This window comes from Spirillospora sp. NPDC052269 (assembly GCF_040679435.1).
GTDB lineage: Bacteria > Actinomycetota > Actinomycetes > Streptosporangiales > Streptosporangiaceae > Spirillospora.
Map to the genome: position 1 here is coordinate 1 of NZ_JBFAUU010000006.1, position 56,146 is coordinate 56,146.

General features: G+C 72.2%; 53 protein-coding genes and 1 pseudogene (1 of these 54 cut by a window edge). 17 read left to right on the forward strand and 37 right to left on the reverse strand.

What is annotated here, in order from left to right; genetic code table 11:
- The 3 genes and pseudogenes from AB0L06_RS13830 to AB0L06_RS13840 form a co-directional block, all read left to right on the forward strand.
- Window positions 1–198 (forward strand): annotated as a pseudogene (locus AB0L06_RS13830) (3-deoxy-7-phosphoheptulonate synthase); the annotation flags it as partial.
- Between the two features lie 304 nt (window positions 199–502).
- Window positions 503–1,450: a DMT family transporter gene (locus AB0L06_RS13835; RefSeq protein WP_500231327.1), complete on the forward strand. Its 948-nt coding sequence runs from the start codon at window positions 503–505 to the stop codon at window positions 1,448–1,450.
- 114 nt (window positions 1,451–1,564) lie between these two features.
- Window positions 1,565–2,467 carry a DUF5954 family protein gene (locus tag AB0L06_RS13840; RefSeq protein ID WP_500231328.1) on the forward strand — a complete coding sequence of 301 codons (903 nt, stop codon included), beginning with the start codon at window positions 1,565–1,567 and terminating at the stop codon, window positions 2,465–2,467.
- Between the two features lie 70 nt (window positions 2,468–2,537).
- On the opposite strand, the gene thiI is transcribed toward AB0L06_RS13840, so the two are convergent.
- The 4 genes from thiI to AB0L06_RS13860 form a co-directional block, all read right to left on the reverse strand.
- Window positions 2,538–3,764, reverse strand: a complete 1,227-nt coding sequence (gene thiI, locus AB0L06_RS13845) for a tRNA uracil 4-sulfurtransferase ThiI (RefSeq protein WP_500231329.1) — start codon at window positions 3,762–3,764, stop codon at window positions 2,538–2,540.
- A gap of 189 nt (window positions 3,765–3,953) precedes the next feature.
- Window positions 3,954–4,979, reverse strand: a complete 1,026-nt coding sequence (locus tag AB0L06_RS13850) for a 6-phosphofructokinase (protein ID WP_500231330.1) — start codon at window positions 4,977–4,979, stop codon at window positions 3,954–3,956.
- 204 nt (window positions 4,980–5,183) lie between these two features.
- On the reverse strand, window positions 5,184–5,828 hold the full coding sequence (locus AB0L06_RS13855; protein WP_500231761.1) for a response regulator: 645 nt from the start codon (window positions 5,826–5,828) through the stop codon (window positions 5,184–5,186).
- Between the two features lie 43 nt (window positions 5,829–5,871).
- On the reverse strand, window positions 5,872–6,162 hold the full coding sequence (locus AB0L06_RS13860) for a class I SAM-dependent methyltransferase (RefSeq protein WP_500231762.1): 291 nt from the start codon (window positions 6,160–6,162) through the stop codon (window positions 5,872–5,874).
- Between AB0L06_RS13860 and AB0L06_RS13865 the strand changes: the two genes are divergently transcribed.
- The gene (locus AB0L06_RS13865) at window positions 6,110–6,598 is read left to right on the forward strand and encodes a hypothetical protein (protein ID WP_500231331.1); all 489 of its coding nucleotides are present in this window, start codon (window positions 6,110–6,112) and stop codon (window positions 6,596–6,598) included. The two genes, AB0L06_RS13860 and AB0L06_RS13865, sit on opposite strands and share 53 nt — an antisense overlap.
- Before the next feature lie 33 nt (window positions 6,599–6,631).
- Here AB0L06_RS13865 and AB0L06_RS13870 read toward each other — a convergent pair whose 3' ends face one another.
- The 3 genes from AB0L06_RS13870 to AB0L06_RS13880 are packed head-to-tail and all read right to left on the reverse strand — an operon-like array spanning window position 6,632 to window position 8,190.
- Window positions 6,632–7,363 (reverse strand): tRNA-dependent cyclodipeptide synthase, encoded by a 732-nt coding sequence (locus tag AB0L06_RS13870; protein ID WP_500231332.1) that lies wholly within the window; start codon window positions 7,361–7,363, stop codon window positions 6,632–6,634.
- The gene (locus tag AB0L06_RS13875) at window positions 7,329–7,655 is read right to left on the reverse strand and encodes a DUF6092 family protein (RefSeq protein WP_500231333.1); all 327 of its coding nucleotides are present in this window, start codon (window positions 7,653–7,655) and stop codon (window positions 7,329–7,331) included. The genes AB0L06_RS13870 and AB0L06_RS13875 overlap by 35 nt, the downstream gene beginning before the upstream one ends.
- Window positions 7,618–8,190: a nitroreductase family protein gene (locus tag AB0L06_RS13880; protein ID WP_500231334.1), complete on the reverse strand. Its 573-nt coding sequence runs from the start codon at window positions 8,188–8,190 to the stop codon at window positions 7,618–7,620. The genes AB0L06_RS13875 and AB0L06_RS13880 overlap by 38 nt, the downstream gene beginning before the upstream one ends.
- 124 nt (window positions 8,191–8,314) lie before the next feature.
- Here AB0L06_RS13880 and AB0L06_RS13885 point away from each other — a divergent pair, with 124 nt between their 5' ends.
- From AB0L06_RS13885 to AB0L06_RS13900, 4 genes are read left to right on the forward strand one after another with little or no spacing between them, the layout of a single operon-like run.
- On the forward strand, window positions 8,315–9,796 hold the full coding sequence (locus AB0L06_RS13885) for an aromatic ring-hydroxylating oxygenase subunit alpha (protein ID WP_500231335.1): 1,482 nt from the start codon (window positions 8,315–8,317) through the stop codon (window positions 9,794–9,796).
- Window positions 9,793–10,329, forward strand: coding sequence for an aromatic-ring-hydroxylating dioxygenase subunit beta (locus AB0L06_RS13890; protein ID WP_500231336.1), 537 nt, complete (start codon window positions 9,793–9,795; stop codon window positions 10,327–10,329). Before AB0L06_RS13885 ends, AB0L06_RS13890 begins: the two co-directional genes overlap by 4 nt.
- Window positions 10,326–11,165 carry a 3-(cis-5,6-dihydroxycyclohexa-1,3-dien-1-yl)propanoate dehydrogenase gene (hcaB, locus tag AB0L06_RS13895; protein ID WP_500231337.1) on the forward strand — a complete coding sequence of 280 codons (840 nt, stop codon included), beginning with the start codon at window positions 10,326–10,328 and terminating at the stop codon, window positions 11,163–11,165. Before AB0L06_RS13890 ends, hcaB begins: the two co-directional genes overlap by 4 nt.
- A 43-nt stretch (window positions 11,166–11,208) precedes the next feature.
- Complete coding sequence (locus tag AB0L06_RS13900) at window positions 11,209–11,874, forward strand: sulfotransferase family protein (protein ID WP_500231338.1); 666 nt, start codon at window positions 11,209–11,211, stop codon at window positions 11,872–11,874.
- Window positions 11,875–12,018: 144 nt separating this feature from the next.
- Here AB0L06_RS13900 and AB0L06_RS13905 read toward each other — a convergent pair whose 3' ends face one another.
- Together AB0L06_RS13905 and AB0L06_RS13910 are read right to left on the reverse strand one after the other, a co-directional pair.
- The gene (locus AB0L06_RS13905; RefSeq protein ID WP_500231339.1) at window positions 12,019–12,573 is read right to left on the reverse strand and encodes a cysteine hydrolase family protein; all 555 of its coding nucleotides are present in this window, start codon (window positions 12,571–12,573) and stop codon (window positions 12,019–12,021) included.
- Window positions 12,574–12,806: 233 nt separating this feature from the next.
- The gene (locus AB0L06_RS13910; RefSeq protein WP_500231340.1) at window positions 12,807–13,736 is read right to left on the reverse strand and encodes a LysR family transcriptional regulator; all 930 of its coding nucleotides are present in this window, start codon (window positions 13,734–13,736) and stop codon (window positions 12,807–12,809) included.
- Between the two features lie 205 nt (window positions 13,737–13,941).
- On the opposite strand from AB0L06_RS13910, the gene AB0L06_RS13915 reads away from it, so the two are divergent.
- Window positions 13,942–14,841, forward strand: a complete 900-nt coding sequence (locus AB0L06_RS13915) for an SDR family oxidoreductase (RefSeq protein WP_500231341.1) — start codon at window positions 13,942–13,944, stop codon at window positions 14,839–14,841.
- On the opposite strand, the gene AB0L06_RS13920 is transcribed toward AB0L06_RS13915, so the two are convergent.
- From AB0L06_RS13920 to AB0L06_RS13930, 3 genes are all read right to left on the reverse strand, one after another.
- Window positions 14,817–15,755 (reverse strand): hypothetical protein, encoded by a 939-nt coding sequence (locus tag AB0L06_RS13920; protein ID WP_500231342.1) that lies wholly within the window; start codon window positions 15,753–15,755, stop codon window positions 14,817–14,819. The genes AB0L06_RS13915 and AB0L06_RS13920 overlap by 25 nt on opposite strands.
- A gap of 87 nt (window positions 15,756–15,842) precedes the next feature.
- Window positions 15,843–16,583, reverse strand: coding sequence for a hypothetical protein (locus AB0L06_RS13925; RefSeq protein WP_500231343.1), 741 nt, complete (start codon window positions 16,581–16,583; stop codon window positions 15,843–15,845).
- A gap of 110 nt (window positions 16,584–16,693) precedes the next feature.
- Entirely contained in the window at window positions 16,694–17,815 is a 1,122-nt protein-coding gene (locus AB0L06_RS13930) for an ABC transporter ATP-binding protein (protein ID WP_500231344.1), read from the reverse strand.
- A 147-nt stretch (window positions 17,816–17,962) separates the two neighbouring features.
- Here AB0L06_RS13930 and AB0L06_RS13935 point away from each other — a divergent pair, with 147 nt between their 5' ends.
- The gene (locus tag AB0L06_RS13935; protein ID WP_500231345.1) at window positions 17,963–19,270 is read left to right on the forward strand and encodes a sensor histidine kinase; all 1,308 of its coding nucleotides are present in this window, start codon (window positions 17,963–17,965) and stop codon (window positions 19,268–19,270) included.
- Entirely contained in the window at window positions 19,267–19,962 is a 696-nt protein-coding gene (locus AB0L06_RS13940; protein WP_500231346.1) for a response regulator, read from the forward strand. The genes AB0L06_RS13935 and AB0L06_RS13940 overlap by 4 nt, the downstream gene beginning before the upstream one ends.
- Before the next feature lie 193 nt (window positions 19,963–20,155).
- Here AB0L06_RS13940 and AB0L06_RS13945 read toward each other — a convergent pair whose 3' ends face one another.
- The 3 genes from AB0L06_RS13945 to AB0L06_RS13955 are packed head-to-tail and all read right to left on the reverse strand — an operon-like array spanning window position 20,156 to window position 22,639.
- Window positions 20,156–20,644 (reverse strand): GNAT family N-acetyltransferase, encoded by a 489-nt coding sequence (locus AB0L06_RS13945; RefSeq protein WP_500231347.1) that lies wholly within the window; start codon window positions 20,642–20,644, stop codon window positions 20,156–20,158.
- Between the two features lie 42 nt (window positions 20,645–20,686).
- A complete protein-coding gene (macS, locus tag AB0L06_RS13950) occupies window positions 20,687–21,916 on the reverse strand; it encodes a MacS family sensor histidine kinase (protein WP_500231348.1) in 1,230 nt (409 codons plus the stop codon).
- A 3-nt stretch (window positions 21,917–21,919) separates the two neighbouring features.
- Window positions 21,920–22,639: a lysophospholipid acyltransferase family protein gene (locus AB0L06_RS13955; protein ID WP_500231349.1), complete on the reverse strand. Its 720-nt coding sequence runs from the start codon at window positions 22,637–22,639 to the stop codon at window positions 21,920–21,922.
- A gap of 343 nt (window positions 22,640–22,982) precedes the next feature.
- On the opposite strand from AB0L06_RS13955, the gene AB0L06_RS13960 reads away from it, so the two are divergent.
- Entirely contained in the window at window positions 22,983–23,870 is an 888-nt protein-coding gene (locus tag AB0L06_RS13960; RefSeq protein WP_500231350.1) for a hypothetical protein, read from the forward strand.
- A gap of 19 nt (window positions 23,871–23,889) precedes the next feature.
- On the opposite strand, the gene AB0L06_RS13965 is transcribed toward AB0L06_RS13960, so the two are convergent.
- The 6 genes from AB0L06_RS13965 to AB0L06_RS13990 all read right to left on the reverse strand — a co-directional run bounded on the left by AB0L06_RS13965 (window position 23,890) and on the right by AB0L06_RS13990 (window position 28,202).
- Window positions 23,890–24,585 carry an endonuclease/exonuclease/phosphatase family protein gene (locus tag AB0L06_RS13965; RefSeq protein ID WP_500231351.1) on the reverse strand — a complete coding sequence of 232 codons (696 nt, stop codon included), beginning with the start codon at window positions 24,583–24,585 and terminating at the stop codon, window positions 23,890–23,892.
- Between the two features lie 85 nt (window positions 24,586–24,670).
- A complete protein-coding gene (locus tag AB0L06_RS13970) occupies window positions 24,671–25,615 on the reverse strand; it encodes an ROK family glucokinase (protein WP_500231352.1) in 945 nt (314 codons plus the stop codon).
- A 31-nt stretch (window positions 25,616–25,646) separates the two neighbouring features.
- A complete protein-coding gene (locus AB0L06_RS13975; protein ID WP_500231353.1) occupies window positions 25,647–26,105 on the reverse strand; it encodes a hypothetical protein in 459 nt (152 codons plus the stop codon).
- A 65-nt stretch (window positions 26,106–26,170) separates the two neighbouring features.
- Complete coding sequence (locus AB0L06_RS13980; RefSeq protein WP_500231354.1) at window positions 26,171–26,605, reverse strand: SRPBCC family protein; 435 nt, start codon at window positions 26,603–26,605, stop codon at window positions 26,171–26,173.
- Window positions 26,606–26,635: 30 nt separating this feature from the next.
- On the reverse strand, window positions 26,636–27,403 hold the full coding sequence (locus AB0L06_RS13985) for a metallophosphoesterase family protein (protein WP_500231355.1): 768 nt from the start codon (window positions 27,401–27,403) through the stop codon (window positions 26,636–26,638).
- 106 nt (window positions 27,404–27,509) lie between these two features.
- On the reverse strand, window positions 27,510–28,202 hold the full coding sequence (locus AB0L06_RS13990) for a copper homeostasis protein CutC (protein WP_500231356.1): 693 nt from the start codon (window positions 28,200–28,202) through the stop codon (window positions 27,510–27,512).
- 379 nt (window positions 28,203–28,581) lie between these two features.
- On the opposite strand from AB0L06_RS13990, the gene AB0L06_RS13995 reads away from it, so the two are divergent.
- Together AB0L06_RS13995 and AB0L06_RS14000 are read left to right on the forward strand one after the other, a co-directional pair.
- Complete coding sequence (locus tag AB0L06_RS13995) at window positions 28,582–30,369, forward strand: AMP-dependent synthetase/ligase (protein ID WP_500231357.1); 1,788 nt, start codon at window positions 28,582–28,584, stop codon at window positions 30,367–30,369.
- Window positions 30,370–30,483: 114 nt separating this feature from the next.
- Entirely contained in the window at window positions 30,484–32,310 is a 1,827-nt protein-coding gene (locus AB0L06_RS14000; RefSeq protein ID WP_500231358.1) for an AMP-dependent synthetase/ligase, read from the forward strand.
- Window positions 32,311–32,506: 196 nt separating this feature from the next.
- On the opposite strand, the gene AB0L06_RS14005 is transcribed toward AB0L06_RS14000, so the two are convergent.
- Both AB0L06_RS14005 and AB0L06_RS14010 read right to left on the reverse strand, forming a co-directional pair.
- Complete coding sequence (locus AB0L06_RS14005) at window positions 32,507–33,163, reverse strand: SDR family oxidoreductase (RefSeq protein WP_500231359.1); 657 nt, start codon at window positions 33,161–33,163, stop codon at window positions 32,507–32,509.
- 71 nt (window positions 33,164–33,234) lie between these two features.
- The gene (locus tag AB0L06_RS14010; protein ID WP_500231360.1) at window positions 33,235–34,857 is read right to left on the reverse strand and encodes a penicillin-binding transpeptidase domain-containing protein; all 1,623 of its coding nucleotides are present in this window, start codon (window positions 34,855–34,857) and stop codon (window positions 33,235–33,237) included.
- Window positions 34,858–34,950: 93 nt separating this feature from the next.
- Between AB0L06_RS14010 and AB0L06_RS14015 the strand changes: the two genes are divergently transcribed.
- Window positions 34,951–35,853, forward strand: a complete 903-nt coding sequence (locus AB0L06_RS14015) for an alpha/beta hydrolase (protein ID WP_500231361.1) — start codon at window positions 34,951–34,953, stop codon at window positions 35,851–35,853.
- Window positions 35,854–35,928: 75 nt separating this feature from the next.
- On the opposite strand, the gene AB0L06_RS14020 is transcribed toward AB0L06_RS14015, so the two are convergent.
- The 6 genes from AB0L06_RS14020 to ctaE form a co-directional block, all read right to left on the reverse strand.
- Window positions 35,929–37,062 (reverse strand): glycosyltransferase family 4 protein, encoded by a 1,134-nt coding sequence (locus AB0L06_RS14020; RefSeq protein WP_500231362.1) that lies wholly within the window; start codon window positions 37,060–37,062, stop codon window positions 35,929–35,931.
- Window positions 37,063–37,152: 90 nt separating this feature from the next.
- On the reverse strand, window positions 37,153–39,306 hold the full coding sequence (locus tag AB0L06_RS14025; RefSeq protein ID WP_500231363.1) for a DUF7927 domain-containing protein: 2,154 nt from the start codon (window positions 39,304–39,306) through the stop codon (window positions 37,153–37,155).
- Window positions 39,307–39,755: 449 nt separating this feature from the next.
- Entirely contained in the window at window positions 39,756–41,414 is a 1,659-nt protein-coding gene (qcrB, locus tag AB0L06_RS14030) for a cytochrome bc1 complex cytochrome b subunit (RefSeq protein WP_500231364.1), read from the reverse strand.
- Complete coding sequence (gene qcrA / locus AB0L06_RS14035; protein WP_500231365.1) at window positions 41,411–42,517, reverse strand: cytochrome bc1 complex Rieske iron-sulfur subunit; 1,107 nt, start codon at window positions 42,515–42,517, stop codon at window positions 41,411–41,413. The genes qcrB and qcrA overlap by 4 nt, the downstream gene beginning before the upstream one ends.
- On the reverse strand, window positions 42,514–43,425 hold the full coding sequence (gene qcrC, locus AB0L06_RS14040) for a cytochrome bc1 complex diheme cytochrome c subunit (RefSeq protein WP_500231366.1): 912 nt from the start codon (window positions 43,423–43,425) through the stop codon (window positions 42,514–42,516). Before qcrC ends, qcrA begins: the two co-directional genes overlap by 4 nt.
- Before the next feature lie 44 nt (window positions 43,426–43,469).
- Window positions 43,470–44,132, reverse strand: a complete 663-nt coding sequence (gene ctaE / locus AB0L06_RS14045) for an aa3-type cytochrome oxidase subunit III (RefSeq protein ID WP_500231367.1) — start codon at window positions 44,130–44,132, stop codon at window positions 43,470–43,472.
- Between the two features lie 190 nt (window positions 44,133–44,322).
- Here ctaE and AB0L06_RS14050 point away from each other — a divergent pair, with 190 nt between their 5' ends.
- Window positions 44,323–44,745 carry a hypothetical protein gene (locus tag AB0L06_RS14050; protein WP_500231368.1) on the forward strand — a complete coding sequence of 141 codons (423 nt, stop codon included), beginning with the start codon at window positions 44,323–44,325 and terminating at the stop codon, window positions 44,743–44,745.
- Between the two features lie 109 nt (window positions 44,746–44,854).
- Window positions 44,855–46,069, forward strand: coding sequence for an anthranilate phosphoribosyltransferase (gene trpD, locus AB0L06_RS14055; RefSeq protein ID WP_500231369.1), 1,215 nt, complete (start codon window positions 44,855–44,857; stop codon window positions 46,067–46,069).
- Window positions 46,070–46,129: 60 nt separating this feature from the next.
- Here trpD and AB0L06_RS14060 read toward each other — a convergent pair whose 3' ends face one another.
- The 8 genes from AB0L06_RS14060 to AB0L06_RS14095 form a co-directional block, all read right to left on the reverse strand.
- Entirely contained in the window at window positions 46,130–46,417 is a 288-nt protein-coding gene (locus AB0L06_RS14060) for an Lrp/AsnC family transcriptional regulator (protein ID WP_500231370.1), read from the reverse strand.
- Window positions 46,418–46,500: 83 nt separating this feature from the next.
- A complete protein-coding gene (locus tag AB0L06_RS14065; protein WP_500231371.1) occupies window positions 46,501–49,395 on the reverse strand; it encodes a DUF5682 family protein in 2,895 nt (964 codons plus the stop codon).
- Entirely contained in the window at window positions 49,392–50,507 is a 1,116-nt protein-coding gene (locus AB0L06_RS14070; protein WP_500231372.1) for an ATP-binding protein, read from the reverse strand. Before AB0L06_RS14070 ends, AB0L06_RS14065 begins: the two co-directional genes overlap by 4 nt.
- 10 nt (window positions 50,508–50,517) lie before the next feature.
- A complete protein-coding gene (locus tag AB0L06_RS14075; protein WP_500231373.1) occupies window positions 50,518–52,080 on the reverse strand; it encodes a VWA domain-containing protein in 1,563 nt (520 codons plus the stop codon).
- The gene (locus tag AB0L06_RS14080) at window positions 52,077–53,459 is read right to left on the reverse strand and encodes a hypothetical protein (RefSeq protein WP_500231374.1); all 1,383 of its coding nucleotides are present in this window, start codon (window positions 53,457–53,459) and stop codon (window positions 52,077–52,079) included. Before AB0L06_RS14080 ends, AB0L06_RS14075 begins: the two co-directional genes overlap by 4 nt.
- On the reverse strand, window positions 53,459–53,962 hold the full coding sequence (locus AB0L06_RS14085; protein ID WP_500231375.1) for a hypothetical protein: 504 nt from the start codon (window positions 53,960–53,962) through the stop codon (window positions 53,459–53,461). Before AB0L06_RS14085 ends, AB0L06_RS14080 begins: the two co-directional genes overlap by 1 nt.
- 96 nt (window positions 53,963–54,058) lie before the next feature.
- A complete protein-coding gene (locus AB0L06_RS14090; RefSeq protein WP_500231376.1) occupies window positions 54,059–54,808 on the reverse strand; it encodes a rhomboid family intramembrane serine protease in 750 nt (249 codons plus the stop codon).
- Window positions 54,809–54,909: 101 nt separating this feature from the next.
- Window positions 54,910–56,146 carry the 3' portion of a DEDD exonuclease domain-containing protein gene (locus tag AB0L06_RS14095; RefSeq protein ID WP_500231377.1) on the reverse strand. 638 nt of this gene lie beyond the right edge of the window, so 1,237 of the gene's 1,875 nt are visible here — the last part of the coding sequence; its start codon lies off the right edge, out of view; it ends in the stop codon at window positions 54,910–54,912.

The following is a 56,146-nucleotide window of genomic DNA, read 5'->3' on the forward strand; positions in this document are numbered from 1 at the left end:
CCCCTCACCCGCGCCGCCATCGCCATCGGCGCCGACGGCGTCATCATCGACGTCCACCCCCACCCGGAGACCGCCCTCTGCGACGGCCCGCAGGCCCTCGTGGACGGCGACCTGCGCGATCTGGCCCGGGTCGTCCGCGAGCTGCCGCCGATGGTCGGCCGCACCCTGACGACCGAGCCCGACGCCGTCCTCGCCTGACCGCCAGCAGCCGACAACCAACAGCCGACCGTCACCTGTCAGCCGCGATCCATCGCTCACCGAGTCGCCCGGCCACGCCCGGGCGCCGTCCGTCCGGCGGATGATCCCGTCCGGGGCGGCGCGCTATCCTGCGGGCGTGGAGTACTGGACCCCCAACTGCGGACCGCCACGCTCCTGACCGGGGCGCGGCACCTCTCCTGAGACCTGTCGACCGGGCCAGGCGCTGATCAGCGCCCGCCCGCGTTCTCTCGCGCCCCGAACACGGATGCCATCCTCCGTTTTCGAGACCGGGAGCGTTCTCTCCATGTCCCTGCGTCCTGTTCTGACGCGCTCTTCCCGCACGTCCTCGACCCGTCCCCGCAGGGGCGGGGCCGCCGACGTGCTGCTGGCCGCCTCCTTCTGGGGCACCACCGGAACCGTCCGCACCTTCGCCCCGGACGGGACGCCCAGCGTGTCGGTCGCCGCGCTGCGGATGGTCCTCGGCGGGCTGATGCTCGCCGGGATCGTCCTCGCCACCGCGCGCGGCGACCTGCTGCGCCTGCTCCGCGCGCCGCGCGCCCTGCCGATGCTGGGCGCCGGCGCGGCGGCGATGATCGTCTACCAGACGGCGTTCTTCGTCGCCGCCGGACGGACCGGCGTGGCCGTCGCGACCGTCGTCACCATCGGCAGCTCCCCCGCGTTCACCGGCGTGATCGGGGTGCTCACCGGGCGGTCCCGTCCGGACGCCCGCTGGCTGCTGGCGACCGCCGGGGCCGTCGCGGGCTGCACCGCCCTGGTCCTGGGCGGACGCGGCTCCGGCGTCGAGCCGGTCGGCATCGGCCTCGCGCTGCTCTCCGGGCTGGCCTACGCGGCCTACGCGACGCTGTCGTCCGTCCTGATCACGCGCGGGGAGCGCGACCGGTGCGTCGTGGCGGTGCTGTTCGGCCTGTCCGGGCTGGCGTCGCTGCCCGTGCTCCTGCTGGACTCGCCCGGCTGGCTGGTCACCGGGACCGGGCCGGCGGTCGCGCTGTACCTGGGCCTGATCGCCACGGGCGGGGCCTACCTGCTGTTCGCCCGCGGGCTGCGCACCACTCCGGCGACGACCGCGACGACGCTCACGCTCGCCGAGCCGGCCGTGGCGTCGGTCCTCGGGGTCGCCGTCCTCGGCGAGCACCTCGGGCCGGTCGCCTTCTCCGGACTTGCCTTCCTGGCGGCGAGCCTGATCGTCCTGGTCGTCCCGTTCGGGTGGATCGACGGGCGAAAGGGGCGCTGACGTGGGGCGACACATGGGACGCGGTATCCCAGAGGCCACTATTCGGGGCATCCCGCAGCATGAAATGGTCTGAACCACTCGCCACGGCCGGTGTCCTCAAGGATGATGACCGGCATGACTACGGGCGAAGGGGACGCCGGGGGTCGGTTGTTCCCCGAGGACCTCGACCGCGTCGATCCGGTGGCCGCGGTGATGCTGGCGGACGCCTGCCGGGCCATCACCGCCTATCCCGAGCTGCGGGTGGTGGGCGCCCTGTTCACCGCCGCCGAGCGGGTGGAGCGCGGCTGGCAGGTGGTGACGCCGTGTGATCCGGTTCCCGAGGGGGCGCGCGAGCTGCTCGCCGACCACCTCGGGGACCGCGCGGCGCTCGCGGACGGCCCCGACGCGCGCGACCTGCTCGCCGCCGCGCGGGAGCTGCGGGTCGGCGCGCGGGACGAGGTCCGGGCCGCCGGACGGACGTTCCGGATCGTCCGGATCGAGCAGCTCGTCCGCTCCGGGCCGGACGGGCCGGAACCGCCGCGGCCGAGCGACCTCGATCCCCGGCCGTCCGCGCGGCGGACCGCCCCGCGCCCCTACGAGCTGCTGGACGACGGCCGGCTGCCGCCCGACATGGCCGCGTCCGAGCTGCTCTGCCAGCTGCTGGACGCGGCGGCGCACGCGGGGGCCGAGCCCGCGTCCGAGGCGTTCCTCACACCGCTGCCGATGTACCCGTCGTTCGCGGTGGCCGAGCGGTCCGCGGGGGCGTGGCGTCCGACCGGGCGGCTGCACGACGGCCCGCGCGCCGCCCGCGACTCGCTCGCCCTGTACTTCCGGCACGTGGTCCCGGCCGTCGAGAACCCCGCCGAGGAGGAGTGCGCGGCCTACGCCGCCGCGGCCGACCTGCTGGACGACGGCACCCGCCGCAACGGCATCGAGGTCGCCGGACGGCGGTTCCGGATCGTCCGGATCGAGCGGATCACCCTCATGGGCCCGGACGGGCCGGAGCCGCCCCGTCCCACCGATCTCGACACCCTCTAGCCCACATGCCACGGCCCGTCCGCCTGCTCGAAGACCGAGCGGGGGGACGGGCCGTGGGACGTTCCCGGGGTCAGGAGTCGCCGTAGACCGGGCGGTGCTCCTGGATGCTCTCGACGAGCTGCTCGGCGAGCTCCTCCACGTCGAGGCGCTTCTCGATCTGGCGGAGATCCTCGATCTTGGCGCGGGTCTCGGCGCGGCGCGGCGCGAGCATCGTGCAGCAGTCCTCGTCCGGGAGCTCGGAGATCGACAGCGTCCTGATCTTCCGGGCCTGGTCCATGATCTCGGTCTTGTCCATGCCGACCAGGGGGCGCAGGATCGGCATCTCGACCGCGTCGTCCAGGGCGGTGATGTTGGCGAGGGTCTGGCTGGAGACCTGGCCCAGCGCGTCCCCGGTGATCAGCGCGGCGCCGCGCATCTTGTGCGCGAGCATCTCGCCGGCGCGCAGCATCAGGCGGCGCTGGGCGATCACGGCGAGGCGGTCCGCGCCGGACGACTTGATCTGCTGCTGGGCCTTGCCGAACGGCACCACGAACAGCCGGGACCCGCCCTGGTACTTGTCCAGCTCGCGGACCAGCGCGTACGCCTTGTAGATCGACTCCGGGCCGGTGAACGGCATGCCGGAGAAGTGCAGGTAGTCGACCCGCAGGCCGCGCCGCATCATCCGGTAGGCGGCGACGGGCGAGTCGATGCCGCCGGACATCAGCACCAGGCCGCGGCCGCTCATCCCGACCGGCAGGCCGCCCGCGCCGGGGACGCCGCCGGAGAACACGAACGCCTCGTCCCGGTCGATCTCGATCGAGACCGTGATGTCGGGGTTCTTCAGCTTGACCGGGTTGCCGTAGACGTCGTTGATCTTGCCGCCGACCTGGCGGTCCAGCTCGGTGGAGGTCAGCGGGAAGCGCTTGTCGCGGCGCTTGGACCGGACCGCGAAGCTGCCCTCGCGCCCGGCCATCAGCTCCAGCGCGGCGCGCTCGACGCTCTCGACGTCCTTGCCGACCCGCCAGGCGCGGTGCACCCAGACGATGCCCATGACGTCGGAGATCCGCTGGACCAGGCGGTCCACCAGCTCGACGTGGGCGTCCTTGGTGCGGACGATGAACACGCCGTGGCGGCGGATCACGTCCACCTTCGCGATCGGGCGGACGGCCGTCCGGACGTTGTCGGCGAGCCGCTTCTCGAACAGCTCCCGGTTCTTGCCCTTGAGGACGACCTCGCCCAGCTTCAGCAGCGCGCACGGTTCACCGTCGACCGGCGACTGCTCCCGGACGGCGACGGACGGCGCCTCGAGCGTGGACATGGGGCTTCCTCCTGGGACGACATGCGAAAAAGGGGTCTGCTTCTAGTGTGGCCCAGGAACGCCAACGCCGCGACCGTTCATTCTCTTCCCGGGCGCCCCTCCGGCGCCCCGGGCGGACGCGGCGGCGCCCCGGGCCGAAGAGGCCCGGGGCGCCGTCAGACGATCTCGGTCGGCCTGATCGGCCGAAGATCAGCCGAAGAAGACCTCGGCCTCGGTGTACCGCTCCAGCGGGACGGTCTTCAGCTCCGCGGTCGCCTCGTCCAGGCCGACCCGGACGATGTCGGTGCCGTGGAGGGCGACCATCTTGCCGAAGTCGCCGTCCCGGACGGCGTCGATGGCCTGGAGGCCGAACCGGGTGGCCAGGACCCGGTCGAACGCGGTCGGGGTGCCGCCGCGCTGGATGTGGCCGAGCACGGTGGCGCGGGCCTCCTTGCCGGTGCGCTTCTCGATCTCGCTGGCGAGGGCCTGGCCGATGCCGCCGAGCCGGACGTGCCCGAAGGCGTCCTTCTCGCCGGTCTGCAGCTCCATCTGGCCCTCCTTGGGGTGGGCCCCCTCGGAGACGACGATGATCGGCGCGTACCGGGTCTTGAACCGGGACTCGACCCAGGAGACGACCTCGTCGATGTCGAACGGCTTCTCCGGGATGAGGATCACGTTCGCGCCCGCGGCCATGCCGGCGTGCAGCGCGATCCAGCCCGCGTGCCGTCCCATGACCTCGCAGATCAGCGCGCGGTGGTGGCTCTCGGCGGTGGTGTGCAGCCGGTCGATGGCCTCCATCGCGATGTTCACCGCGGTGTCGAAGCCGAAGGTGTAGTCGGTGGCGTTCAGGTCGTTGTCGATCGTCTTCGGGACGCCGACGACGTTCACGCCGTGGGTGTACAGCGCGCTCGCGACGCCGAGGGTGTCCTCGCCGCCGATCGCGATCAGCGCGTCCACGCCGAGCCCGGCCAGGTTGTCCTTGATCCGCTCGATCCCGCCCTCGACCTTGAGCGGGTTGGTCCGGGAGGAGCCGAGGATCGTGCCGCCGCGCGGCAGGATGCCGCGGACCGCCTCGACGTCGAGGGCCATGGTGTCGCCTTCGAGCGGGCCGCGCCAGCCGGCACGGAAGCCGACGAACTCGTAGCCGTACTCCTTGACGCCCTTGCGCACCACGGCGCGGATCACGGCGTTCAGGCCGGGGCAGTCCCCGCCCCCGGTCAGCACTCCGACGCGCATTCCCTCACCTTCCGACAGGACTTTCCGCTGGTCTCGACGCCGTCAGCCTAGTGTGCGGGCGGGCCGCGGCCGGGGCTTTCGATTGGTCTAGACCATAGCGTGTCCGGGTATCCCGGAGCCCACAGAGGGACATTCGGGACGAAAGAGGGCGTACCGCCCGCCGCGGGCTCGAGCACGGGTGCCTGGGAACGCCACCGGGAGGGGTCAGGATTCGCGGTCCAGACCCTTCTCTATCGCGTAGCGGACGAGTTCGACCCGGTTGTGCAGCTGGAGCTTCCCGAGGGTGTTCTGGACGTGGTTCTGGACCGTCCGGTGGGACAGGACGAGCCGCTCGGCGATCTGCTTGTAGGTGAGGCCCTTGGCGACCAGGCGCAACACCTCCGTCTCGCGCTCGGTGAGGCGCGGGGTGCTGTCGTCCTCGTCCGGACGGGCCGGGGAGGCGGCCAGCCGCCGGTACTCGCCGAGGACGAGGCCCGCCAGGCCCGGGGTGAACACCGCGTCGCCGTTCCCGGCCGTCCGGACGGCGGAGAGGAACTCCTCGCGGGCGGCGGACTTCAGCAGGTAGCCGGTCGCGCCCGCCTTCACCGCCTCCAGGACGTCCTGCTGCTCACCGCTCGCCGACAGCACCAGCACCCGGACAGGCGGGTCGGCGGCGACCAGGCCGCGCGTCACCTCGACGCCGCTGATGTCGGGCAGCTGGAGGTCGACCACGGCGACCTCCGGACGGGCGGCGGCCGCGACGCGCAGCGCCGTCCGGCCGTCACCGGCCGTGGCGACCACCTCGTGCCCGGCCTCGGCCAGGTCACGGGCCACGGAGTCGCGCCACATCGGGTGGTCGTCGACCACCATCACGCGCAGGGATCGGGTGTCGTCGTCGCTCACGCGCCCCACCTTACGGCCGACCTCGGCTGAAATCGGTGCGATCAGGGCGTGACACAACAGCCGAGGCACAACGGATGCGAGCGGGCCCAACTCGTTCGCGGGGCCGTTTGGTGAAGCCGAATCCGCCGGATTCTCCACCGCCTCGTCCACTTCCACCACGGCGACCGCTCAGTCCGGCGTTCGCGGTGAGGGTTCGGGCCTCGTCGACATAGGCGGGCGCTGGGTCGATGCCGACGACGTGATACCCGGTGCGGCGGGCGATCCGGCGGGTTGGGCCACTGAACCCGGAGCCGACGTCCAGGACGCGGTCGCCGCCCGTCGCGGCCCCTCTCTACGTCCTGACCGAGGACGGGCGGGCGCTGGAACCGGTGTTGAAGGCGCTGGGGATGTGGGGGCTGCGGCTCATGGCGGACGAGCGGCCCGGCGACGCCTTCCAGGCGTCCTGGCTCGCCTACGCGTCCAGCTGGTTCGTCGTCGCCCCCGACTCCCCGCCGGTGACCGTCCAGTTGCTCACCGGCGGGGAGGAGGCCGTCGTCGAGATCGGCGGCGGCGAGGTCCGGGCCCGGGCCGGCCGCGCGGACGACCCGGACCTGACCCTCGACGGGCCGCCCCGGGCCGTCCTCGGCCTGCTCACAGGACAGGTCGACGTCGGCACGTCCATCGGGCTCGGACTCAGGGCGACCGGCGACCGCGACGTCCTCGGGCGCCTTCGCCGTCCCGGCGGGGATCTCGGGTGAGCGTCCGGACGGGCCCGTCGGGCTGACGAGGCGTCACCCCTCGCCGTCCGCACGGATCACGATGTGGCCCTGCGCCTGCGCGTTGAACACGGCGGAGTTCCATAGGCCGCGCACCACCGGCAGCAGCTTGTGGTAGCAGCACACGGACGTCGGGACGTCGAGGGCGTTCGGCGTGTCGACCAGGAAGGGCAGCTCGGCGTGCAGGTAGTCGAGACCCGCCTGGACCATCACCTCGGCCTCCTCCTGCGGACGCCGGACGTCGGTCCACCCGCCCAGGACGTAGCGCACGTGGTCCTCGCAGACGCGGTCGATCCTCTCGTCCTCCGCCGAGAGTTTCCGGATGCGCTGCTGGACGGCCTGGTACCCGGGCAGGAGCGCGCATTCCGAAATGCCACGGGCACGGATCCGGGACCCCGGCGCGCCGACCTCCTCGATCGCCCGCTCGATGCGGCGCGTGGTGTCCTTGAGCTTCTTTCTCGCACGTGCGGCGGCTTTTTCCTGCGTTTCCCCCGCCGCGATGTACATGGCATCGACGAACAGGTCGGCGTAGACGACGTCGACGCTGGCGAAGTGCTTGCACGCCCAGCTCAGCAGGGCGGTCAGGCGGGGGATGGTGAAGTAGCCGTTTCCGGCGCTGACCCCGAAGAGCGCGTGGTCGCCGCGTTCGAAGAGTTCCCGGCAGGTGGCCGTGACCGCCCGGAAGTCGAGGCCGATCGGCGGCCCGGAAGGGTCAGTCGCCGGAGGGTTTGATGAGGTCGGACTCATGGAGCAGTGCTCCCATTCTCTCGCACAGAAGATCGAGGAGTTCCTCGAGGTTTCCCTCGCCCATGGGGGCGAAGAACAGCCCGTCCAGTTCGGCGCGCAGTGCGCGGATCTCCTCATGCTCGATTCCGGCCCGCTCCGTGAGCCCGAGGGCCCGGCGGGCCGCGTCGGCGCATCGGAGTGGACCGTAGGCGGCCGGTTCCTCGCACAGGCCCCGTCCGCTGCTCAGAAGGAACGCGGCCAGCAGGAGAAGCTCTTCACCTAGCTCGCGGGGCGTGGCCGCTCCAGGACTCATGGTGGATCACCTCACTCGGATCACGGCGGGGGGCGTGCGGGTTCAGCCGGACGGGACGTCCGACGGAGACGAGCAGCACCGGCTCGATGTGCGCGGGCAGGCCCAGCACCAGCCGGAGGGGCTTCTCGCGGAAGCTGGCGACGGGACAGCCGCCCAGGCCGAGGGCGTGCGCCGCGACCAGGAGGTTCTCCACGGCCATCGCGACGCACAGCATGCCCTCGTCGAACTCCTCGCCCGTGCTCCGGACCGCGCGGGAACGGTCGAAGCACGCCACGACGATCAGCGGCGGAGGCTCGAGGACGCCCGGCGCGAACGCCCGGACGATGCGGAGCGCGCGCGGATCGCGGACGACGACGAAGCCCCATGCCTGCCGGTTGGAGGCCGACGGCGCGGCCACCATCGCCTCGGTCATCAGCTTCACGAGGTCGTCGCCGACGGGCTCGTCGGTGTACTGGCGGACCGCGGTCCGGGAGAGCAGGACCCGCACCGCCTCGGGCGGCTCTCGCCGCGGAACGTCCGGGGATCTCCCGGCCATCAGACCCCCAAGCAAGTGACTACGAACCGCACAGGAATCATTACGCTCGGTAGTATACGCAAAGCAGAGGCCATGTCACGACCCCCTGGTCACCGGCCGAATGCGAGAGGAGGAGGTCACTCTGATGCCATCCGGCAACCATGGTGATCGGATCGACGGAGGCGGCTTGGGGCCGTACGGCGAGGGCGGCGTGAGGCCGTACAGCGAGGGCGGCGTGGGACCGCACGGCGGAGGCGGCGTGGGGCCGTGGCCCGGCGGGGACGGCAGGACGCCGCGGCACGGCGACGCCTTCATCGACGAGGAACGGACCCTCGTCGACCGGGCGGTCTTCTCCGACCCCCTGCTCTACCGGCGGGAACTCGGGCGCGTGTTCGCGCGGAGCTGGCTCTTCCTGGCGCACGAGAGCCAGTTCGAACGCCCGGGTGACTTCTTCAGCACCTTCATGGGCGCGGACCCGGTCATCGTCACCCGGCAGCGCGACGGCGGCTACCGGGTGCTCGTCAACTCCTGCCGCCACCGCGGCATGCGGGTCTGCCGGCACGACTTCGGCAACGCCAGGGCGTTCACCTGCCCGTACCACGGCTGGTCCTACGGTATCGACGGATCGCTGATCGCGGTGCCGGAGGAGAAGGCCGCCTACGGGACCCCGCTCGACCGCTCCGCCTGGAGCCTGGCGGCCGTCCCTCGGGTGGAGACCTACAAGGGCCTGGTCTTCGGGACGTGGGACACCGAGATCCCGCCCTTGCGGGAGTACCTCGGCGACATGGCCTACTACCTCGACGTCCTTCTCGATCCGGACGGCAAGGGGACGGTGGCCGCCCCCGGCGTCCACCGGTGGCGGATGCGCGGCAACTGGAAACTGGCCGCCGAGCAGTTCGCCGGCGACTCCTACCACGTCCTGTCCACCCACCTGTCGGCGATCATCGCCGAGGCGTCCCTCAGGGACGACGGGCTGAACGTGCCCACGACCGGCTTCCAGGTGGCGATGCGTGGCGGGCACGGCCTCGGCGGCTTCGACGCCTTCGACTACTGGCACACCGCCGGCTTCTCCGAAGAGGTCTGCGAGTGGATGGCCGGGCTGGCGGACCGGACCGAACGGCATCTCGGCAAGGCCCGCGCCAGGAACGCCGTCCTGATCCACGGCAACGTCTTCCCCAACCTCTCCATGCTGCCCATCCGGGCGAACCTGCGGGTCTGGCACCCGAAGGGCCCGGACGCGCTGGAGGTCCACTCCTGGTCGATCGTCCCCGCCGAGGCTCCCCCGTTCGTCCGGCGCGCGCTGCTCCTGGACTACGGGCGCCACTTCGGGCCGTCCGGTACCTGGGAGCAGGACGACAGCGAGCAGTGGCACTACAGCACCGCCGACAGCGACGGTTTCATCACCCGGGGGCTGCCTCTGCATTACCGGATGGGATACGGCCGTCCTTCCCGGACGTCCTATCCCGAGTTCCCCGGCAGCATCGACGGCCTGTTCAGCGAGGCCAACCAGCGCGGGTTCTACGAGAGGTGGTCAGAGTTGATGGCGGTGCCGCATCCGGCCGAGACGCGGGACGAATCCTCAGGCGCCGATGACGGCGCCGTCCCCGCACCGGTGAGGACGACATGACCGCGCTGTATCCGGAGACCGCGCTCGACCGGCTGCTCGTCCAGCACGAGATCGAGCAGTTCCTGTACCGCGAGGCCGACCTGCTCGAACGGCGCGAGTACGACGCGTGGCTCGACCTTTTCACCGACGACCTGCACTACTACATGCCGGTCCGGTCCAACGGCCAGGCGGGCGATGACGAGACGCTGGACGAGGAGCTGGCCCTGGCGCTGTTCGACGACGACAAGCGCTTCCTTCTCGAACGCGTCCGGAAGCTGCGGACAGGATCGGCGTGGGCGGAGGAGCCGCCGTCGCGGACCGTCCGCATGGTCACCAACGTGATGGTCGGGGAACCCGACCCGCGGACCGGGGAGTTCACCGTGTCCTCGCGGTTCCTGCTGTCCCGCAACAGGCTCCAGGACGAGGACGAGGCGTACGCGGGGAGCCGCTTCGACCGGTTCCGGCGCACGGACCGGGGGCTTCGGATCTGCGACCGCCGGATCATGCTGAACCAGGCGGTCGTCCTCTCCAAGAACCTGGGCGTGCTGTTTTGAGCGCGGGAGCGCGCCGGACGGCCTGGGTGGACGGGCAGATCGCGGTCATCACGGGAGGAGGGTCGGGCCTGGGCAGAGCCCTCGTCGACGCCTTCCTCGCCGAGGGCGCGCGGGTGGTCGTGCTCGAACGGTCCCCGCAGAAGGTCGCGGCGCTTCGCGAGGCCTTCACCGCCGACCTCGTCCGCGTCGTCGAGGGCGACGCGACGACCCTGACCGACAACCGCAGAGCGGTCGACACCGCGGTGGACGGCTGGGGACGCCTCGACTGCTTCATCGCCAACGCGGGCATCTGGGATTTCCGGACCATCCTGGACGACCTCCCCGAGGACGACCTGCCGGACGCCTTCGACGAGATCTTCGCCCTCAACGTCAAGGCTCCCCTGTTCGGGGCGAAGGCGGCGGTGGACGCGCTGCGCGCCACGCGCGGCTCGTTCATCGTCTCGCTCTCCGGCGCGGCCCTGTTCCCCGGAAGCGGCGGGCCGCTGTACGTGGCCTCGAAGCACGCCGGTGTCGGCCTGGTACGCCAGCTGGCCTGGGAGTTCGCGCCGGACGTCCGGGTGAACGGCATCGCGCCGGGCGGGATGCCGACCGACCTGAGGGGCCCTCGCGCGCTCAACCTCCACGACGCCTCCTGGGATCCCGTCCAGGTGGAGGAGGTCCTGCGCAAGTACAGCCCGATGGGCCGGGTCCCGCGTCCCCAGGACTACTGCGGAGCGTTCCTGCTGCTCGCCTCCCGCCTCTACGGCCTGACCACGACCGGGGCGGTGCTGGACGTGTCCGGAGGCATGGGGATCACGACCCGGATGCTGGAGACGCAGCTCAGCACGAACGCCTGAGCCGAGGGCCGCGCTGCCCCGAACACCACGAAGGAGTGGATCCATGTTGGACGTGATCGGCGCCGGTTTCGGCCGCACGGGCACCCTGTCGCTGAAGGTGGCCCTGGAACAGCTGGGCTTCGGCCCCTGCGAGCACATGCAGTCGCTGAAGGGCGACCACGAGCGGATCGCGCTGTGGCGACGCGCGCTGGCGGGAAGCCCCATGGACTGGGACGAGGTCTTCGCCGGATACCGCTCCAGCGTCGACTGGCCCGGAACCTGCTTCTGGGACGAGCTCGCCGACCACTTCGGCGACGGCAAGGTGGTGCTGACCGTCCGCGACCCGGACGCCTGGTACACGAGCGTCCGCGCGACCATCCACACCGTCCAGACCACGGACGTCCCCGGCCGGGACGAGTTCAAGGACCTCGACGCGCTGGTTCAGGAGTCGGTCTGGGAACGCACCTTCGGCGGGCGCTTCGACGACCGTGACCACGCGATCGAGGTGTTCGACCGGCACAACGCGGAGGTGCGGCGCGCGATCGCCCCCGACCGGCTCCTCGTGTTCGACGTCGCCCAGGGCTGGGCGCCGCTGTGCGAGTTCCTGGACGTCGCCGTCCCGGGCACCCCGTTCCCCCACCACAACTCCAGGGCGGACTTCATCGCCATGGTCGACAAGGACAACCAGACGGCCCCCGGGCCTCCGGACCTCGGGTCGACCCGCCGGTGAAGTCGCGGTCGGTGAACAGGGTGATGGGGAGGCATGGGGGCGCGTCTGCGGGAACCTCCTTGACCCACTGACGAACGGCACTGGCCCCGCCGTGGCGGACGGCGGGGCCAGTGGAGTTGTTCGTCACGCGTTCGCGGCAGGCGATCAGCGGGACCCTCCGGGCCAATCTGCGCAGGACGTGACCTTGAAGCCCCGGCCGGGGAACACGGCGTCCATGAAGAAGTCGTTGACCGCCTGGTCGCCGTCGCCGCAGCCGTCGCGCAGGACGGTGACGTGGTAGCCGCGGTCCGCCGCGTCGTAGCACGTCGCGGCCACCATCGCGCTGGTCGCGACTCCGGCGACCACGACGGTGTCGACTCCGCGGGAACGGAGGACCAGGTCGAGGTCCGTGCCCGCGAACGCGCTGGCGCGGCGCTTCATCACGACGACGTCCTCGTCGGCGACCGGCAGATCGATCCCGGTCCCGGGCGATCCCTCGTGGAAGGCGTCCCCGGCCTCGAAGAACGACCTGAACAGCTCGTTGTCCGGCGGCAGGTCCGTCCCGTTCCTCCGGAAGCCGAAGTGCACGAACACGACGAGGACACCGGCCTCGCGGGCGCGCGGCAGCAACTCGGTGAGCGGCGGCACGACCTGCTTGGCGAACGGGTAGCTGCCGGTGATGCCCTGCTGGACGTCCCCGATGATCAGTGCGGTGGTCACGACTCGTTCTGCCCCATCTCTCCATCCAGCACCCGGCCCGACCAGCCGGGCGCCATTTCCGGCGGCCATGCTATTCGCACCCTTGGCGAGATGTTGATGGGGCTACCTGGTGCATTTCGCGCACCTTCGCGCTCGCCTCTTCGTGGCTTCCCAAGCCAGCGGCTCGGAGGCTGCGGCTCTGAAGCTGCAGCTCTGAAGCTGCAGCTCTGAAGCTGCGGCTCTGAGGTTGCGGCTCAGGACTTGGGGGCTCGCTTGTCACTAGCCACGGCGTTTGAGGGCTTGATGTGGGTCTGGGCGCATTTGCGGAAGGTGGCGACCAGGCGGCTGTTGTCGTCGGCGCGGGTGGCCAGCACGACCTGGCTCGGCTCAACGCCTTCCAGCGGGATGGCGGTGAGGTCCGGGCGGAGGCCGCTCCCGTGGTTTCCGGCGGCGACGGCGATGGCCTCGCCCGAGGCGATCAGCTCGAACTTCTCCTCGATGCGGTCGATGAAGGGGCCGTCGGGGGCGCGGCGGCCGTCCGGACGCGGGTCCAGCCGCCAGAAGGCGTCCCACTCGGCGTCGGCGCCGCGCAGCCTGGGCAGCGGCTCGTCCGCGATGTCGTCGAGCGTGACCGACCGCCTCCCGGCCAGCCGGTGCTCCAGTGGGACGACCACCACGCGCGGCTCGTCGTACAGGACGGTCACGCGCAGCCGTTCGGTGCGGAAGGGCAGGCGGCTGACCAGGGCGTCCACCCGGTGTTCACGGAGCGCCTCGAGCGACTCGGTGAGGTACACGTGGACGGTCCGCACGTCGGCGTCCGGGTGCAGGCGGCGTAGCTCCCGGACCGCCGGGGTGATGACCACGCCCGACATGTAGCCGATGACGATCCGGTCCGGACGGGCGGCGGCCCTCGTCCGCGCGGCCGCCTGCGCCGACGAGCGCAGCAGCGACCTCGCGAGCGGCAGGAACGTCTCACCCGCATCGGTGAGGTGGCTGCCTTTCGGGGTGCGGTCGACCAGGCGCGCTCCCAGGTCCCGTTCCAGCCTGCGGATCTGTCTGCTCAGAGACGGCTGGGTGAGATGCAGCGCGGCGGCCGCGCGGCCGAAGTGGCGGTGTTCGGCGAGCACGGTGAAGCACCGCACCAGCCGGAGATCGAGGTCCGCCGGAGGCTGCGTGTCGGCCATACGCCCAGCGTAGGCCGTCCCCTGACCTCCACCTGTGGTGATGCCGGTTCCGCAACACCCCTTGCGAAAGCGTCATTGGACGCGCACCTCGCACCGGCCCCACCGTGGGAGCCCCGCCCACGCCGTGGCCGCTGGGTAACGGCGGATGTGTGGTGGGTTCGGCCGGGAGTCGGCCGGAATCGACGCGAATTTCAGGAGTTCGGTCATGCGTGTTTTCGTCACTGGGGCGTCTGGCTACATCGGCGGCGCCGTCGTCCGGGAGTTGCTGGGCGCTGGGCATCAGGTCGTCGGGCTGGCCCGTTCGGACAGGGCCGCCGAGGCGGTGCGGGGCGCCGGGGCCGAGGTGCTGCGGGGGTCGCTGCAGGATGTCAACCGCTTGCGCGAGGGGGCGGAGGCCTCGGACGGTGTCATTCACCTGGCCTTTCACGACTTCTTCCGGTTCGAGGAGAGTCTCGCGATCGACCGGCGGGCGATCGAGGCGATGGGGGCGGCGCTCGCCGGGTCCGGACGTCCGCTGCTCGCCACGGTCGCGGTCGCCGGCAAGCCGGGCGAGGTCTCGACCGAGGACAGCCGCTCGATGCCAGGTTCGTTCGGATACACCCGGTTCCTCAACGAGGAGGCGACGGTCGCGCTCGCGGACGAGGGGGTGCGCGCCTCGGTCGTCCGGCTTCCGCCGACCGTGCACGGCGTGGGCGACAAGGCGTTCGTCCCCGTCCTGATCGGCCTCGCCCGGGAGCGTGGCGTCTCGGGCTACCCGGGCGACGGCACGAACGTCTGGCCCGCCGTCCACCGGCTGGACGCCGCACGCCTGTACCGGCTCGCACTGGAGGGCGCCCCGGCGGGGACGCGGCTCAACTGCATGGCCGACGAGGGAGTGTCGACCCGTGGGATCGCCGAGGTCATCGGACGGCACCTGTCGGTGCCCACGGTGTCCGTTCCCCTGGAGGACGCCGAGGAGCACTTCGGCTTCCTGAGCCATGTCATCTCGATGAACGCCCCGGCCTCCAGTGCCAAGACCCGCGCGCTGCTGGGCTGGGAGCCCGTTCACCCGGGCCTCATCGAGGACCTGGACGAAGGACACTACTTCGCGTCCGCGCGGCCCTGATCCGCTCGCCTGCGCACGGCCCTGCCCAGGTGGACGGCCAGGGCCACCCCGGCGGCCACGCTGAGGACGTTCACGGCCACACTGACCAGGGGCAGCTGGTAGGGCTCGAAGTCGCCCGGACGCAGGACGGCGAACGGCATCCTCCACAGGCCCCAGCCCACCAGTGAACCGGACGCCACGAACGCCACCGCCACCGGCAGCCACAGCGGCAGTCGCCGTCCGTGACCCGCGAGGGCCCAGGCGCTCGCGGCTCCGGCCAGGGCCCAGGACGCGTCCCCGATCAGGAGTGAACGGGCGGCGGCTTCCAGTCCGTCCCGGTTGTCCGGGTTCGTTCCCAGGCCGCCGCCCGCGGCCCAATAGAGGTCGAGAGCGGCGATCAGCGCGGTCGCCGCCATCACGGCATACGGCGCACGTGCGGCCCGCAGTGCTCCGACCCGGCCCGTGAGCGCATCGGGCCAGCGTTCCCGCAGGTAGATCGGCAGGGCGACCGCCACGCCCACGGCCATCCCGGTGAATCCGACCATGATGAGGCGGAGCTCCCAGGACGACCCTCCACCATCGTCCGACGCGCCACCGTCGCCGCCCCCGCCGCTGAACAGTGAGCCGAGCAGGCTGAACGGGACGGTCGCGATCAGCAGGCCACCCGCGAGCCACGCGAACAGCAGCACGGGCGCAGCGGGCAGCCGCATCCCCCACTCGCAGGCCAGCGCGAGTCCGAGCCCGATGCCGACCGCCGCCATCCCGACCGTCAGCGTGTTCAGCGCGACCCACGCGCCGGTGCTCGTCCCCTCCATCAGGGACCGCCCCGAACCGAGCGCGATGGCCACCCACAGCACCTTGACCAGCAGATACAACGACAGGGTGCCCGCCGCGCCGAAACCCGCCCAGCGGCGCACCATCGTCCGTCCAACCATGATCAAGATTCTGCGGCCGCGCCCGGCGCACCCGCCTCCCCCGTTCGGGGCACGCCTCTCCCCCACGCGGGTGATCTCTAAGAGGCCTCATACGTCCCGCCTCCGGACGACCGCGACGGCCACCGCCACGGACGCCAGCGCCCACCCCGCGAACGCCGCCCACGCGTCGGTGGCCGTGGGGAGCGCGGGGTCCGAGCGCGGGTGACGCAGGGCGAGGGCCTGCGCCCAGTCGTACATGGGGAAGCATTTGTAGAGGTCGTTCGCCCACTGGTGAACGGTCGGTTTGAAGGACATCGGAAGGATCACCATCAGCACGATCACCGCCACGACCGTGCCCGCCGTGTGCCGCAGCAGCGCGCCGATGCCCATCCCCACCAACGCCGAGAGCGTGGCCAGCAGCGCGTTCGCGACCAGGACGCGTGGCACGCCCGGGGCGTCCACCGACAGCGCGATCCCCCGTCCGGACAGGATCGCCTGGCTGACCGCGAACGTGCTCAGCGAGACGACGGCCCCCACCGCCAGCATGACGGCGGTCACGACCGTGACCTTCGCCAGAATGACCCGGTGCCGTGCCGGAACGGCGCTGAACGTGGTGCGGATCAGGCCGCTCGCGTACTCGCCGACCAGCGCCAGCGCGCCCACCACGCCCGACCCGACCACGAGCAGGGCCCCGCTGATCTGGCTGAACGCCGTCGTCATCGGGTCAAAGTGCTCCCTCTCGCGCGGCGTGAAGGCCGGCCAGACATCGTAGGCGTTCGTGCTCTTCTGCACCGTCGCCAGAACGAGCAGGACGACGCCCACGCCGAGCACCCACCGAGTCGAACGCAACGACCACAACTTGATCCACTCGGCGACCAGAAGGTCCCGAAACCGGATTCGTGGATCGGCGGCGGAGAATCGCACCTGCACCGGCGACGCGGACCGAGTGACAGACGTGGTCATCGCTCGACCTCCGTCCAAGCCCCGGCCCGACCGTCCGATGGACGATGTTCGGCTCGCACGTCCGTCCGGTGGCGCTCGGCTCGACCGTCGGTATGACGGTGGTCGGTTCGGAGGGCCGTGTGGCGATGGTCGGGTGGCTCGATGGATTGGGGTTCGGGACGGGCGTCCGCTCGGTATTCGGCGTGCTCAGCGGTCAGTTTCATGAACGCCTCTTCCAGGGACGCGTGGTGCGCGGCGAGTTCGTGCAGGACGATGTGGTTGTGGAAGGCCAGCTCGCCCACCTGCGGGGCGGGCAGGCCCGTGACGGTCAGGGTTCGCGCCGCGTTCGGCAAGGCGCCGACAAGAGCGTCCGACATCCAGGCGTCCGGTATCGGGGCGTCGGCGGTGACGGTGGCGCCGGCGGCGGTCAGGAGGGGGACGAAGCGGGCCGCGTGCGGGGTGCGGACGGTGACGCGGGCACGGCCGCCGCGCGCGGCGAACTCGGCGACGGTCTCCTCGGCGATGAGCTCGCCGCGGCCGACGACGACCAGGCGGTCGGCCGTGTGCTCCATCTCGCTCATCAGGTGGCTCGACACCAGCACCGTGCGGCCCTCGGCGGCCAGACTCCGGAACAGGCCGCGGACCCATCGGACGCCCTCGGGGTCGAGGCCGTTCACCGGCTCGTCGAACAGCAGCACGGGCGGGTCGCCGAGCAGCGCGGCCGCGATCCCGAGCCGCTGCCGCATGCCCAGTGAGAACCCGCCGACGCGACGGCGCGCGACGTCCGCGATCCCGACCTCCTCCAGCACCTCATGGACGCGCCGACGTGGCAGCCCGTTGGTCTGGGCCAGCGCGGACAGGTGCGCCCGAGCGCTCCGTCCGGGGTGGACGTCGCCCGCGTCCAGCAGCGCGCCGACGTGGTGCAGGCCGGCGCGCCAGCCGGTGAAGGGGCGGCCGTCGACCAGGGCGGACCCGGCGGTGGGACGGTTCAGCCCGAGGATCATGCGCATCGTTGTGCTCTTGCCCGCGCCGTTCGGCCCGAGGAACCCGGTGACGAGCCCCGCCGGCACCGTGAAACTCAGGTCGTTCACGGCGACGACGTCCCCGTAGCGCTTGGTCAGTCCGTTCACTTCGATCACCCCGTCCACGTTGCTGGACGGCCGAACCCGCGGCATCGGCCGCCAGGCAGATTTCCGAGCTCGCCCATTTGCCTCTGGGCCTATGCCTCCAGGCATACGACCTGCGGCGGACGTCAAATCCCCGGGCCGGCGATTACGCTCCGTTCCGTGCACCCCCGAAATCTGTTCCTCGCCGCGTTCGGCCCAGCGGCGCTGGCGTTGACTCTGGCCGCGGCCTACATGGGCGGACGCGGGCCGCACACCCAGCGCGGCGAGCCGATCATGCTCGTCGCCCTGGTGGCCGCCGTCGCCGCGCTGCCGCTGGTGCTGGGACGGGTACGTCCGTGGCCGGTCCTGGTGGCGCTGCTGACCGAGATCGTGGCGGGCTCGGCGGCCGGGCTGCGGACCGAGCAGCTCTGGCCGCTGCTGCTGGCGGCGGGCCTGGTCCTCACGCACCTGACCGCCACGCGCGGACGTCGCGACGGTCGCGTCGCGATGGCCGTGACCCTGCTGGTCGAGGAGTCCGCGTGGTTCGTGGGTCTGCTTCGCACCGGAGGCTGGAGGCTCGCACTGGCTCCGGCCTTGGTCGGATTGACGGTGCTGCTCGCGTTGAGCATCGTGACGGCATGGCTGGCCGGGACGTCCGCTAAGCAGCGACGCGAGTACGGCGAGGCTTTGCGCGTGCACGAGGCCGCGCAAGCCGTCACCGAGGAGCGGTTGCGCATCGCCCGCGAACTGCACGACATGGTGGCGCACAGCATCGGCGTCATCGCCATCCAGGCCGGGGCGGGGCATCGGGTGCTGCGCGCGTCGCCCGAGCAGGCGGAAGGCGCCCTGCGCACCATCGAGGACACCAGTCGGCAGACGCTGCGCGACCTGCGCGTCATGCTCGACATCCTGCGCCGGGTCGACGCCGAAGACGAGGCCCTCCCGCGCACGGACGCGCTCGCCGGGCTTGACGGTCTCGACCGGCTGACCACGAGTGCGCGTGCGGCGGGCGTGCGCGTGGAGGTGGACCTGAGCAGTCACGTCGGCCGAGACCCGCTGCCTCCGACCGTCGACCACGCCGCCTTCCGGATCGTCCAGGAGTCGGTGACCAACGTCGTCCGGCACGCGAGCACCGACACCTGCCACGTGGCGATCGAACGCCGCCCCGACGCGCTGACCATCGAGATCACCGATGACGGACGCGGAGACGGCACAGGCGCAAGCGCAGATGCAGGCGCAGGCGCAGGAACAGGCGCAGGAACAGGCGCAGACGGCATCAGCGGGAACGAGGGCCACGGAATCTCCGGGATGCGCGAACGCGTCGCGCTGCTGGGCGGGCGGTTCAGCGCCGGAACGCGCCCCGAGGGCGGGTTCCGGGTCAGCGCGTCCCTGCCCCTCCTTGACGACGCGTCACCGCACCTCCCAGGCCAGGCATCCCCGCAACTTTCGGGCGAGGCGGGCCTGCCCGTTGCCGGGGAGGCGCGGTGACGGTGCGGGTGGTGCTCGTCGACGACCAGGAGCTGGTCCGGGCCGGGCTGCGGATGGTCGTGGACGCCACGCCGGACATCGAGGTGGTCGGTGAGGCGGGCAGCGGCGGGCAGGCCGTCCGGCTCGTCCGCGAGGTGCGCCCGGACGTGGTCGTGATGGACCTGCGCATGCCGGGCATGGGCGGCGTCGAGGCCACCGAGATGATCAGCGCGGACGTCCCGACGGCCCGCGTCGTCGTTCTCACCACCTACGACGAGGACGCCAACGTGTACGCGGCCCTGCGCGCCGGGGCCAGCGGCTTCCTGGTGAAGGACATGGCGCTGGACGACATCCTCGCCGCCGTCCGGGTGGTCGCGCGTGGGGACGCGCTGCTCGCGCCCGCCGTCACGCGCCGCCTCATCGCCGACTTCGCCGCGCCCGGCGGCTTCGCCGTGCCCGGGGGCGTCCGCGCGCAGGAGCCCGCACGCGCCCCGCTCCCCGGGGTCACCGCGCGCGAGCGCGAGGTGCTGGCCCTCGTCGGACGCGGCCTGTCGAACGCCGAGCTGGGCGGACGCCTGCACATCAGTCCAGGGACCGCCAAGGCGCACGTCGCCAGCCTGCTGGCCAAGCTCGGCGCCCGCGACCGCGTCCAGCTCGTCATCCGCGCCTACGAATCAGGACTGGTCAGCGTGGGCGACGCCGATCCCACCTAGCCTCAGGCCGCCCGACCTCGGCCTTTCAGGACCAGACACAGGCCCCACAAGGCACGGCGCCGGATGCTCAGGGCCCGACACCGGACGCTCAACTCCCGACGCCGGACGCTCCAGGGCCCGACACCGGACTCACAAGGCCCGACGTCGGGTCCACAAGGCCCGCTGCCGGGCGCTCAGCGCCCGGCAGCCGGGCTCACAGGGCGCGGTGCATGATGTGGAGGCCGACGTAGCCCTTCGCGGGGTGCCGGAAGCCCTCGGGGAGGGTCCCGATCACCTGGAAGCCCATCGAGCGGTACAGCTCCACCGCGTGGACGTTGGTCTCGACGACGGCGTTGAACTGCATCGCCCGGTATCCCGCGCCGCGCGCCCACTCCAGCGTGTACTCGCACAGCGCCCGCCCCACGCCACGTCCGGAATGGGCGGGATCGACCATGTAGCTGGCGCTGGCGATGTGCGCGGCGTTCCCCATGTGGTTGCGGTTCATCTTGGCCGTCCCCAGCACCGCGCCGGAGTCGTCCACGGCGACGACCGTCCGGTCGGGGGCGGGCAGCAGCCACCAGTCCCTGCCCCGCGCCTCGTCCAGGTCCACCGGGTAGGTGAACGTGTCGCCCGCGGTCACGATCTCGTGGAAGAACGGCCAGATGCCGGCCCAGTCCTCCGCGGTCGCCTCTCTGATCTTCATGTGTCCCAATCTGCCCAGAACGACGGAAACGGCAACCGATTATCAGGCAGGCGTGCGTCGGACGGTGAGTTCGAGTTCGGTGCCCTCGCCCGGCGTGGAGTGGATGGCGACGGTGCCGCCGAGGTCGCGGACGCGCCCGCGGATCGACTGGGCGACGCCGAGGCGTCCGTCGGCCTCGGCGTGTTCGAGGCGGCCGGGCGGGATGCCGGGGCCGTCGTCCCGGATGCTGACGATCACCTCGTCGGCCCCGTCGTCCTCGAGGAGCACCCAGGCCCGGGCGGTCTCGCCCACGTGCTGCCGGACGTTCGACAGGGCCGCCTCGACCGCCGCCGTCAGCTCGTCCGCGACGTGTTCGGACAGCAGGACGGGGGTCGCCGGGGTGGCGACGCTCACGCGGGCCGAGGAGAGGGCGGTCAGGCGCGCCCGCAGGTCGGACTGCCCGCCGGACGCGCGGGACGCGCCGAAAGCGCCGGAGGAGGCCGCTCCACGCTTCAGGACGTCCGCCACCGAGCGATCCCCCGGCCCCGAACCGGCGTCCACCGACGAGCGGGGGCGCGGAAGGGGCGCTTCGGTGATCAGGGCCCGGAGGGCGGCCTCCTGCTCGCCCGCCAGCCGGCCCAGCTCGGCGGCCTCGCCGCCCGCCTCGGCGCCCCGGCGCTGCACCATCGCCAGCACCTGCAGGACGGAGTCGTGGATGTCGCGGGCCAGCCGCTCACGCTCCCGGGTGGACGCCTCCATCTCGACGGCGCGGGCGAGGCGCGCCTCGGCGTCCACCGACATCCGGACGACGTGCCCGACCACCAGCCCGGTCAGGACGAGCAGGACGATGTTCCCGAACGTCGCCGGCCCGGGCGTCGAGGCGTTCAGCGTGTGGACGAAGAGGTCGGCCGAGCCGATCACTCCGGCGGCGAGCAGACCCAGCCGACGCCCTCCGGACACCGCCCAGGCGAGCAGCGCGGCCACCACCCATGCGGCCGGGATCGTCGGACGGCCCTGGGCGATGCCGAACGTCGTCTCGACCCACACCGTGGACAGGACGGCCGCGACCGCGACGAGCAGGTCGGCGATGAGCAGCGACCAGCGCTGCTTCCGTCCGCCGCCATAGGCGACGGTGACGTAGCCGGTCCAGAGGACCATGCCGGCCAGAACGATCCACGCCGCGTACGGACGTTCGTATTTGTCATGGTTCCAGGCGATCAGCACACCCGCGTAGAGCAGGGCCAGGAACCGGTAGACCGCGACCGAGCGCCAGAGCGCCGACCCGACGCCCACGCGTTACTCGTCGTCGTCCGACGAAGGACGCGGCGTCTTGCCGGAGAGCTCGGCCTTCACGTCGGCGGCGTACCGGTCGACGTACTCCTGGCCGGACAGCTCGCGGACGGCCATCATGATCTGGTCGGTGACCTTGCGGAGCACCTCCCGGTCGTCCTCCTGGCCGTAGTACTCGGAGAAGTCGAGCGGCTTCCCGAACCGGACGCCCGGACGGGGCCGCAGGTTCGGCAGGGCCTGGCCGGGCGGCATCATCTCGAAGGTGTCGATCATGGCCATCGGGATGACGGGCACGCGGGACGCCAGCGCCAGCCGCGCCACGCCCGTCTTGCCGCGGTAGAGGCGGTTGTCGGGGGCGCGGGTGCCCTCGGGGTAGATGCCGAGCAGCTTGCCCTCGCCCAGGATCCGCAGGCCGGTCTGGAGCGCGGCCTCGGCGGCGCTGCCGCCGGTGCGGTCCACCGGGACGACGCCGACGCCGGTGAAGAAGCCCTTGCTGATCAGGCCCTTGACGCCCTTGCCGGTGAAATACTCGCGCTTGCCGATGAACAGGATCGGGCGCATCAGCGGCAGCGGCCCGAAGAAGTGGTCGGCGAACGACAGGTGGTTGCTGACCAGCAGCGCGGGGCCCCGGAGCGGGACGTTCCTCATGCCGGAGTTCTTCGGCCGCCAAACCAGGTAGAGGATCGGCGACAACACGATCCGCAACATGATCCAGAACCACAGCATGACGACACCTTCCTAACGGAGATGATGGGACATCTTCCCATCTGAGCGGGGTGCTGCCCACTCCGCGGGACCTCTCCGGCCACCGCTTCGCGCGCGCGGGGGTGCTCGGGGACCGTAGGCTCTGCTGTGGAAGTACAGCAGTACCACAATCGGGTGTGCCCGAGGGCTTGTTCCGGGCGGCGCAGCGAATACCGTGGGACACACGTTTCGGGGTGTCCGGGTGAGCCGCCGACCGCCGTGCCTCGTGCACGCGCGAGTGCACACGCCGTACACAGAGTAATGGGGGAGCGGAGGCCGTCATGCCGGTGCCATCGGTCACGCAGGAGTCGAAGGAGCCGACCCCGTGAGTCGCCGTGGCAATGGCCTGACCGCCGACACCTACGCCCCGCTGGTGGACCTCGCCCCCCACCTCGCGGACGCGATGCTCGACGCCCTGCGCGAGGCGGGCGTCGCCGCCTACGCCGCGCCGCCCGACCAGCCGTCCGCCGACGAGGAGCTCGACCGCCTCTACGTGGACGTCGATCTCAAGCACACCGCCGAGGGCATCCTCCGGGTCCACCTCACGCGCCTGCGCGACGCCGCGTCCCGCGGTTCGGACGGCGCGGCCGCCGAGGACCCCTCCCCCAGCGCCGGCCCTTCCGTCCCTGAGGACGTCCCGGGCAAGCCGGACACCGACGGCGAGTCCCCCTCCGACGCCGCGCGTCCTGAGCGCCCTGAGCGCTCCGAGGGGCCCGACTCCGGTTCCTCCGCCGACCCGTCCGCCGGGACGGCCGAACGCGACGAGGCCGCGATCTTCGCCGACCTGGTCGCCAACTTCGACGCCGTGCCCGAGGGCGACCGCGTCCCCTGGCCCGACCAGGAGAACATCCACGAGGACGAGGAGTCCCCCGACGAGGGCGACGACCGCACCGGCCGCCTCCCCCGCGCGCGCGTGATCAGGGGCGCCGACCTCGAGGACGGCGAGGACGAGCTCCCGCCCCCCGACGACGACGGCCACTACGTCCCGCCGCCCCCGCCGCCGCTCCCGACGGCCGACCCGCTCACCAAGGGCGCCTGGATCGCCCTGGTCGGCGGCCCGCTCTACCTGCTGATCACGGTCGTCCTCAACTGGGACGTCCCCGGCTGGGCCGCCTTCCTCGCCGTCGCGGCCTTCATCGGCGGCTTCGTCACCCTCGTCCTCCGCATGGGCGACGAGCCCCGTCCGCCGGACGACGACGGCGCCGTCGTCTGAGCCCTCCCCACCGGCCCCGTCAGAGGCTCAGCCGCGCCAGGACGGGCCGGTGGTCGGTCGCCACCGGGTAGTCGGCTTGGAGGCCCGGCTCCGTGGGGACGCCGCAGCCGAGCACCTCGACGCCCTCGTCCGCGAAGACGCCGTCGATGCGGCGGGACGGGGCGGCGGCGGAGAAGGTGAGGGCGTCGCCGTCGGGCGCCACGGCGTGGGCGTCCTGGAAGCGGTGGGCGAGGCGTCCCCAGGCGGGGCCGCCGGGCTCCTCGTTGATGTCGCCGGTGAGGACGACCGGCGCCCCGAACCGGGCCTTCGTGCGTTCCAGCCGGGCCAGGATCTCGCCGACGTGGCGCAGGCGGGGCTCGTCGGCCAGGTCCAGGTGGGTGCTTGCGGCGATCAGCGGCCTGCCGTCCACGCGCAGGACGGCGACGGCCAGGGCGCGACGGTGCAGGCCCGGGACGCGGGACAGCAGGTGGAACTCGCGGGCCACCCGTTCGACGTGCGGAGCGGTGAACACGGCGAGCCCGCAGGCGCGGCGGCCCGCCGCGATGCGCATCCCGCACGCGCGCGCGAGGCGGCGGCGCTGCCACCACCAGTTCCCGAAGCGCGGCACCTCCTGCAGGCACAGGACGTCCGGACGCAGCGCGCGGACGACCCGCGCCACCGCGTCCGGGTCGTCCCGCAGCGATCTGATGTTGTAGCTGACCACGCGCACGGTCACGGCCACCGCTCCCTCCCCGCGTCGGCCCGGGCTCGGAGCACCTGCCCGGCCCGGGCGCGAATGCGGACGTCGATGAGGGGGACGATCAGAGGCGGGCCAGGTCGGCGGCGCCGACGATGCCGGCGGCCGAGCCGAGTTCGGCGATCCTGATCTCGGGGAGCGGACGGTGGCCGCGGCCGGTGAGGGCGTTGGTGAACGCCTGCCGGACGGGCTCCAGCAGCAGGTCTCCGGCGTCGGAGAGGCCGCCGCCGATCACGAAGCAGCCGGGGTCGAGGACGGCCGTGAGGTCGGCCAGGCCCTGGCCGGTCCACTGCGCGATGGTCCGGAAGCACTCCAGCGCGGCGGCGTCACCCTCGCGGGCGGCCTCGGTGACCTGCGGGCCGTTGATGCCCTCGGGCTTGCCTCCGCCGAGCTCCAGCAGCCGTCCGGCGAGGGCCGGGGACACTCGGGCCAGCTCGCGGGCCTCGTAGACCAGGGCGTTCCCGCTGGCGTACTGCTCCCAGCAGCCCCGGTTGCCGCAGCCGCAGCGCCGCCCGTCCGGGACGACCCGGACGTGCCCGTACTCCGCGCCGACCCCGAACCGTCCGCGGTACAGCTCGCCGTCGATGACCAGGCCGCCGCCGATGCCGGTGCCGAGCGCGACCAGCACCATGTAGTCGTGCCCGCGGCCCGCGCCGTAGCGGGACTCGCCCCAGGCCGTGGCGTTCGCGTCGTTCTCCACCACGACCGGCAGGCCGACCAGGTCCTCGACGATCGCCTTGATCGGCTCGTCCCGCCAGGCCAGGTTGGGCGCGAACATCACGACCGAGCGGGTCTCGTCGACGAACCCGGCGCAGCCGAGGCCGACGGCCGTCACGTCCTCGAACTTGCCCTTCAGCAGGTCGACGACCTCGGCGATGGTGTCGGCGGTCTCCTTGGGGTTGGTGGACGGCGTGGGCCGGCGCACCTTCTCCAGGATGTTCCCCCGGTCGTCGACGACACCGGCGGCGACCTTCGTCCCGCCCACGTCCACGCCGATGGTCAGGGCCATGAGCTTCTTCCTCCGCCAATTCGTTGAGTTGTCAACCGATGTCCGTGGTGTCCCCGCCGGACCGCCCGGACCGGGTGCGCCCGTAGGCGGCCACCACGTCGGACAGCGCCGCCAGCAGCGACCGCCCGGCCTGCTCCACATGCCGCCGGACGTCCGGACCGGACTCGCGCGCCAGCGCGATCGCCCGGCATACCGGACAGTTCCGGCATTCCGGGGCTCCGGTCGCGACGTGCGGCTCCTCCGCGAGAACCTGCGCCCACACGTCCTCGCCGTCCGATTCTCCCGCAACCCGGGGCTCGCCCCGACCACGGGCCCGCTCCGGGCCCGGTGCGTCCTTCGTGACGCGGGCCCAGACGTCCTCGTCATCGTCGTCCAGGGCGGGCCGGGACCCGGACGCGGCGGCGCGGGCGGCGTCGCCCACGCGGCGCCGGACGGCGTCGAGGAGCTTGGCCGCCTCGTCGATGAGGTCGCCTGGCTGCTGGTCGGTCATGAGAACATTGTCCATCCCTGGATGGCGGGAAACGGTAGCGGCTCGCGCCGGGCGCGGCACACCGCTCAGCGCTCGACGTGTCGCTTCAGGCCCTTGAGCGCGGAGTCGATGATCCGCTTCTCGCCCTTGCGCTTGATCATGCCGATCATCGGGATCCGGACGTCGACGGCCAGCTCGTAGGTGACCTCGGTCTCGCCGGAGCCCACCTCGTCCAGGGTGTAGGCGCCGTGCAGGCCGCTCACCATGGCACCCGGCTCGACCAGCTCCCACGTGACGGCGTCGTCGCCCTCCCAGGTGTAGACGAGGCCGACGGTGTCGCTGATCGGCCCGCCCTCCAGGGACATCCGGGCGCTGCGCGCGCGGCCGTCGTCGCCGGTCTCGGTGACCTCGAAGCGGACGCCGCTCGCCCACTCCGGGTAGCCGGAGAGGTCGGCGATCACCGCCATGACGTCGGCCTTCGCGGCCTTGATCGTGATGGACGAGCTCGTGCGGTCCGCCATGGGTCCCCTTCGCTTCCTCGCGGCTTCCGGTCAGATCGTCAGTACGTAGGGTTTCCCGCTCGCCCGGAAATGACCCACATTGATGCATTCGGTCCGGCCGATCCGCATCCGCTGGGCGAGCGGCTGGTGCACATGGCCGAAGAGCACGTAGCGCGGGGACGTCACGCGGATCGCCTCGAGCACCGCCTCGCTGCCCCGCTCGAACCGCCGCGCGACCGTGTCGTACAGCAGCTCCGGGACGGCGGGCGGGATGTGGCAGCACAGCACGTCCACCTCGCCGACCGCCGCGACCTTCGCCGCGAACTCCGCGTCGTCGATCTCGTTCGGGGTGCGGTAGACCGTCCGCAGCCCGCCGCCGACGAACCCGAACCGCAGGCCGCCGATCTCGGCGACCTCACCGTCCAGGACGGTGTGCCCCGGCCGGACGAAGTCGCCCCACATCCGCGGCAGGTCCACGTTCCCGTAGGTGAGGTAGGCGGGCGTCGGCATCGCCTCGAACAGCTCCGCGTACTGCCGCCGGACGGCCTTCTCGATGTGCGGCCGGGCGTCCCCGTCCAGCGAGGACCACATCCGCCGGGAGAACTCGCGCGCCTCGTCGAACCGCTTGGCCGTGCGCAGGGCGATGAAGCGGTCGGCGTTCTCCGCCCCGAACAGGTCGGCGAAGATGCCCCGGCCGTGGTCGGAGTAGTCGATGAAGAGGATCAGGTCGCCCAGGCAGACCAGCGCGTCCGCGCCGTCCCCCGCATTCCTGAGCGCCTCCGCGCGGCCATGGACGTCGCTCACCACATGGATCCGCATGAATCGAGCCTAATAGCCCGCGCGGCGAACGGGCACGACGAGCCCTGTCCTGTCGACCGGCCGGCCCCTGAGGCGGACGCGTGTGCGCGACCCCGGGGGCCGCGCGTCAGGCGGAGGCGGCGGTGACCAGGGAACGCCACTCGGCGACGAGGGACGCGTCGATCGGGGCGTCCCAGGAGCGGTCCGGCCGGACGGCCGTGCCCACGTGGAACGCGCCGACCCCGGCGGCGGCGAGGGCGGCCACGTGCTTGCGGCGCAGTCCCCCGCCCGCCATCAGCAGCCGCGCGGACGCGGGCCCCTCGGCGGCGCGGCGGACCAGCACGTCCAGCCCGGACTCGACGCCGCGCGCGGATCCGGCGGTCAGGACGGCGTCGCAGCCCAGCATCCGGACGGCCGCCCACCCGGCGCCCGGGTCGGCGGCGTGGTCGAGGGCCCGGTGGAACGTCCAGGGCAGTTCGTCCGGGAGCGTGCTGACGAGCTTGCCGACCGACCCGGCGTCCACGACGCCGAACGGGTCGAGGAAGCCGAGGACGAAGCCGTCCGCGCCCGCCTCGGCGAGGTCCTCGGCGGCCCGGCGCAGCCGGTCCAGCTCGGGGGCGGTGGTGCGGAACCCGGCGTTGGCGCGCAGCATGACCCGCATCGGCAGCGACGTGGCCCGCCGCATCTCCGCGACGACCTCCGGATCGGGGGTGAGGCCGTCGGCGGCCATGTCCGCGACCACCTCGAGCCGGTCGGCGCCGCCCGCCTCGGCGGCGCGCGCGTCCTGCGCGGTCAGCGCGATCACTTCCAGCAGGGCCACCGCGCATCTCCTCGCATGAGCCGAATATGTCCTGGTCAAGGGTAGGGCAGCCGGAACCCGGGGTCCGCTGTCCATCCTGGACGTTGCCTGGCTGTGACCGTGTGGCGACGATCACGCCGGACACCCCCGGACGAGCCGGGGGACGGCCTCCCGGAGCCCGCGTCACACCGACCCCTATGCCCCGTTTTCGCCGAACCGCACGGGATCCCGCGTGATCACGATCGGACCGGCCCGCGGATTCGGCCCGCACGGCGTCCTCCCAGCGCGCGAGGCCCGGCGGGACGCCCGCTACCGACCTGCGCGGACCCGTAGCTACCATCGGGTAGCAAGAGGTTGTACCGTCGTCCCCGCCTTAGCCGTGATCAACCAAGGAGTGGCCGTGCGCGAGTTCAGCGTCCCCGCCTTGGTGGAGGTCCCCGACTCCACCAACCTGACCGACGCGCCGTTCACCCGGGCCGCCGAGCAGCCCGGGACGATCATCATCCGCCGCCGCGTCGGCGAGGCGTGGACCGCCGTGACCGCGGGCGAGTTCGCCGCCGAGGTCACCGCCCTCGCCAAGGGTCTGGTCGCCGCCGGGATCGAGCCGGGCGACCGGGTCGCGCTGATGTCCCGCACCCGCTACGAGTGGACGCTGATCGACTACGCCGTCTGGGCGGCGGGCGGCGTGAGCGTCCCGATCTACGAGACCTCCTCCCCCGAGCAGGTGAAGTGGATCATCGGTGACTCCGGCGCCAAGGCCGTGTTCGCCGAGACCGGCGAGCACCTGGCGTCGATCGCCGGGGTCCGGGACGCGCTCCCGGGCCTCGCGCACGTCTGGGGCATCGACGAGGGCGGGGTCACCGAGCTGACCGCCTCCGGCGCCGGCGTCGAGGACGCCGAGATCGACAAGCGGCGGCGCATCGCGTCCTCGGGCGACGTGGCGACGCTGGTGTACACCTCCGGAACGACGGGCCGCCCCAAGGGCTGCGAGCTGACCCACGGGAACCTCGTGCTGACCGCGCGCAACGCCATCCAGGGCGCGCTCGCCGAGATCACCGTGGCGGGGTCGTCCACGCTGCTGTTCCTTCCGCTCGCGCACGTGTTCGCGCGGCTCATCCAGGTCGCCACGATCGAGGGCGGGATCGTCCTCGGGCACAGCGACATCAAGCGCCTGCTGCCCGACCTGGACACCTTCAAGCCGACGTTCCTGTTGGCCGTCCCGCGCGTGTTCGAGAAGGTCTACGGCGGCGCCGAGCAGAAGGCGATCGCCGGCGGCAAGGGCAAGATCTTCGCCGCCGCCGCCGAGACCGCGATCGCCTACAGCACGGCGCTCTCCGCGGGCGGGCCGGACCTGAAGCTCAAGCTGAAGCACAAGGTCTTCGACGTCCTGGTCTACGGGAAGCTGCGCGCGGCCGTCGGCGGACGCGTCCAGTACGCGGTCTCCGGCGGAGCGGCGCTCGGCGAGCGGCTCGGGCACTTCTTCCGCGGCGTCGGGATCACCATCCTCGAGGGCTACGGCCTGACCGAGACCACCGCGCCGATCACCGTGAACCGGCCGACCGCGCTGAAGATCGGCACCGTCGGGCAGCCGATCCCGGGCGTCTCGGTGCGCATCGCCGAGGACGGCGAGGTGCTCGCCAAGGGCGTCAACATCCTGCGCGGCTACTGGAACAACGAGGCCGCCTCCCGGGACGCCTTCGAGGACGGCTGGTACCGCACCGGCGACCTGGGCGAGCTCGACGAGGACGGCTACCTGAAGATCACCGGGCGGAAGAAGGAGATCCTGGTCACCGCGGCGGGCAAGAACGTCGCCCCGGCCCCGCTCGAGGACCGGCTGCGCGCCTGTCCGCTGATCAGCCAGGCGCTCGTGGTCGGCGACGGCCGCAAGTTCATCAGCGCCCTGATCACCCTGGACGAGGAGGCGCTCGTCCCGTGGAAGGCCCAGCACGGCAAGCCCACCGCGATGACCGTGGAGGAGCTGCGCCGCGACGAGGACGTCATCGCCGAGATCGACCGCGCGGTGGCCGAGGCCAACAAGTCCGTGTCGCACGCCGAGGCGATCAAGAAGTACGAGATCCTCGGAGTCGACTTCACCGAGGAGGCCGGGCACATGACCCCGAGCCTCAAGGTGCGCCGGCACGTGGTGATCAAGGACTTCGCCCGCGAGATCGACGCCCTCTACACCTGATCACCCGCTCCCGACCCACCCGCTCCTGATCCACCTGCTCCCGATCCACCTGCTCCCGATCCACCTGCTCCCGAGCGACTCTGACGATCCGCTCCGACCGGCCGTGAGGACCTGATGCGCGAGACCGACGTCCCCGTCCGGGAACGGTTCCCGGAGACCGCGAACCTGACCGACGCCCCCTTCGACCGCGCGGCCGGCGACCCCGGCCGCATCGTCGCCCGCCGCCGCGTCCCGGCGGCGGGCGGGGGCGGGGAGACCTGGAGCGCGGTGACGGCCGGCGAGTTCGCCGCCGAGGTCGCGCGGCTGGCCAAGGGGCTCATCGCGGTCGGGATGGAGCCCGGCGACCGGATCGCGATCATGGCGCGGACCCGGTACGAGTGGACGGTCCTGGACTACGCGATCTGGGCGGCGGGCGGCGTGAGCGTCCCGGTGTACGAGACCTCGTCGGCCGAGCAGGTCGCCTGGATCCTCGGCGACTCCGGCGCGCGCGGCATCTTCGTCGAGACCGCCGGGAACCGGTCGGCGGTGGCGGCGGTCCGGGGCGACCTGCCGGACCTCGCCCACGTCAGCGGCCTCGAGCCGGACGACCTGGACCGGCTCGCCGCCTGGGGCGCCGCGGTCTCCGACGAGGAGCTCACCGCGCGGCGGCGGACGCGCCGCGCGGCGGACCTGGCGACGATCGTCTACACGTCCGGAACGACCGGACGGCCGCGCGGCTGCGAGCTGACGCACGCGAACTTCCTGGCCACGGCGCGGAACGTGGTGCTCGCCGGGGTGCCGGAGATCACCGGGGACGGCGCGTCCACACTGCTGTTCCTGCCGCTCGCGCACGTGTTCGCGCGGCTGGTGCAGGTGGCCTGCGTGGAGTGCGGGCTGGTGCTGGCGCACGGCACCCCCGGCACCCTGCAGGACGACCTTGGAACGTTCCAGCCCACCTTCCTGCTGGCCGTCCCCCGGGTGTTCGAGAAGGTCTACAACGGCGCGGCGCAGCGGGCCGAGGCGGACGGCAAGGGCAGGATCTTCGCCGCCGCCGCCGACACCGCCGTCGCCTACAGCCACGCCCTCGACGCCGGCCGCGTGCCGCTCGCCCTCCGGGCCCGGCACCGCGTGTTCGACGCGCTCGTCTACCGCAAGCTGCGCGCGGCGGTCGGCGGACGGCTCCGGTACGCGATGTCCGGCGGCGCGGCGCTGAACGCCCGGCTCGGCCACTTCTTCCGCGGCGTCGGCGTGTCGATCATCGAGGGCTACGGACTCACCGAGACCACCGCCCCGATCGTCGGCAACCGCTTCACGCCCGGCGGCAACCGCATCGGCACCGTCGGACGCGCGTTCGCCGGCACCGGCATCCGGATCGCCGAGGACGGCGAGATCCTGGCACGCGGCGTCAGCGTCTTCCACGGCTACTGGAACAACCCCGAGGCCACCCGGCAGGCCATGGACGGCTCCTGGTTCCGCACCGGCGACCTGGGCGAGCTCGACGACGACGGCTACCTGAGGATCACCGGGCGCAAGAAGGACATCCTCGTCACGGCGGGCGGCAAGAACGTCGCGCCCGGCCCGCTGGAGGACCTCCTGCGCGCCCACCCGCTCATCGACCAGGCCGTGGTCGTGGGCGACGGCCGCAAGTTCGTCGGCGCCCTGCTCACCCTCGACGAGGAGGCCCTCCCGGCCTGGCTCGGCACGCGCGGACGGCCCGTCCCCCGCACCGGCGACGCCCTCGACCTCGCCGCCCTCCGGGACGACCCGGAGGTGCGGGCGGCCCTTTCCGCCGCGATCGCCGACGCCAACAAGACCGTCTCGCACGCCGAGGCCATCAAGAAGTACCGCGTGCTGGACCGCCCGCTCACCGAGGCGGACGGCCACCTCACGCCGAGCCTCAAGGTGCGCCGCCACATCGTCACGGCCGAGTTCGCCACCGACATCGACGCCCTCTACACCTGACCCCCGCCCGATGCGCACACCTGCCCCGCACACCCCGCCGGGCATCTGAAGCGCGCGCCCGAGGCACGTGCCCGACGCGGGCGTCTGAAGCGCGGATCTCGAGCGCGGATCTCGAGCGCGGATCTCAATCGGGCGCCCGAGGTGCGAGGCTGAGGCGGCACGGCTCGGCTCGGCCAGGCTGAGGTGCGCCGCGGGGTCAGGTGAGTTTGGCGACCGCGTCGGCTATGGGGACGTCCCCGTTGACGAGTTCGAGCGTGGTGCGGACGACCTTCGGCTCGGCGAGGAGGGCGGCGATGACCGTGGCCACGTCGTCGCGGGTGACCGTGCCGTGGCCGACCTCGGGCTCGGCGAGGGTGACCCGGCCGGTGCCGGGGTCGTCGGTGAGGCCGCCGGGACGCAGGATCACCCAGTCGAGGTCGCGGCGGCGCAGGTCGTCCTCGGCGGCGTTCTTGGCGTTGATGTAGGCGGCCCAGACGTCGTCGCCGCCGGGCGCGGGTGGTCGGCCCGCGCCCATCGTGGAGATCTGGACGAAGTGCCGGACGCCCGCCCGCTCGGACGCCTCGGCCAGCAGCACCGAGCCGCCGCGGTCGACGGTGTCCTTGCGCGCCGCGCCGCTGTTCGGGCCCGCTCCGGCCGCGAACACCACGGCGTTCGCGCCGGTGAGCTGGTCGACCAGATCGTCCGGCTCCAGCTGCTCCAGGTCGGCGATGACCGGCCCGGCGCCGGTGTCGCGCACGTCGCCCACCTGCTCGGGGTTGCGGATCAGGCTGAGCACCGCATCCCCCCGTGCGCTGAGCAGCCGGGCCAGCCGCAGTGCGATCTGGCCGTGTCCTCCCGCGATCACGATGTTCATGACGCCAGCCTACGAAGCCGCGGGCCGCGACGTCCCCCCGCGGGCCCGCCTGTGGATAACCATGCCGGACGCTAGAGCGAGCGCAGGAACACGGCGGCCATCGGCGCCGCGACCTTGGGCCCCGAGTCCCCTTCCAGGACGAAGACGGAGAAGGCCAAATCACCCTTGAACCCGATGAACCAGGCATGGGACGCGCCGGAGTCGTTGTACTCGGCGGTTCCGGTCTTGCCGGACGTCCCGGACGGCAGCCCCGCGGACGCCGCCGTGCCGTCCGTGACGACCCGCCGCATCATCGTGCGGAGGGCGCCCGCTGACGGGACGTCGTGCGCCGACGCCGGACGGGCGTCCTCCCCCGGCTTCAGCAGCGACGCGGGCAGCAGCCGAGGCGGGCGCCAGGTCCCGTCCTCGACGGCGGCGGCGACGGTCGCCATGAGCAGCGGGGTGGCCTGGACGCGTCCCTGGCCGATGGCGGACTCGGCCAGGTCGGCGCCCGGCTTCACGTCCGGGAAGTCCTTGTAGGAGCCGCCCGCGCCGGTGGAGACGGGCGCGCCGAAGCCGTAGGACGTCGCGGCGTCCGCCAGGCCGCCGGGCCCGAGGCGGTCCACGGCGAGCTTGGCGAACGTGGTGTTGCACGACTGCGCGAACGCGTCGGAGAGGCTCGCGCCGCCGACCGCCGAGCCCTCGTGGTTCCGGATCGTCCGCTGCGCGGTGACGACGACGGCCGGGCAGTCGGCGGCGGACGACGGCGACAGGCCGCCCTTGGCGAGCAGCGCCGCGGCCGTGACGACTTTGAACGTGGAGCCGGGCGGGTAGCTGGAGACGAACGCGCCGCGCCCGCCGAGCCGGTCCGCGACCGCCAGGATCTCCCCCGTGGACGGGCGGATCGCCACGATCGCCGCGGCCTTCCCGGACGGGGACGCCGCGACCGCCCGCTCGGCGGCGTTCTGGACCCGCGGGTCGACCGTTGTGCGGATCTTCTTGGTCGGATGCCCGCCGAGGACCTTCAGGCGCTGCGTCGGGCTGCTCCCCTGCTTCAGATCGATGGCCCAGGCCGTGGTCTCGCCGTCCGACTCGTCGTCTCCGGTGTCTCCGTAGGCATCGTCCAGGGCGCTGACGTAGGGATCGAGCGAACCGCCGGGCAGCGAGGAGCCGTTGGCGGCGACGAACGCGACGGGAGGCTGCTGGACGGCATGGAGCATCCAGGTCGCGCGCTCGTTCTTCAGCCCCGGGTAAAGCGTGTTGGGCGTCCAGTGGACGCGCCACCGGCGGCCGTGTTTCTGCAGGACGAGCGTCGAACGGAACGTCCAGTCGCCATGTCCGGCGAGGTTCCGCGTGACCGTGAAGTCGGCGCGCGCGCCGTCCGCGCCCGTCCGGACGACCGGGTCCGGCGCCAGCGCGACCGACACCACCGACAGGCCGCTGGTCAGATCCCGGTGCCTATCGGCGAAGTCGGCGGGCGGATCGGTGACCAGGCCGCGCATGCGCGACAGGTCGCCGTTCGTCCAGGCCGCGAAGTAGGAGGCGGCGGTCTTCTCGGGCCCGCCCCCGTCCCGGCGCGTCAGACTCCACGCCTCGAACCCGCCCGCGCCGAGCGCGAGCACCAGCACCCCAGCGAGACATCCGATGCCCCGTCCGCCCATCGCGCCTCCCGGCGTCCCGATCCAGAACGCGATGATGTCCCAGTAAAAGATCACATTTCAAGGGTCAAATCGGGCGTCAGTCCGTAGGATCGGGCGTCGTCATGGCCGCCGGCGGATCGGCGGCCCCCCTCGAAAGGGTCATCGACCTTGCGAAGATTCGTGCGCACGGCGGCGCTGCCCGCCGTCGCCCTCGCCCTCGGCGCGGTCCAGGCCGCGCCCGCACAGGCGGCCGGGCCCCCGGCCGCCGTCCACCCGGCCCATACCGGGGCCCCACGGCAGCTGACCGGCAGCGCCACGTCCGATCCCGTCTATCTCCTCCACGGGCTCGAACTGCGCGGCGGCACCGACTGCGCCTCGACTTGGAAGCAGGCCAACGCCCAGCTCCGCTCCGCCGGGTTCAGCGGCCCGCTGATCACGTGGGGCCAGTACGCCCACGACACGCACTGCACCCGGCACACGAACGGCACGCTGAACACCTCCGTCCTGGAGCTCGGCCGGCGGTTCGCCTGGGACGCCTACCAGCGCTACTCCCGGCACGGCGTCCCCGTCCGGGTCGTCGCGCACTCGATGGGCGGGCTCATCGCCGCGGCCGCGATCGCGGGGGTGAAGGCCAAGCCGCACACGTCCGGATCCTGGCCGCCCTACCTGCTGGTCAAGGACGTGGTGACGCTGAGCGCCCCGTTCCGGGGCATCGCCGGCAAGTGCTCCACGAAGTACCGGCAGTGCCGCGACCTGAAGCCCGGCAGCGCGCTCCAGGGCTGGCTCGCCAAGCAGTCCCTCCAGGGGCGCGGCGGGACGGACTGGACGCTCATCTCCGCGGCCACCGACGCGCGCGTCCCCTACAGGTCGGCGCTCGGCGCCACCGCGAAGCACAAGGTCTACTACCTGTCCGGGCAGGGCATCACGCACTACAACCTGCACCATCTGGACTCGGGTCACTCCTGGCGGATCCGCTACACCGACAACGGCGGCGCGTCCTACAAGACGACCAAGACCGGTGTCTCCCCGCTCCGCTACGCAGCCCTCGCGCTGACCAGCTCCGCGCGCTGATCCCCACCCGCGCATCGCACGCGCACGAGCGGCATCCGCTGACCGCACACCCTCACACAGCGGTGCCACCGGCGCTCAGGATCGCGCGGTGAGCAGGCCGTCCAGGCGGGCGGCCTGCACCTCCCAGCGCCACTCACGCTCGATCCAGGCCCGTCCCTTGTCGCCCATCGTGCGCGCGCGTGACGGGTCGCCGAGCAGGTCCATGAGCGCCTCGGCGATGGCCCGCACCGAACGGCCCGGGACGACCACGCCGGTCTCCCCGTCCAGGACGGCGTTGGGCGCTCCCCCGGAATCACCCGCCACGACGGGAAGCCCGGTCGCGGACGCCTCCAGGTACACGATCCCGAGCCCCTCGACGTCCAGGCCGCGACGGCGCGTCCGGCAGGGCATCGCGAACACGTCACCGGCGTCGTAGTGTGCGGGCAGCTCCTCCCACGGGACGCTCCCAGTGAAAACCACTGAACCGGACACGCCCAACTCGTCCGCGAAGCGGGTCAGCTCCGTCCTGTAGGGACCGCCGCCGACCAGCAGCAGCACCGCGTCCGGGAAGGCCCGGAGCACATGCGGCCACGCGTGGATCAGCGCGTCCTGGCCCTTGCGCGGCACCAGCCGCGACACGCACACCACGACCGGACGGTCCGTCAGCCCGAGCCGCGCGCGCACCTCGTCCCCGCCGCTGCCGGAGTGGAACACCGACTCGTCCACGCCCGGCGCGAGCCGCGCCATCCGCGCCACGGCCGCCGGGGACAGCGCCCGCGCCATCCGCGACCGCGTGTACTCGCCCAGGTAGGTGAGCACGTCCACGCCGTCCCCGATGCGCCGGAGCAGGCCGCGCGTCCCCGGCAGCGACGCCCAGCCCGCCTCGTGCCCGTGCGTGATCCCGACGATCCGCTCAGCCCCGGCGCGGCGCAGCGCCGGAGCGAGCAGGCCCAGCGGCGCGGACGCGCCGAACAGCACCGAATCGCAGCCCTCCGCACGCAGCAGGTCCACTGCGCGCCGCTCGACGTCCCAGTCCGGCAGCATCAGCGACGTCGGGTGCCGGACGACGGGAAACGGCTGCGCCGCGTCGAACTCCGCCGCATCCCGCCACGCGGGCGCGTACACGACGACCGAGCCGGGCGGCCGCCGGACGGCCAGCCCGTGCACGAACGCCTGGATGCCACCCGGACGGGGCGGAAAGTCGTTGGTCACGACGAGGGTCCTGGTCATCCCCATCAGAATCCCACGCCCCTCCCGCATCAACAGATCCGCCCCGGTCGGCCCGAAAACGGCCCGACCGGGGCGGATGGCCAGAACCGCCTAGCGGTCCTTCTGCGCGAAGGGAACGACCCTCACCAGGACCCGGCAGCGCGGATCACGGCTGTGCGGCCGGCAGTTCGTCCGCGGGACGAACGACACCACCCGGTTCGGCAGCTTCCCGCGACGCAGGACGACCACCGTGTACTCGATGACCGCCGACTGCCCGGGCCGCAGCGTCCCGCTCCACTCCAGCGTCGGACGCTGGAAGCTCACGCTCCCGCGCGTCGCCGTCGGCTCCCCGACGAGCCGCACCCGCCTCAGGACGCCCCGCAGGTCGTCCCGGAACGACGCGTCCGTCAGCGTCCCGTCCCCGGTGTTCTCCACCCTGACCCGGTAGACCACCCGCTGACCAGGACGAACGTAGTTCCGATCGGCCCACTTCGTGATCGTGAGGCGGCCGTGGTGCCCCGGAGGCGGAGGCGGAGGAGGCGGCACCTCCTCAACGTCGACGACCGTCCCGCACGGCGGCTGCCCTCCGGCGTCCACGCAGTTGCCGAGACCCGTGACGGCGTTCCGCAGCCGGCCGTCACCGCCTCCGTGCACCCGCACCGTGTAGGTGATCAGGGCCTCCTCGTTCGGCTGGAGCGACCCCGTCCATTCCAGCCGCGTCCCGTTGACCACGGCGTTCCCGATCGTGGCCTCCGGCGTCCCGACCAGGTCCGCGTCGTCCAGGACGCCGACCAGGTCATCGGCGAGCATCCCGTCGACCAGCGGCCCGGTGCCCTCGTTCCGCACGCTGACCGTGTAGGTGACCTCGTCGCCCGGACGCACCCGGTCGGCCGAGGCCGTCTTCCCGACCACCGGGAAGGGCGCCGGGACGGGCGACTCGACCGGCACCGACACCTCGGACGGCTCGGAGTGGACGTCGCCGCCCGTGGTGTCCTGGCCGTCCGCGGTCGCCGAGTTGTCGACGCCGCCGCGTGCCGCGTCCGCCGGTGTGACCACATGCCTCCCAGTGCAGGTCATGGTGGCCAGCGGCGCGCCCATGCCGTCCAGCGTGTCGCGCGGGCACTGGATGTCGGTGGCGTTCAGGTCGTTCACCTTCACGCCGGTCAGCTGCCCGACGCCGGTGTTGGTGACCACGAACTGGTACGGAATCGAGTCGCCGACGCGGTAGACCGTCGGCTGCGGCGTGCTCCGGTCGATCTGCTTGACGATGTTGAGCGCCCCCAGCGGCTCCACCGACCGCACCTTGAGCTGCCGGATCAGGTGGACGTCGGTGGCCGAGCCGGTGGACGCGGTGAACCCGAACTTGTAGGTGCGCGGCGCGTTCTCGGGCATCTTCTGGCTCAGCACCGAGACGAACCCGTTGCCGTCGTGGAAGTCGATCTCCACCGTCACCGTGGGCCGGACTTCGGCCGAGACCTGCACATGGACGGTCCGCTTGGCCGTCGCGGTGTCGCTGCCGTCCTCGTGCAACCGGCCCGGCAGGGTGCTGCCGAACAGCTTGTTCCCGTCCGGGTCGGTGCCGATCTGGTCGGTCGTGCCCGTCCCGGCGAGGTAGCAGTAGTGCACCAGGCCGTGGCCCGGCCCGCGCAACGTCACGTTGTTCGGCGGACGGTCGTACACCTGGAACTCGCCGGGCGGACGCTGGTCGGCCGGGCAGTCCTGGCCGCGGCCTTCGAAGTCCACGGCGTAGTTGCCGTACGGGTCGAGGCCGAGCCCGAGGTAGCCGTGGTCGACGCCGGGCTGCCCGGCGCGCTGCGCGTACCCCAGGCTGCCGCCGAACGCCCCGGTCTGGGTCAGTTCGCCCGATCCGTCGGTCAGGAAGAAGGCGATCCCGTCGCCACCGCCCTCGACCCCGCCGTACTGGTACTGCTCGAAGGTCACGTCGAGGCCGCCGTTGGCGGGCAGCGGACGGTTGTAGACGACACCGCCCGTCCGGGCCCCACTGGCGTCGGTGAGCTGCAGGTATCCGGGGACCGTGCCGATCGGCGGCACCGGCCCGCTCTGATGCGACGAGCACGTGCCGAGCTCGTGCGCCCCCGGGCCCGTGGTGTCAGGGCCGGGCGGCGCGCCGGTCAGGCAGGCGTCGTTCAGCGCCAGGAACCCGGGGTCCGACACACTGGCGCCCTCGAAGGTCTCGTTCAGCAGATCAGACCCCACCGCCGCCCGCGCCCGCGCGCGCGTCTTGGCCCGCGTGCGAACGTGCACCTCGGCGCGTGTTCCCGGGCGCGGTCTTGTGTGTTCTCCGGGGCTCGTCCGCGCGTGCGTCCGTGAGCGCGTCCCACGGTGCGTCTTCGCGTGTATCTCGGCGTGCACCTTCGCATGTCCCCCGGCGGGCGCCGACGCGGCGGACGCCGGGACGGACGCGGCGGGCGGCGCGAAGAGCGAGGCCGCGGCGGCGAGCGAGGCGACGGACGCCCTCGTCCACGATTTCATGATCGGTTTGTGCTCGCGCGCCGGTGAACCGGATCCCGGGCGTCCGCCACGGATCGGTCAAGGGCGCGGAGGGCAGGGCAGGCGAGAGCTCCCAAACCAGGCAAAATTCCCGAGGTCGTCCACGGGAACGGGCAACAGGCCGCACAAGGGGCCTTGGAAATGCGGCGAGGCCCGCCCCCGGAGATCCGGGGACGGGCCTCGCCCGTGGCAACCTGCTGGTGTCAGTGGCCGAGCTGCTTGGGGCCCGAGCCGCTGCCGACCGCTTCGTCGTCACCGTGCTCGCCGTGGCCCTCGCCGTGCTCCTCGACCGGGATGTCGTCGAAGGTCATGGCGCGCTGCAGCCGCGAGCGCAGGTGCCCCATCGGGCCCTTCTGGCTCGGGGCCGGGATGCCGTTGGCATCGACGGCGGGCGCCTCCGGACGGGCGTTCTCCTTGGAGAGGATCTTGATCATCTCCTCCTCGCGGGCGGGCTCGTGCCGCTCGCTGAAGCCGCCGTCGGGGGCCATCACGATGATGCCGGACTCGACGCCGTGTCCCGCGACCGCCGCGTCCTTGCGCTGGAGACCCAGGCAGATCCGCTTGGTCACGATGTAGGCGATGACCGGGCCGATGAAGATCGCGAACCGGAAGAACCAGGTCGTCGCGAACAGCGACACGTGGAACTTGTCGGCCAGCACGTCGTTCGCGCCCGCCAGCCACAGCAGGCCGTAGAAGGCCACGGCCGCCATGCCGATGGAGGTGCGGACCGGAGCGTTGCGCGGCCGGTCGTTGATGTCGTGCCGGCGCTTGTCACCGGTGACCCACTGCTCGATGAACGGCCAGGCCATCGCCCCGCCGAACACGATGCCGAGCGGCACCAGCGCCGGGATCAGCACGTTCATGCTGATCGTGTGACCCCAGATCACCCACTCGGTGCCCTGGCCGGGCATCAGGCGCAGCGCGCCCTCCAGGACGCCCATGTACCAGTCGGGCTGGGAGCCCGACGAGATCGCGCCCGGGTCGTACGGCCCGAACAGCCAGATCGGGTTGATCTGGGCGAACGCGCCGAGGAACGCCAGCACGCCGAACGTGAACAGGAAGTAGGCGCCCGTCTTGGCCATGAAGACCGGGTAGAACGGGTAGCCGTAGACCTGCTCGTTGCTCTGGTTCTTGGACGGCATCGCGGTGTGCTTCTGGTGCCACATGATCATCATGTGCGCGGTCACCAGACCCAGGATGATGCCCGGGATCAGCAGGATGTGGATGGCGTACAGGCGGGGGATCAGGTCACCGAACTGGCCGGTGGGGAACTCGCCGCCGAACAGGAACATGTAGATGTAGGTGCCGACCAGCGGGATCGACTCCGTCACACCCTGGGTGATGCGCAGGCCCGTGCCGGAGAGCAGGTCGTCCGGCAGCGAGTAGCCGAACAGGCCCTCGAGCATGCCCAGGATGAACATGTTGATGCCGATGAGCCAGTTCAGCTCACGCGGCTTGCGGTACGCGCCCGTGAAGAAGACCCGCAGCATGTGCGCCAGGATCGACGCCATGAACAGGACCGCGGCCCAGTGGTGGATCTGCCGCATGAGCAGACCGCCGCGCACATCGAAGCTGATGTGCAGGGCCGAGTTGTACGCGTCCGACATCTGTACACCCTGGAGCTTGGTGTACGAGCCGTTGTAGGTGACCTCCTCCATGCTCGGGTGGAACCAGAGCGTGAGGAAGGTGCCCGTCAGCAGCAGGATGACGAACGAGTACAGCGCGATCTCGCCCAGCATGAACGACCAGTGGTCCGGGAAGACCTTCTTGACGTTCCGCTGGAAGAAGTTGGTCGAGCCGAGTCGGTCGTCCAGGAAGGTCAGCGGTCCCGAGACCGCCTTCGGTGCACTTGCGTCGCTCATCCGCGCTCCCAGAAGCTCGGACCGATCGGCTCGGGGAAGTCGCCGGTGGCGATCAGGTAACCGTCCTCCACGCCCAGCGGAAGCTGCGGCAGCGGACGGTGCGCCGGACCGAAGACGACCTTCGCACCGTCGGTCGCGTCGAACGTCGACTGGTGGCACGGGCACAGGATGTGGTGCGTGGTCTGCTCGTACAGCGCCGCCGGGCAGCCCACGTGCGTGCAGATCTTGGAGTACGCCACGACCCCGTTGACGTGCCAGTTCTCGCGTCCCTTGACCGGCTTGAACTGGTCGTTCGGGACGTTGATCAGGATGGTGACGGCCTTGGCGATCTCGTTGGCCGCCTCCTTCACGTGCTCGATGCCCTCCGGCAGCACGGTGATCATGCCACCGGGCGAGTTGAAGTCGGAGACCTTGAGCGGCGCGTTGGTGCCGTCCACCACCAGGCGGACGCCCTGCCGGCCCTCGGACTTGGCCTTGTTCACGGCCTCGCCCCAGAAGGTGTGGCGGAGCCGCTTCTCCGGCAGCGGGCCGAGGTCGCGCAGCAGCACCAGCGGCGCGAGGCCGAGCGGCGCGGTGGCGAGCAGCAGCGTGCGGCGCAGCAGCGGCCGCTTGGTGATGCCGCTGTCCTCGGCGCCCTCCAGGAAGTCCGCCTCGAACGCCTCGCGGGTGGAGGCGTCCGACGCCATCGCGTGGCGTTCCTGGATGATCGGCTTGCTGGTCATCAGGCGGCGCACCCAGATGGTGACGCCGAACGCCATGGCCAGCATGGCGACCGTCAGCGTCCCGCCGAGCCAGAAGTTCGACTCGCGGGTGCGGATCACGCCGTGCATGCCGCCGTTGCGGCCGCTCCAGCCGATGTAGTAGGCGATGAAGGCCACGCTGGCGGCGAACGCCAGCAGGAAGAACGCGGCGACGATCCGCTCGGCGTTCTTCGCGGACTTCTCGTCCAGCTCGATGCCCGGCCCGACCGGGGGCTTGGCGCCCTCGTCGTCCTTCGCCAGCAGGGACTCGCCCTTGGCCGGCGACGGCGTGCCCACCACCCGGCCGGACGCGCCGTCCTCGCGCGGCTCCTCGGAGCCCGCGGTGTGGTTGTTGTCGCTCATGACTTCTTCAGCTTCTTCGGCTTCTTCGCGGTGATCCACATCGCCGCCAGCACCATCAGGCCGACGCCGATCAGCCAGCCCGCCAGGCCCTCCGACACCGGGCCGACACGGCCGAGGCCGTTGCCACCGGGGTTGGGCTCGTCACGGGTCTGCACGAGGTAGGCGATGATCGCCTGCTTGTCCTTCGGGGTCAGCGTGGTGTCGTTGAACACCGGCATCGCCTGCGGACCGGTCAGCATCGCCTCGTACATCTGGGTCGGCGAGACGTCGTTGCCGGACAGCGGCGGGGCGTACTTGCCCTGCGTCAGCGCGCCGCCCTGCCCGGTGAAGTTGTGGCACTGGGCGCAGTTGGTGCGGAAGAGCTTGCCGCCCACCGCGACGTCGCCCTTGGTCGGGTCGACCTGGTCGGTCGTCGGGATGGCGGGCCCGCCGCCCAGCTGGGCGACGTACCCGCTGAGGTCATGCAGGTTCTTCTCGGCCGCGGCCTTCTGCTTCTCGGCGGCCTCGCGCTTCTCCGGCTCCGAGTAGTCGGTCTTGATCTCGGTGTTGAAGAGCGGGATCGGCTTCTTGCGCGGCATCTGCGCGCCAGGGTTCATCGCGGGCATGCGGCCCGTGCTGACCTGGAAGTCGACGGAGGCGGCGCCGACGCCCAGCAGGCTCGGTGCGATCGGCTTGCCCTTGGCGTCCTTGGTGCCCTCGGCGTTCAGGCCATGGCAGCTGGCGCAGTTCTGGTTGAAGAGCTGCCTGCCGTTGGCGAGGTCGGCCTGGGCGTCGGCGGTTCCAGCCGCCTCGGCGCGGTCGGTCTTCGGCGAGAAGCCGGCGTAGAGGCCGGCGATCGCCGCGAGGGCCGCCAGCACGACGGCGTAGCCCGCCCACGGGCGCCGTCGCCATGCGGTGATCCTTTTCACGGAAATCCCCGTTCGGGTCTTGTCGTCGTTGGAGGTCGGACGGATCACTTCAGGTCGAGCAGGTAGATCGTCGCGAACAGGCCGATCCAGACCACGTCCACAAAGTGCCAGTAGTAGGACACGACGATCGCGCTCGTCGCCTGCTCATGGGTCCAGCGCTTGGCGGCGTAGGTGCGTCCCAGTACGAACAGGAACGCGATGAGGCCGCCGGTCACGTGCAGACCGTGGAACCCGGTGGTCAGGTAGAAGACCGATCCGTACGCCGAGGAGGACAGGGTCAGGCCGTCCTTGGTGACGAGGTTGGTGTACTCGAAGAGCTGACCCGCCACGAAGTAGGCGCCCATGAGGAACGAGAGGACGTACCACTCGCGCAGCCCCCACTGGCGGAAGTTGAACAGGCCGCCGGTGCGTCCGACCTTGCCGGCCTCGGCCTTGAACACGCCCATCTGGCATGTCACCGAGGACAGCACCAGGACGGTCGTGTTGAACGCCGACAGCGGCAGGTCCAGCTCAGCGCCGGGCCAGGAGTCGTGACCGTGCTGGCCGATCGTCACGGAGCGGATCGTGAAGTACATCGCGAACAGCGCCGCGAAGAACATCAGCTCGGACGACAGCCAAACGATCGTCCCCACGCTGACCAAGTTGGGACGGTTCGCCCGAGCGTGAGGTGTTGTCTCTATCGCGGATGCTGTTGCCACGGGCAGCATTATTACGTCACCCGTTCAGTGACTGACGCATGACCCCCCTTCTGGAGTTCCCGAGCGTGTCCCGGAACCTGCGGGCCCCCGCCCGCCCCATCCGCTCAAAGCCCTATTCAGCAGGGCATTCCGCCTCGCCGAGCCGTCCGGGGACCCGCCCCCTCGTGCCCGCCGCGCCGAACCGGTAGCCTTGCCTGCCATGAGCGACGCCCCAGAGGGTTCGATGAAGGTTCTCGTCTACAGCGACGACGCGAACACGCGCGAGCAGATCCGGCTCGCCATCGGACGCAGGCCCGCCGCCGATCTCCCGGCGGTGGAGTACGTCGAGATCGCCACCCAGCCCGCCGTGGTGGAGCGGCTCGACCGGGGCGACATCGACGTCGTGGTGGTGGACGGCGAGGCGCGCCCCGCGGGCGGCCTCGGCGTGGCCCGGCAGGCCAAGGACGAGGTCTACGACTGCCCGCCCATCCTGGCGATCATCGCGCGCCGGGACGACGGCTGGCTGGCGACCTGGTCGCGCGCCGACGCCGTGATCGGCCTGCCGCTCGACCCGATGGCGGTGGCCAAGGCCGTCGCCGACCTGATGCGCTGGCGGGCCGACAACCGCCTTCCCGCACTGTAAGCACCAGCTCGCCGGGGAGGCGGGGGATCTTCCGTCCCCCGGCCCCGTCCCGGCCGGAACGGGCGGGATCCCACCGGCCTACCCCGCAGGACCCGAACCTGGGGGAACCATGGACGCCCGAACCAGCGCCCACACAGCCGCCGCGTCCGGCGGCCCGTCCGGCATTCCGTCCGAGGACACCGCCGAAGGCGCGCCCGTGCCCGCACCCGCTCCCGACGCCTCCGGCGCCGTCTCCGGCGCTTCTGGGGCCTCCGGCACGGAACCTGGCACGCCCGGCACGGGCGCGACGACCTGGCCGGCGCTGCTCAACGCGCTGCTGGACGGCGTGTCGCTGTCCAGCGCCGAGACGGCCTGGGCGATGGACCAGATCATGTCCGGCGAGGCCACCGACGTGCAGATCGCCGGATTCGCCGTCGCGCTGCGCGCCAAGGGCGAGACGGTCGCCGAGGTGGGCGGGCTCGCCGAGGGCATGATGGCGCACGCCACGCCGATCCGGGTCCCGGGCCGGTTCGCCGACCTGGTCGGGACCGGGGGTGACCGGGCGCACACCGTGAACATCTCGACGATGGCGGCCATGGTGGCCGCCGCGGCCGGGGTGAAGGTCGTCAAGCACGGCAACCGGGCCGCCTCGTCGTCCTGCGGCGCCGCCGACCTGCTGGAGGAGCTCGGGGTCGCGATCGACCTGCCCCCGGCGGCGACCGCGCGGGTCGCCGAGGAGGTCGGGATCACGTTCTGCTTCGCGCCGCTGTACCACCCGGCCCTGCGGTACGCGGCCCGGACGCGCCGCGAGCTGCGCACGCCGACCGTGTTCAACTTCCTGGGGCCGCTGACGAACCCGGCCCGTCCGACCAGCCAGGCCGTCGGCGTGTTCCACCCGCGGATGGCCCCGGTCATGGCGGGGGTGTTCGCCGAGCGCGGCTGCTCGTCCCTGGTGTTCCGGGGCGACGACGGGCTGGACGAGCTGACCACGACGGGCACCTCGAGCGTCTGGGTGGTCCGGGACGGCACGGTCACCGAGACGATCTTCGACCCGGCCGACCTGGACATCCCTCCGGCGCGTCCGGAGGACCTGCGGGGCGCGGACGCCGCCTACAACGGGAAGGTCGCGCGGCGCGTCCTGGCGGGCGAGGCGGGCCCGGTGCGGGACATGGTGCTGCTGAACGCGGCGGCGCTGATCGCCGCCTACGAGGGCGCTCCGGCGCCCGGAGAGCTCACTGGGACGCTCGGGACCGCGTTCGGGCGTGCGGCCCAGGCGGTGGACTCCGGCGCCGCCTCCGGGCTTCTGGAGCGCTGGGTGGAGGCCTCAAGCGCCGCGCGCCGATGACGTGGCCGGCCCCGCCGCGCTCTCCGGAGAGGGCGGCGGGGCCGGGCGCGTCACGGGACGTCAGTCGGCGTCGGGGAGGCCCAGCGAGAAGGCGACCTCGAGGTCGTGCTGGGAGTAGGTGCGGAAGGCGATGTGCGTCTCGGTGTCGCGGACGCCCTTGACCTTGTTCAGCCGTCCGGGGATCACGGCGTTCAGGTCGTCGTGCCGCCGCACCCGCACCATGGCCACCAGGTCGTAGCCGCCGGTGATCGAGTAGACCTCGCTGACCCCGTCCAGCGCGGCGATCTCCTCGGCCGCCTCGTGGACGCGGTCCACGTCGGTCTTGATGAACACGAGCGCGGTGACCACAGATCCTCCCGAAACCGTCGTTGCGGTACGAGCCTATCCAGTGCCCGGGCCGGGACCGTCCGGTGCCCGGCCCGGGCGGCCGCTCAGGCGGTGAGCAGGGCCGCGAGGGCCCCGGCGGCGTCCGGATGCCGCGCGACCAGCTCCGCCGCCGCCGGGTGCGCGGGGGCGGAGCCCGCCGGGACGGCCTGCCAGACCGGCTCCAGCCCGAACAGGGCCGCCGCCGCGTCGCAGGCGGCCGGATGCGCGGCCAGCAGCTCCGCGACCGGACCGGACGGCACGGCGGACCCGGCGGACCCCGGGGCGGGCGCCGTGCCCCGAGCGGCCTCCCACGGCGGCGTCCAGGCGTCCAGGGCCGGGAGCGAGCCGGGGAGGGTGCGCCCGGCCTCCCGGGTGAGCACCGGCATCAGCTCCGCCGCGTTCTCGCGGAGCGTGGTCACCAGGCGCGGCAGCCAGGGCAGCAGGACGTGGTCCGGCAGGCTCCCGAACGCCTTCGACATCACCTCCACGACGAACGGCGCGAACGTCGGGACCGGCTCGAGCGCGTGCACGAACCCGTTGAGGTAGTGCGGGAAGGCGGGCACGACCAGCGGGTTCCCGAGCATCTCGTCGCAGCGGACGCGCAGGTCGGCGCGGGTGAGCACGCCGAGCTGGACGCGCGCCGCCCACAGCAGCGCCACCTTCGCCGGCGCCCCGGGATGCGACTGCGCGACCGCGATCTCCAGCTGGGCGTGGTCGCAGCCGAGCGACAGCGCCAGGCTCTCCATCCCGAACAGGAACCCGAGCATCGCCGCGACCTGCCGGACGCCGGTCTCGTCCTCGGTGAAGGCCGTCGGCAGCAGGGTGCAGTAGTGCGCGTACCCCTCGGTCACGAAGTCCTTGCACCAGGCGGGCAGCTCCGGCTCGCTCGCCCGGTAGTGCGCGAGCAGCCGCCGGACCCGCTTCAGCACCTCGGGCGCGTCGTCCACGGTGCGCTCGGCGGACAGCAGCTCGACCGCGCGGGCGCCCAGCTCGTCCACGAACCGCCGGTTGCGGAGCAGGACCAGCGCGTCCTCGACGGCGTTGAGCGCGACCGACGCCGTCGCGTCCGGGGCCCAGGCGATCTTGCGGAGCCGCTGCTCGAGCACCTGCTCGACCGTGACGCCCTCGTAGCCGAGCTCGACCAGCCAGCGCTGGTCGCGGCCGAGGGACAGGTCCCAGCTCTCCTGGACGGACCGCTCACCGAGCGTCCGCGAGCCCATGATCGGCCGGACGATGCCGTCCGGCAGCATCCGGTGCAGGATCCACAGCACGTCCGAGCACGCCTGCAGGCGCGGCTCCGAGCGCAGGTCGAGCAGCGCCCGCTGGACGGTCCGCTTGGTCAGGTCGAGGCCGAGCGGCTCGAGCCGGTCCAGGACGTTCTGGGCGAGCGGCGGCAGCGCCGCGTACCCGACCTGGCCGACCCGGTCGCCGCCGAGCAGGATCTCGCACAGGCGCCGGACGTCCCGGCGCCCCGGCACCGCGTCCTTCTCGATGCAGGTGATCGCCGCGTCCTGGAAGTCGTACGGGGTCGGGCGGTTCCGCCCCCGGACGCCCGCCAGCAGCACCGACGTCTCGACCACCGCGATCGCGTCGGCCGTGCTCGCCATGTAGCCGTTGCGGCGGGCGAGCCGGACGATGTCGACCGCCCAGGTCAGCAGCTCCTGCTCGTCCAGCACGCCCGGCTCGGGCGGGGTGGTGAGGAAGCCGGACAGCCGGTCCTCCGGCGGGGCCTCGACCAGGGGCGCGGCCTTGGGGGCCTTGCGGCTCGTCCCCTTCTGCCCGGCCAGCCGGAACGGCGCGACGCCGCTGCGCTTGAGCGCTTTCTCCCAGGTCGCGGTGGCGATCGACACCGAGCCCCGGGCCAGCCCGAACTGCGCCTCGATCGCCGAGTGGCTGGACGGGATCAGGCCGTGCAGCCAGCGCGTCCCGGTCCGGTCGGCGATCTCGTACGGCGCGTCCGAGCGGACGCCGAACTGCTCGACCCGGCTCGCCGCGTGCAGCGCCCCGCACACGTACAGGGCGTCGCCCGCCTCGAGCTCGGACGCGGCGAGGTGCTGCCGCATCCGGGTCCACATGAACCGCTCGCGCTCCTCGCTGCGGCGCAGGTCACCGGTGTCGCGAAGCCGCCGGAACAGGCTCCCGACCAGCAGCATCACCTGCCGGTAGGCCTCGTACCCGGCGCCGCTGAGCGGCTGCTCGACGTACTGGTCCCACCACTCCGACCAGTGCCGGACCCGCCCGTGGTGCAGCAGGTACTCCTCCAGCTCGGCGAAGCCGGGACGCAGATCGCCCAGCTCGATGCCGACCGCGTCGCCGTGGAGGGCGGACTCGCCGTCCTCGTCCGCCTCCTCCTCGGACCCGGCCGCGTGCGCGGGCCGCGCCTCGGCGTCCGGATCCGGCTTGGCCTTCCTGGCCGCCGGGTCGGACTCCTCCCACTGGAAGACGTGGTCGGTGGACCAGTCGACCGCGACCAGCTCGACACCCGGCGTCTCCAGCGCGTACGCGATCGCCTGGTACTCGGCGGACGCCTCGGTGATCGGCGCGACCACCGACAGCGGCGCCCAGGCCGGGTCGAAGCCCTCGATGTCGCTCGCGAACGCCTGCAGGGCCACGGGCAGCCGGCAGTTGCGCAGCTCGTCCAGCAGGGGCCGCATGTCCTCGCAGAGCTCGAGGTAGACGACCTTGGGCCGCTTCTCCCGCAGCCGCCGCGCCATCGCCAGCGCGGACGCGGGCGAGTGGTGGCAGACCGGGAAGATCTCCAGCTCCTCGGCGAGGGCGCGGTCGACGTCGTCCACCATGCCCGCGAGGATCCCGGCGGCGGCCCCGGGCGCCTCGGCGAACCGCTCCGCCGCGTCCGCCAGCTGGCCGCGGAGCGCGGCGAACGTGCCGTCGGGCCCGTTCTCGGCGGTGTCGGCGGTGTCCGTGCCCGTGCCCGCGCCTGTGTCGGTGGGGGTGCTCACGACAGGGTCGCGATCGCCTCGCGGCCGCCCTCCAGGAAGCCCTGCCACTCGCCGCCCTCCTTCTTGCTGCGTCCCTCGACCACGCCGTGCCAGAACTTGTTCAGGATCGCCAGGTCCTCCGGGCTGCGCCGGGCCAGCGACCCGACCAGCGAGGACGCCAGGGTCGTCGCGCGCAGCGTGTCGTCCCCGAAGAAGCGGCTGTGCAGGATCGCGTCCTCCAGAACGCCGATCTGCTCGGCCGTCGACAGCGCCGACTCCAGCCGCTCGTCGTCGCTCCCCGCGGCGGCGGACGCCGTGCGCAGGTCGGCGAAGCTCTGCAGCAGGATGTCCAGCAGCGTCGGCGGCACCTCCAGCTCGATCTGGTGCCGGCGCAGCAGCTCCTCGGTGCGGAACCGGACGATCTCCGCCTCGCTCCTCTTGTTCGTCACGACCGGGATCCGGACGAAGTTGAACCGCCGCTTCAGCGCGGACGACAGGTCGTTCACGCCGCGGTCCCGGCTGTTGGCCGTCGCGATGATCGAGAAGCCCGGCTTGGCGAAAACGATGTTGTCGTCGTCCAGCTCGGGGATGGAGACGTACTTCTCCGACAGGATCGAGATCAGCGCGTCCTGGACGTCGCTGGTGGAGCGGGTCAGCTCCTCGAACCGGCCGATCACGCCCGCCTCCATCGCGGTCATGATCGGGGACGGGATCATCGAGTCGCGGGACTGGCCCTTGGCGATCACCATCGAGACGTTCCACGAGTACTTGATGTGGTCCTCGGTGGTGCCCGCGGTGCCCTGCACGACCAGCGTCGAGTTGCGGCACACGGCGGCGGACAGCAGCTCGGCCAGCCAGCTCTTGCCGGTGCCCGGGTCGCCGATCAGCAGCAGGCCGCGGTCGGAGGCGAGCGTGACGATGCTCCGCTCCACGAACGTCCGGTCGCCGAACCACTTCTGCGGGATCTCCCGGTCCAGGCCGTCCGCGCGCTCGGAGCCCAGGATGAACGTGCGGACCATCTTCGGGCTGAGCCGCCACGCGAACGGCCTGGGCCCGTCGTCCACCGACTCCAGGTAGTCCAGCTCGTCGGCGTACTTCGCCTCGGCGGGGGCGCGCAGCATTCCGTCGGTCATCGGGGGTCTCCTAGTCGAGGAAGTTCTTGAGTTCGGACACGAGCTTGCCGATCTGGCCGGAGATCACCGGCGTGCCCATCGCCTTGAAGCGCTGCCGGAACCAGGGGTTGACCTCCTGGGTCCCGGAACTGGTCACCGAGCCGACCGGGATCACCTTCACCCCGGACCGGTGGGCGGACTGCAGCCCGTCGAACAGCGGCTGGGAGCGGTCGAACTCGTAGAAGTCCGAAATCCACACCAGCACGGTGTTCCGCGGGTCGGCGATCTTGGGACGGGCCATCTCGAGCGCCACCGGCCCGTCGTTCCCGCCGCCGAGCCTGGTGCGCAGCAGCACCTCGAACGGGTCGTTCACCCAGGGGGTCAGGTCGATCGCCCGGGTGTCGAAGGCGATCAGGTGCACGTCCACCTTCGGCAGCCCGGCGAAGATCGACGCCAGGATCGTGCAGTTGACCATGGAGTCGACCATCGACCCGGACTGGTCCACCACGACGATCATGCGGGCCGGGGTGGTGCGCTTGGCGGTGTGCCTGTAGAACAGCCGGTCGACGTAGAGGCGCTCGTCGTCCGGGCTCCAGTTGGTGAGGTTCTTCCAGATCGTCCGGTCGAGGTCGAGGTTGCGGAACACCCGCTTCGGCGGGATCGACCGGTCCGGCGCGCCGACGCTGGTCTGCCGCACCTGCGTCTTCAGCACGTCGGCGACCTCGTCCACGTACCGGCGGATGAGCCGCTTGGCGTTCTGCAGCGCCACCCCGGACAGGTTCGCCTTGTCGCGCAGCAGCTGCTCGATCAGCGACATGCTGGGCGTGAGGCGCGCGGCGAGCTTCGGGTCGGCGAGGACCTCGCGCAGCCGCATCCGCTTGACCAGGTCGCCCTCGATGTCGCGGAGGATCCGTTCGATGTCCCCGACGTCGAAGCCGGATCCGGGCCCGCCCGGACCGAAGTTCGAGGTGCGGGTGATCCCGCCGGACTCGCCGTCCGATCCCGACCCCGATTCGGAGCCGGATCCTGGTTGGCCCGCGCCGGAGCCGCCCTTGCCTTCGCCGGATCCGCCGGGGCCGCCCCCCGGGCACACTCCCCCGCCCGGACAGGCTCCCCCGCCCGGGCACGCCGGGCCGCCCCGGCATGCTCCTGCGCCCAGGGCGCGGCGGAGGCGGGTGGCGTCGCGCTGCCAGGCGGCGAGCTGATCGGCGCCGACGTTGCCCTGGCCGGTCTGGAACACGTTGATCAGCAGCTTGGAGATGAGCGCGGCGTTGCGGACGGCTCCCATGCCGATCTCGTCGGAGCCGCCGCGTGCGGCCTTGGCGAACAGGTCGTCGAACTCGGGCTCGAGCTCGGGGAAGCGCTGGAACAGGCTGTCCATCGACACCGACGGGTCGAGCAGCGCCGGGGGCAGGCCGACCGCGTCCACGACGGCGACGCTGGACGACTCCAGCGCGGGCTGCTCCTCACTGTCGAACATCCGGGCCATCAGCCGCCAGTAGAGCGCCTGCCTGCGGTTCGCGTGCGCCCGGCTCTCCTCCTTGGAGGCTCCGGCGTCGTTCGCGTCCATCTCGTGCGCGTTGGTCTCGGTCATTTGCGCAACAACCGCCCCGCGCGCTCACGCAGCACCGTCACCGCGTCCCCGGACCGGGCCTGCGCCTTGACGACCTTCGGGTCCGTCGGGCCGAGCGCCCAGTCGCCGCCGTGCGCGACCACCGGCTTCTTCTTGACCGTGGCCTGGACGGCGAGCGGACGCAGCGACCAGCCCCCGGCGTCCCAGCGGACGAGCCCGACGCAGGCCGTGGACGCGGCCACGAGCTCGGGCGTCAGCGGGCCGCCGCCGGGCAGGTTCGCCAGCTCGACCCGCAACCGGTGGTCGTCGAGGACCAGGTCCGCGCCGTCGATCCGATAGTCCTCCAGGAGGACCGGCTCGGCGATGCGCACCGGATGCCGCTCCAGCGGCGGGACGGGCGGTGCGGTCGCCTCGTCCAGCTGGAGGCGCGCGGTGGCGAACGGGTCGGCGGGCTCGCCGGCCTCGGCCGCGTCCTCGGACCAGAGCAGGTCGCCGCCGGGCAGCAGCGTCATGCCGTCGATCTCCACGGCACGGTGCCCGGCGAGCGCGGCCAGCAGGACGGGGTAGCCGTCCAGGACGCCCCAGATCGCGGGCCCGACGATCGTGTCGACCTTCCCGGCCGCGACGCTCGCGCGGACGAGCCGCCTCGTGTCGCCGCTCTCCAGGACGCCGTGGACCTGGATCTGGACGCCCGTCGGGTGCTCGTGGACGTCCACGCCGAGCGGCAGCAGCCGTCCGGACACCTGCTCGCCGGCCCCGGCGGGGGCTCCGTCCTGCCAGGTGAGCAGCATCGCGCGGGACCACAGGTCGCCCCAGCGGCGCGCCGGGACGCGGGCCATCGTCGCGACCGGGCTGGACGCGCGCAGCTCGGCGGCCAGGCCGTCCATCAGCATCGCGACGCGGCGCAGGGCGGGCTCGGCGAGCAGCGCCTCGACGGTCGGGTCGACGGCCGCCACCAGGTCGTGGCCCACGCCGCGCCAGCCGGTGACGGCGACTTCGTGCAGCCAGGACCGGGCTCCGGCCAGCAGGTTCGCGCCGGACGCCGGGACCGGCGCGGGCTCGTCCCATGCGGCGCGGGTGCGGCCCAGGGCGGTGTCGAAACGGTCGAGCAGGGCGTCGTGGACGGCGCCGAGCAGCGCGGCGCGTCCGGCGGCGAGCACGCCGAGGCCCTCCTCGGACGCCGATCCGCTGCCGACCTTGGCGGCGGCCTCGGCGGCCGCCAGCCCGAGCGGCGCGGCGGACAGGGCCGCGGCCAGCGCCTCGAGCGCGGCGGCCTCGGTGTCGCCGAGCCTGCCGAGGCCGTGGGTCAGGGCGTCGTCGAAGCCGCGGGCCAGGTCGACCGCGTCGTCGATGCCGTCCGGGAGGGCGGCCGTCAGCGCGGCCAGGTGCATGCTCAGCATCAGCCCACCGCCCCTGCCGGGAACCACTGCATCTCGGGCACCGGCGCGGTCTGCGCGGGCAGCTCCAGGTAGGCCAGGTGCCGCAGGAACCGGTTGAACACCGTGGCGGCCGGGTTGTCCCCGCTCTCCGTCCCGTCGAGCAGGGAGGCGACGTCGCCGCCCGGCTCGACCTCCACGCCCAGATAGGCGGCGACGCGTTCGGCTCCGTATTGGAGCACCGCCTCCTTGACAAGCGCGTCGAGGTGTTTGCACCTATAGGGGCCGCTCAGCCCCCCGCACCTCCGGTTGTTGTTGGTGCTGCAGCTGTAGGCGTGCGTTTCCGCGGCAATGGACGAAACATAAACCCGGGTGATGTCGGAACCACTCGACACCACGCCCTGGAGTCGTCCGCCCGCCATTTCGACGAACGGCACCTTCGCCAACTTCCGCGCCTTCGCGGAGGGCATCACCCGCACTACGGCGGACCGCTCCCACGCGAGGTCATCCGCGTCCTCGTTTGACATGTCGCAATCATCCCAAGGGGGTACGACAAAATCAGGGAATCGCGGACGGGAACGCGAGAGCTCCCCGCGGAACTTCGCGGGGAGCTCTCGGGAGAATCAGCCTCGGGACAGCGCGACGATACCGCGCGCGGGACCGGCCCGGCGGGCCAGGAACGCGAACAGCATGCCGCTCGCGAAACCATAGATATGAGCCACGTAGGCGACGTTGCTCGATTTGTCGCCGAGCGACAGCCATTGAAGGACGAACCACGATCCGAGCACGACCCACACGGGCAGCCGGGCGACGAAGACGGGCGCGACGTAGCTGATGATCCGGCCGCGCGGGTTCAGGACGAGGTACGCGCCCAGCACCCCGGCGATCGCGCCGGACGCCCCGATCAGCGGGATGCCCGAATCGGGCGTGGTGTAGGCGAACCCGTACACCGCGACGAGCCCGAAGAACAGGTAGGAGAGCAGGTACCGGAGCCGTCCGAGCCGGTCCTCCACGCCCATCCCGACGACGAACAGCACCACCAGGTTGCCCAGCAGGTGCATCCAGTTCGAGTGCAGGAACATCGAGGTGAACGCGGACGTCCACGGCGTCTTGGTGAAGGTCGCCGGGCCGCACGCGTGCGTGACGTCGGCCGGCAGCGGCTGCTGCTCGCCGGTCGTCAGCTCCTTCGGAACGGCGCCGTACTCCATCGTGAACTGGGTCACCTTGCACTCGCGGACGCCGCTCTCGCCGTACCAGGTGGCGAACTGCGCCATCGGCGTGAGCAGGAACACCAGCACGTTCGCGGCGACCAGCAGGTAGGTCACCCAGGGGACCCGGCGGGCGGGCTGACTGTCGTAGAGGGGCAGTGCCATGGAGGAGGCGTCCAGATCGGGAGGAGGCGGCGTCGGCGACTATCTCGGCTATCGGCGGCTATCTCGGGCAGATGCCCGCAAACCCTAGATGCCCCTGAACCCTAACGGTCGGACGGGTCCACGGCGGCGTAGGCGTTGTCGATCCATCCGCGGAACGACTCGGCGCCGTACGCCGGGCACGTCCACTCCCCCTCGACCTCCACCAGCCGGACGCCCGGGGCGTCCATCCAGCGCAGCACGCACTCCATCTCCTCGGCGCCGGTGCTGCCCGCCCCCGTCATCGCGCCCGGCGCGCCGCCCGCACCGGGCAGGACGGTCTCGGCGGTCGCGATCAGCGCGTCCACATAGGGACGGGGCGCGGCGCGCGGCGGGACCGTCCCGGCCGCGGCGAGCCGCCCGTACCGGACGACCGACAGCTCCCAGCCCCCGTCGAACGCCGGACGCGCCGCCACGACCTGCGGCAACCGGGCCAGCGCGGCCAGCCGCTGCCCGCGCGCCGCCGCCCGGACGAACGCGGCGAGCCGGTCGCGCTGCGCGGCGGCCTCCTCGTAGCGGTACTCCTCGGCGAGCCGCGCGATGCGCCGCCGCGCCGCCTTCACGACCGGCCGGACATCGCCGCTCATGACGGCGCTCGCGGTCGCGGCGTGCTCGTCGTACTCCTCCGGCGTCTCGTGGCCGACGCAGGGCGCGCCGCAGCGTCCGAGATCGGCCAGCGCGCAGGCGCGGCCCCCGCCCTTCTCGACCAGCCGCAGCGTGAGCCGCTGGGTGCACTGCCGCAGCGGGACGGCCTCGTGCAGCGCCGCCTTCGCCTCCTCGGCCTGCCGCGTCGACGACAGCGGCCCGAGGTACACCGCGCCGTCGTCGCGGGACTCGCGCACCACCGACAGCCGCGGGAACGGCTCGGCCGTGAGCTTCAGCCAGATCGCCCGCTCCGGGAACTTCGAGCGCCGGTTGTAGCGGGGCTTGTGCTCCGCGATGAGCCGCAGCTCGCGGACCTCCGCCTCGAGCCCGGTCGCGCACACGATCGTCCGGACCCGCTGGGCGAGCCCGACCATCTCCCGGGCCCGCCAGCGCGTCTCCGACCCGGTGAAGTACGACCGGACGCGGGTGCGCAGGTTCGTGGACTTCCCCACGTAGAGGATCTCGCCGCCGCCGTCCTCGAACAGGTAGACGCCGGGCTCGCCCGGCACGTTCTCGGCCAGGTGGCGCTTGCGCCGCTGCTCGGGCGTCGGGGCCTTCGCGAACCCCTTCAGCTCCTCCAGGGACGTGACGCCGAACGAGCCGATCCGCTCGATCAGGCCGTGCAGGACGTCCACGGTGGCCCTGGCGTCGGAGAGC

Bases quoted from the DNA above. Each gene is read 5' to 3' on its own strand.
- AB0L06_RS13835 (WP_500231327.1), top strand. From the start codon at position 503: ATGTCCCTGCGTCCTGTTCTGACGCGCTCTTCCCGCACGTCCTCGACC.
- AB0L06_RS13840 (WP_500231328.1), top strand. From the start codon at position 1,565: ATGACTACGGGCGAAGGGGACGCCGGGGGTCGGTTGTTCCCCGAGGAC.
- thiI (WP_500231329.1), bottom strand. From the start codon at position 3,764: ATGTCCACGCTCGAGGCGCCGTCCGTCGCCGTCCGGGAGCAGTCGCCG.
- AB0L06_RS13850 (WP_500231330.1), bottom strand. From the start codon at position 4,979: ATGCGCGTCGGAGTGCTGACCGGGGGCGGGGACTGCCCCGGCCTGAAC.
- AB0L06_RS13855 (WP_500231761.1), bottom strand. From the start codon at position 5,828: ATGGTGGTCGACGACCACCCGATGTGGCGCGACTCCGTGGCCCGTGAC.
- AB0L06_RS13870 (WP_500231332.1), bottom strand. From the start codon at position 7,363: ATGAGTCCGACCTCATCAAACCCTCCGGCGACTGACCCTTCCGGGCCG.
- AB0L06_RS13875 (WP_500231333.1), bottom strand. From the start codon at position 7,655: ATGAGTCCTGGAGCGGCCACGCCCCGCGAGCTAGGTGAAGAGCTTCTC.
- AB0L06_RS13880 (WP_500231334.1), bottom strand. From the start codon at position 8,190: ATGGCCGGGAGATCCCCGGACGTTCCGCGGCGAGAGCCGCCCGAGGCG.
- AB0L06_RS13885 (WP_500231335.1), top strand. From the start codon at position 8,315: ATGCCATCCGGCAACCATGGTGATCGGATCGACGGAGGCGGCTTGGGG.
- AB0L06_RS13890 (WP_500231336.1), top strand. From the start codon at position 9,793: ATGACCGCGCTGTATCCGGAGACCGCGCTCGACCGGCTGCTCGTCCAG.
- AB0L06_RS13900 (WP_500231338.1), top strand. From the start codon at position 11,209: ATGTTGGACGTGATCGGCGCCGGTTTCGGCCGCACGGGCACCCTGTCG.
- AB0L06_RS13910 (WP_500231340.1), bottom strand. From the start codon at position 13,736: ATGGCCGACACGCAGCCTCCGGCGGACCTCGATCTCCGGCTGGTGCGG.
- AB0L06_RS13915 (WP_500231341.1), top strand. From the start codon at position 13,942: ATGCGTGTTTTCGTCACTGGGGCGTCTGGCTACATCGGCGGCGCCGTC.
- AB0L06_RS13920 (WP_500231342.1), bottom strand. From the start codon at position 15,755: ATGGTTGGACGGACGATGGTGCGCCGCTGGGCGGGTTTCGGCGCGGCG.
- AB0L06_RS13945 (WP_500231347.1), bottom strand. From the start codon at position 20,644: ATGAAGATCAGAGAGGCGACCGCGGAGGACTGGGCCGGCATCTGGCCG.
- AB0L06_RS13955 (WP_500231349.1), bottom strand. From the start codon at position 22,639: ATGCTGTGGTTCTGGATCATGTTGCGGATCGTGTTGTCGCCGATCCTC.
- AB0L06_RS13970 (WP_500231352.1), bottom strand. From the start codon at position 25,615: ATGGCCCTGACCATCGGCGTGGACGTGGGCGGGACGAAGGTCGCCGCC.
- AB0L06_RS13975 (WP_500231353.1), bottom strand. From the start codon at position 26,105: ATGACCGACCAGCAGCCAGGCGACCTCATCGACGAGGCGGCCAAGCTC.
- AB0L06_RS13980 (WP_500231354.1), bottom strand. From the start codon at position 26,605: ATGGCGGACCGCACGAGCTCGTCCATCACGATCAAGGCCGCGAAGGCC.
- AB0L06_RS13985 (WP_500231355.1), bottom strand. From the start codon at position 27,403: ATGCGGATCCATGTGGTGAGCGACGTCCATGGCCGCGCGGAGGCGCTC.
- AB0L06_RS14000 (WP_500231358.1), top strand. From the start codon at position 30,484: ATGCGCGAGACCGACGTCCCCGTCCGGGAACGGTTCCCGGAGACCGCG.
- AB0L06_RS14005 (WP_500231359.1), bottom strand. From the start codon at position 33,163: ATGAACATCGTGATCGCGGGAGGACACGGCCAGATCGCACTGCGGCTG.
- AB0L06_RS14020 (WP_500231362.1), bottom strand. From the start codon at position 37,062: ATGACCAGGACCCTCGTCGTGACCAACGACTTTCCGCCCCGTCCGGGT.
- qcrB (WP_500231364.1), bottom strand. From the start codon at position 41,414: ATGAGCGACGCAAGTGCACCGAAGGCGGTCTCGGGACCGCTGACCTTC.
- qcrA (WP_500231365.1), bottom strand. From the start codon at position 42,517: ATGAGCGACAACAACCACACCGCGGGCTCCGAGGAGCCGCGCGAGGAC.
- ctaE (WP_500231367.1), bottom strand. From the start codon at position 44,132: ATGCTGCCCGTGGCAACAGCATCCGCGATAGAGACAACACCTCACGCT.
- AB0L06_RS14050 (WP_500231368.1), top strand. From the start codon at position 44,323: ATGAGCGACGCCCCAGAGGGTTCGATGAAGGTTCTCGTCTACAGCGAC.
- trpD (WP_500231369.1), top strand. From the start codon at position 44,855: ATGGACGCCCGAACCAGCGCCCACACAGCCGCCGCGTCCGGCGGCCCG.
- AB0L06_RS14070 (WP_500231372.1), bottom strand. From the start codon at position 50,507: ATGACCGACGGAATGCTGCGCGCCCCCGCCGAGGCGAAGTACGCCGAC.
- AB0L06_RS14075 (WP_500231373.1), bottom strand. From the start codon at position 52,080: ATGACCGAGACCAACGCGCACGAGATGGACGCGAACGACGCCGGAGCC.
- AB0L06_RS14080 (WP_500231374.1), bottom strand. From the start codon at position 53,459: ATGCTGAGCATGCACCTGGCCGCGCTGACGGCCGCCCTCCCGGACGGC.
- AB0L06_RS14085 (WP_500231375.1), bottom strand. From the start codon at position 53,962: ATGTCAAACGAGGACGCGGATGACCTCGCGTGGGAGCGGTCCGCCGTA.
- AB0L06_RS14090 (WP_500231376.1), bottom strand. From the start codon at position 54,808: ATGGCACTGCCCCTCTACGACAGTCAGCCCGCCCGCCGGGTCCCCTGG.